Below are 55,604 nucleotides of genomic sequence, written 5' to 3' on the forward strand. Positions count from 1 at the left end.
CCCCCTCAAGATGAGATTTCCCAATTCGTAAGACCCCTTGAAGACGACGAGGTTGATAGGCTGGGGGTGGAAGCACAGCAATGTGTGGAGCTGACCAGTACTAATCGGTCGAGGGCTTATCCTAATGGAGCCCCACAAAGTGAAGCGAACGCTTCCGGAGTTAATTCCGATACCTTTGCGGGGACCCCGAACTTGCTAAAGAGTTCAAACATTTCGCATCCAGTTTTCAAGGTACAACCCTTGACCGTTTGGTGGCGATGGCGGAGGGGAACCACGCGTTCCCATACCGAACACGACCGTTAAGCCCTCCAGCGCCGATGGTACTTGGACCGCAGGGTCCTGGGAGAGTAGGACGTCGCCAAGCACGAGAAGCCTGCCGTATGTGATGCGGCAGGTTTTTTGTTGTTCATAGGGTTGAGCGCGCTAACGGTAATGAGCCTTGTATGAACTCCACGCGCTAACGGACACCACAGCCCTTATTCGCTGAAATGGGGGCTTTTGTATGTTTAACGGACACCAGCGCTCTAATTTACTTGAAAACTGACTCGAATGAGCTGAAACTGGGGCAATAGCGTCTCTGATGTCCGTTAGCGGAATAGTGAAGGGGAAACTGAGCGAATAAGGTCTCTCATGTCCGCTAGAGTGCTATCGACGGATTCCCTACAGAAATTGTACCCATTATGCCCAGATCCGTGTACAATCGCATACTATGCAGCCACCTTATCAAGCTTGAACGAACGCAAGTTATCAACAGTTCGGCCACTCTTCCTCAGAGCCATACTCAATTAATCAAGTTTGCAGCGTTTCATTATAATAGCTGCATTGGGCTCTCAATTAACTCATTATACATAGTGGTTTCTACTTAAAGAGTCGATGCATAGTCACTTCCAGCAGCGTACGAACTCAAAGACCACTTACCCATCTAGCTTTATAGTCAATGATTACTCACACATATTAATAAACCACACGCATGCAACGCAAGATCTTCACACTTAGCTGACTCTTACTCATTCAATACCGATCAATTCCACTATGAATCATACTCTTAGGCATTCACCGTCTACAACACTTCATCCCTCTTTATCTTTGACGATCACTCCTTTCATTAATTTACATCAGACATCCCTCTTTCTACACATCAACATCAACATCCACTTCTCCATCCTATCTCGTACTTGCTGTGCATAATCATTCAAACGGCTTCCTTGTCCCTCATTTATAAACAAGTTACACCCGGTTGTGGAGAAGTGTAAAAGGGAAAAAAATAGTGATCACTTGTCGGTAAAAAGCAAAAAAACTTACTAGCATGTGTATAAAAGGGTTGCATCGGTTATTCAGTATAAGCTGTGAATTGTGCATCAAATTTGTGGATTTGTGGATGATTTCAATTGTGTTCGATTGGGTATAAATAACGAGAAACGGCACCATGATAGGTGATACAGGCAATAAAGCGCGATAGTGGACAATCGTCAGAAAATTGCAAATCCATATCTTGACCTTTGCTGATTTTCGCGTATAATGAAATTAAAGTCAAAGAAAGTCAAAGTCAGTTGATGCCGAACCGATAAAAGGACTGTTACAGCCAGCTCTTTTCCCTGGATCTGCTTCAACTGCTCGCAAACTCCCGCCATCGGCAACAAGAAGGGCGTGAGAGGCGTCATTAGCAACACTGGGAGGTTGGTGGTTTGCGTAACATTTCCGATCTCATCGAGCAATATTTGAAGCACATGCTGCAGGACAGCCCGGAAGGCGCTGTTGAAATTCAGCGCAATGAGCTGGCGGATCGATTCTCCTGCGTCCCTTCCCAGATCAATTATGTAATCAGCACCCGGTTCACGCTGGAGAAAGGCTATATAGTTGAAAGCAAGCGGGGAGGCGGCGGGTATATCCGAATCCAAAGGGTAGATTTGCCGGCACTCATAACGATTCAATCGCACATCCATGATACGATAGGCAATTGTGTCGAGCAGAGTGCGGCTGAAGGGCTTATTTATCAGCTTGAAGAGGCAGGCTTAGTTACAAAACGGGAAGGCAATTTGCTCCGAGCAGCGGTAGACCGCGAGACGATCGCCGTGAAGCTCCCGCAGCGGGATGAGATTCGAGCACGCATTTTGCGGGCTATGCTCATATCGCTGCTTGCGAAGTGATCAAGCAGACGAGTGATTTTGAGTACAAGGAGTGACTTTGAACTTCGTCCAAAGTCCTGATGTAAGGAGGGGATGCGGCTTGAATTGCCAAGAATGCGGCAAGAAGCCGGCAACGCTTCATTTTACGAAAATCGTTAACGGTGAGAAAACCGAGTTCCATATTTGCGAAGCTTGCGCCAGAGAACGAGGTGAAGGCATCCCAGGAGCTCCGAATGGTTTTTCCATTCATAATCTGCTCTCGGGACTCCTCGACTTTGATCCTTCCGGCTCCGCACATGGTCACTCAAGCACAGGCTTCAAACAGCAGCAGCCGGTGCGCTGCGAGGAATGCGGTTTAACGTACAGCCAGTTCAGCAAGCTGGGAAGATTCGGCTGCAGCTCATGCTACAAGCATTTTGCAGACCGGCTTGACCCGCTGTTGAAACGAATTCACAGCAATACGGTGCACAGCGGTAAAATTCCGAAAAGAACCGGCAGCCAAATTCAATATAAACGAGAAATCGAACAGCTGCGGCGCGATATGCAGAGCCGAATCGAATATGAAGATTTCGAAAGCGCGGCTCAGCTTCGAGATCGCATTCGCGAGCTTGAACGCAAAATAGTAGACCTTTAGCATATAAGAAAGTACAGCAATAGCAAGGCCGCATGAAGGAGGGTTCCTCTTGACGAAGCATCGTTTCTCACAACAGGCGGTAAGCGATTGGATGAAGGGAGACGGTCCCGAATCCGATATCGTAATCAGCAGCCGCATACGAATTGCTCGAAATTTGCGACAGCAGCCTTTTCCGATGCTGGCGACAAACGAGCAGCTCATAAAGGTGATGGAGCAGTTAACAGAGGTGGAAAGCTCCGGCAAGCTCGATCCGGCAGGCAAGTTTGAAACGATAAGGCTGTCCGAATTAAGCGAGCTTGATCGAAGAGTATTGGTGGAAAAGCATTTAATCAGCCCGAACCTCGCGAATGAATCGCGCAGCGGGGCCGTTATCCTCAGCGACAACGAATCGGTCAGCATAATGATTAACGAAGAGGATCATCTCCGCATTCAATGTTTATATCCGGGCTTTCAAGTGATGGAAGCTTGGACGCTGGCAAACCGGATCGACGACATTTTTGAAGCGGAGACGGATTATGCTTTTGACGAAAGAAAAGGGTATTTAACAAGCTGTCCGACAAACGTCGGAACAGGGATTAGAGCATCGGTCATGATGCATTTGCCGGCGCTCGTACTTACGCAGCAAATTAACCGGATTTTATCGGCGGTTACGCAGGTTGGTCTTGCGGTACGAGGGCTTTATGGGGAAGGCAGCGAAGCGCTTGGCAATCTGTTTCAAATCTCGAACCAAATTACGCTCGGCCAATCCGAAGCGGAAATTATTGAGAATTTGCACGGAGTTGCCAGGCAGATCATCGAGCATGAGAAGGCGGCGCGAACGAGGCTGCTGTCGGAGTCGAAACTGCGCATCGAGGATCGGGTTAAACGGTCGTACGGCATTTTGTCATATGCCTCGATCATGGACTCGAAGGAATCGGCGCAGCGTTTATCCGATGTCAGACTTGGCGTTGATCTCGGATTGCTAGAGGATGTTTCGCCGCAGGTCATGAATGAATTGATTGTGATGACCCAGCCCGGCTTCCTGCAGCAGGCGTTCAACGAAAAGATGAGCGCAGAGCAGAGGGATTGCCGGCGGGCCGAATTAATTCGCAAGCAATTGCGAAGTCAAACCGAGCATGGGGGTGCGTGAATATGATGTTTGGACGTTTTACGGAGCGAGCGCAAAAGGTGCTGGCACTTGCGCAGGAGGAAGCGGTTCGTCTTGGACATAACAATATTGGAACAGAGCATATTTTACTCGGCTTAATTCGGGAGGGCGAAGGCATTGCGGCTAAAGCATTGATCGCTCTCGGCCTTGGCCTTGAGAAAATACAGGATGAAGTGGAAGCTTTAATTGGCCGCGGTCAAGAGCAGCCGACGAACATCGCTTATACGCCGCGCGCGAAAAAAGTGATTGAACTGTCGATGGACGAAGCGAGAAAGCTTGGCCATACGTATGTGGGAACGGAGCATATTTTGCTCGGCCTCATTCGCGAAGGCGAGGGCGTCGCTGCCCGCGTTCTGAACAATCTTGGCATCAGCTTGAACAAAGCGCGTCAGCAAGTACTGCAGCTGCTTGGCAGCAGCGAGGCTGTTTCAAGCAGTCACGGCACGCCGGCGAATGTAAGCACGCCTACGCTTGACGGTCTGGCGCGCGACTTGACGGCATATGCAAAAGAAGGCAATCTCGATCCGGTCATCGGCCGCAGCAAAGAGATCGAGCGTGTCATTCAAGTGCTTAGCCGCCGGACGAAGAACAATCCGGTGCTGATCGGCGAACCTGGCGTTGGTAAAACGGCAATTGCCGAGGGTCTGGCGCAAAAAATTATCGCCAACGAAATTCCCGAGACATTGCGCGACAAACGCGTAATGACGCTCGATATGGGCTCCGTTGTAGCCGGCACGAAATACCGCGGCGAATTCGAAGACCGGTTGAAAAAAATTATGGATGAGATCCGCCAAGCGGGCAACATCATCCTGTTCATCGACGAGCTGCATACGCTCATCGGCGCGGGCGGCGCGGAAGGGGCAATCGACGCCTCCAACATTCTGAAGCCGGCGCTCGCGCGCGGCGAACTGCAGTGCATCGGCGCTACGACGCTTGACGAGTACCGCAAATATATCGAGAAGGACGCCGCGCTGGAGCGTCGTTTCCAACCGATCACAGTCGATCAGCCGTCTCCTGACGAGGCTGTTCAAATACTGATGGGACTGCGCGATCGCTATGAGGCGCATCATCGGGTCAAAATTACGGACGATGCGATTGTGCAAGCGGTGAAGCTGTCCGATCGTTACATTACAGACCGGTTCCTGCCGGATAAAGCGATTGACCTGATCGACGAGGCGGGCTCTAAAGTAAGGCTCAACTCGTATACGGTACCGCCGAATCTGAAGCAGTTGGAAAACCGTCTCGAAGATATCCGCAAAGAGAAGGACGCGGCGGTGCAAAGCCAAGAATTCGAGAAGGCGGCTGCGCTTCGCGATACGGAGCAAAAAATTCGCGAAGAGCTCGACGTAACGAAAAACCAATGGAAAGAAAAACAAGGCCGTACCGATTCCGAGGTAACGCCTGAAGATATCGCGCAAGTTGTCGCAAGCTGGACCGGCATCCCGGTAAGCAAGCTGGCTGAGGAAGAAACCGAGCGTCTGCTCAAAATGGAATCGATTCTTCATGACCGCGTCATCGGCCAGGACGAAGCGGTAAAAGCGGTATCGAGAGCGATCCGCCGCGCTCGCGCAGGTCTTAAAGATCCGAAGCGCCCTATGGGCAGCTTTATCTTCCTTGGACCTACAGGCGTCGGTAAAACCGAGCTCGCCCGCGCGCTTGCTGAAGCGATGTTTGGCGACGAGAATGCAGTTATCCGCATCGATATGTCGGAGTACATGGAGAAGCATTCGACTTCCCGTCTCGTCGGAGCGCCTCCGGGCTACGTCGGCTATGAGGAAGGCGGCCAGTTGACCGAGAAGGTGCGCCGCAAACCATACTCTGTCGTGCTGCTCGATGAAATCGAGAAGGCGCATCCGGAAGTGTTCAACATCCTGCTTCAAGTGCTGGAGGACGGCCGTCTGACCGATTCCAAAGGCCGCGTGGTCGATTTCCGCAACACGCTCATTATCATGACGTCGAATGTTGGCGCGGATCAAATCAAACGCAACTCGTCGCTTGGCTTTACGGCGGTGCAGGATTCGGGACGCGACTTCATCCAAATGAAAGACAAAGTGATGGCAGAGCTGAAGAAAAGCTTCCGTCCAGAGTTCATTAACCGGATTGACGAAACGATTGTGTTCCACTCGCTGGAGCAAGAGCATATCGCTCAAATCGTGACGCTCATGTCCGACGAGCTTCGCAAGCGTCTGCGCGAGCAAGAGGTCGATTTCATCTTGACCGACAGCGCCAAAGCATTCCTCGCGAAGGAAGGCTTCGATCCGCAATACGGCGCTCGTCCGCTGCGCCGCGCGATCCAGAAGCATATCGAAGACCGTCTGTCCGAAGATCTGCTCATGGGTAAAATCAAAAAAGGCGACACGTTCGTTATTGACGAGAAAGACGGCGACCTGACCGTCTCCAAATCGTCGGACGAAGGAACGGCGACGCTGTCCGAAGAACCGGCTGCTAAATAAAAGCTGCCTGAAACCAAGCGTCTCTCCCGCGCAAGCGGGAGGGACGCTTTTTTCGTTGAGGGGTTTATACGTTCGGCATTAAATGGTAAACTTTCAATGAAAGCAGTTGTTAAAAGGAGCCTGTCATGGCAAAAATAAAATCAAAGTTCGTTTGCACCGATTGCGGCACCGAATCTCCGAAATGGCTGGGCAAATGCCCGGGCTGCCATGCGTGGAATACGATGGTCGAGGAGAAAGAAACGGTCGTCAAGACACAGGGCGTCGGTCTTCGAATGGTTCATACGAAAGAAAAGCCGCAATCCATCATACATATAGAAAGCGGGCAGGAACCGCGCATCGAGACGAAGATGCAGGAGCTGAACCGCGTGCTTGGCGGCGGGGTTGTCCCCGGCTCGCTTATACTGGTCGGCGGGGATCCCGGCATCGGCAAATCGACGCTGCTGCTGCAAACGTCGCATGCTATGGCGGCCAAAGGCCTCAAGGTGCTCTATATATCCGGTGAGGAATCGGTGCGCCAAACCCGGTTAAGGGCAGATCGTCTCGGCGCGCTGACGGAAATGCTGTTTGTGCTGTGCGAAACCAACATGGATCATATTAACGATGCGATCGAGTCGATTGAGCCGGATTTTCTCGTCATCGATTCCATTCAGACGGTGTACGATCCGAATGTGCAGTCCGCGCCGGGAAGCGTCGCTCAAGTAAGAGAATGCACGGCGCATTTCATGCGAGTCGCCAAGATTAAAGGCATTGCAACCGTTCTTGTCGGTCATGTAACGAAGGAAGGCGCTATTGCCGGTCCGCGCTTGCTCGAGCACATGGTCGATTGCGTTCTCTATTTCGAAGGCGAACGGCATCATACATACCGGTTGCTGCGGGCGGTAAAAAACCGGTTCGGTTCTACGAACGAAATCGGCATTTTTGAAATGGGCGAAGAGGGGCTTCGGGAAGTATCCAATCCCTCCGAGTTGTTCTTATCGGAGCGTCCGCTCGGCGTATCCGGCTCTACGGTCGTCGCGAGCATGGAAGGGACGCGTCCGGTGCTCGTTGAATTGCAGGCGCTGGTCGCAACGACAAACTTCCCATCGCCGCGGCGCATGTCGACCGGCATCGACCATAACCGGATGGCGCTTATTATAGCGGTGCTGGAGAAACGGATTGGCATGTTTCTTCAAACGCAGGATGCCTATCTGAACGTGGCCGGAGGCGTCAAGCTTGACGAGCCGGCAGTAGACCTTGCTGCGGCGGTATCGTTAGCGTCGAGCTTTCGCGATGCGCCGACAAAGCCATACGATGTTATTTTTGGCGAAATCGGTTTAACAGGCGAAGTGCGCGCCGTATCGCGGGCGGAGCAGCGGGTCAAGGAAGCGGAGAAGCTCGGGTTCAAACGGGTCATTATGCCGGAGAAAAGCCTCAAAGGCTGGAAGCCGCCCGAGAGCATTGAAATTATTGGAGTCAATACGGTGGCGGAAGCATTAAAAGCAGCGTTAGGATAGGGGGGCATACGATGAAAGAACAGAGTCAGCTAGAAATCATGAATCAGCTTTTGCAGCTAGTCGCGCCCGGCACCCCGTTCCGTGAAGGCTTGGAGAACGTTTTGCGGGCGAAGACGGGAGCGCTTCTCGTTGTCGGCTACAGCCCGGAAGTGATGGAGGTTGTGGACGGAGGTTTCTCGATCAACTGCGATTTTTCGCCCAATTACTTATACGAGCTGGCCAAAATGGACGGAGCGATTATTCTGAGCGAGGATATGCGCCGCATTCTGTATGCGAATACACAGCTTATTCCGAACAGCTCGATTCCTTCGACGGAAACGGGCATCCGTCACCGTACGGCGGAACGGGTTGCGAAGCAAACCGGCAAGCTGGTCGTATCGATCTCGCAGCGGCGCAACATTATTACGCTTTATCAAGGCAATTTGCGCTATTCGTTGAAGGAAATGGGCGTTATTCTGACAAAAGCAAACCAGGCGATTCAGACGCTCGAAAAATACCGGGCGGTGCTGAATCAATCGCTCACCAATCTTTCGGCGCTGGAATTCGAGGAGCTTGTTACGCTGCAAGAGGTTGCTCATGTCATGCAGCGCGTTGAGATGGTGCTTCGCGTCAAAATGGAAATTAAGCGCTACGTAACCGAGCTTGGAACCGAGGGGCGTTTGATCGCTATGCAGCTCGAAGAGCTGGTTGACGGCGTCGATGAGGAAGCGTGGTATTTGCTGAAGGATTATGCGAAGGACAGCGCCGACGAGAAAATTCGCGAGCTGCGCATCGCATTAAAGAAGCTGAGCTCCGACGAGCTGCTGGAATCGCAGCCGATTATAAGGCTGCTCGGCTACGCGCATACAGGCTCGATGGCCGAGGAAGCGGTATCGCCGCGCGGTTTCAGGCTGCTCAATCGCATTCCTCGCCTGCCTCTCATGATTATGAACAATCTGATCGAACGCTTTGGCCGTTTGCCGCATGTATTAATGGCGACAATCGAGGAATTGGACGAAGTGGACGGCATCGGCGAAGTTCGCGCAAGGGCGATCAAAGACGGTTTGAAGCGTATCCAAGAGCAGATGTTCATTGACAGACAAATTTAAATTTCATACAATGGGTTGAATGCGTGTCGCTAACTGTTAGTCGATACATTAGCAAACGGTTTTAGGGCATAGTAGAGAAGAGGTGGAACAGATGATCACTAAGTCGATACCGAGCCTTCTCACGGTGGGAAACCTATTCCTCGGAATAGTTGCCATTATATTTGTGTTCAACGATAAGCCAGACAATGCCGCCATGATGGTCATTATCGCCATGCTGCTGGACGGTGTGGACGGCCGCGTTGCTCGGGCATTGAATGTAACCAGCGAATTCGGCAAAGAGCTCGATTCGTTGTCCGATGTGATCTCGTTCGGCGTAGCGCCGGCTTTTATTATGTACGTAGTCGCATTTCAAGAGTTGAATCCGACGATGGCATGGATTATTACCGCATTGTTCCCGATTTGCGGCGCCTTGCGGCTTGCCAGGTTCAATGTCATTACATCTGCGCCCGGATATTTCATCGGTTTGCCGATTCCGGCCGCCGGCGGCGTTGTGGCGACGCTCGCGCTGTTCAAGGATGATATACCGGTATCTGTATTGTTAACAAGCACGCTTGTGCTGTCGCTGCTTATGGTGAGCACAATTCGATATCCGAATTTCAAAAAAATCGGCATTTCCCGCAAAGCGATCTGGCTCGTTCCGGTCGTTATAGCGGTAGCGGTCATTTTGGGCGTGAGTTTCCCGAATCATTTGTCCAAAATTGTTTTTGTACCGCTCTTGCTGTACGCGATTTACGGCTTAAAAAAAAACGTTGATCGCCGTTTAAAGCGGCGAAACCGCAAACGCCATCCGGAAGCAAACGTAACGGAGGACCCGACGCAGTCGGATTCGACGTCGGCATAGGATAAAACGGCCAATCGAAGAAATAGCGCTGCCATGCAGCGCTATTTCTTCGATTAACTGCATATGTGATTGAATAACGCTATGTCATGGCGTTATTTTTATTTTATCGCTTTCTGCTGCACTGCGCCTTTTATCCCAAATGTACCACGACTAAAGAGGGACGATCTTTACAAAAAAAGAAACTTCCCTATCATAATATCGTATACTATATATTGTGTTACCGTTCATAGTTATAATTGAAAAGTGGTTTGACACGCAGAAGAGAGGCATTTATATGATTCAGGATTTTATTGACTACTTAATGGAGTTCGGAACGCTAGGGCTCTTTATTCACTCCTTTATCGACGCGATTATTTTTCCGGTGCCGGCTTTATTTCTGCAAATTCCGCTTAGTCTTATGGACCCGTCCAATGCGTTGTGGCTTGCTACCGCTGGCTTTGTAGCCTGCTTGCTTGGTTCGCCTATCGGCTATTATATCGGCCACTCGCTCGGAAGTACGGTTCTGTACAAAATGTTGAAAAAAGAATGGGTCGACAAAGCGACGGCCATGTTCCAAAAAAACGGCGAGGCCGCCATTATGATCGGCTCGTTTACGCCTATTCCGTTTAAAGTGTTTACGATCTTGTCCGGAACGTTGAAGTTCCCGCTTTGGCGGCTGCTCGTATACGCGGCTATCGGAAGAGCGGCGAAGTTTTACGCGGTCGGCGCGCTGTTCTATATATACGGCAAATCGGCCGAGGGAATGGTCAAGGACGTATCGTTGTATATGTTAGCAATCGGCGTTCCGCTCATCGTGCTGTTTCTATTCGTTCGCAAAAAAATGCGGCAAAAGCGCGCGCGAGTCACTGCTGCAGCATCGCCAGCATCGGGAAGCGAGAAGGCCGACCATACCGAGCAAGCCTAAAATGAATTCGAAATCGCAGATGCGCATAGGCAAACAGCGTCTCCCCGAGCCCGGGAAGACGCTGTTTTTTTGTGCTTATTGATCTATTTACGTTAAATTGAACAATCCAAGCGCTCTGCATTTGTCGTATTCGTCAGCAATGACTTCGTTAAGCTCGATATCCAGCAAATTACACATCGCAGTCATGTAGAAGAGGTTGCGTCCAAGCTCGGCCTTAAGCACGTCGCGGCAATGTTCGCAAACTTGTCCGGAAAGATGGCTTTGCAGCGTTGATTTGGCATTTTCGAGATTCAGCTCTTCCGAGTATTGCTGCTTGCGGGCATTCAATTCGATACAGCCGCAATCGGTTACCGCCTTTGACACCGCGCGATTAACGGATGCGCCTGCTTGCCCGAATTTGGACATGACATCAAGCAAGCTTCGATGACGGAGCAGCAATTCGGATACTTGGTTTTGAAATTGTTCCAGTGTAGGAGCGCTCATCAATTCCACCTCTTTCATCAGCTTCTTCAGAAGTTATCGCTGTTTCTATTATAAGCTTAGCCGCTTGGATTTCAAATTGAAAATTCATTCGGCTTTTGACGGTTAGCAGCTCCATAATTGGAACATAATTGTAATGGAGGTGGGAATGATGGTCAAAAAAATAATTCAAATTATGGGTGTGTTATTCGGCGCGATGGCCGGCAGCGAGGTGCATGGCTGGACAAGCGGGACGACGCTGTGGTCCGAGCCGTCTTTTGGCGTGCTGCAGCGTTCAAGCTCTTATTACATGAATGTGGCGCTCGGAGCGGTCGCAGGTCTTATTCTCGCTACAATGGTCGCGGGCAGAGTCATTCGGTTTTTGCAAAACGGCGCTGAGCAGACGGCTTCGCTGCCAATGAAGGATTTGCTCGCAGGAGCGGGCGGCCTGCTGGCAGGCTTGCTGTTGTCGGTATTGCTCTATCCGGCTGTATCAGGACTTGGCGGACCGGCAATGCTGGCGCCGGCGGCAATGTCGCTATGCTTTGGATATGTAGGCATGAGAATTGCGTTATCGAAAAAAGATGAGCTGGCAGAGGCGGCGGCTTCGCTTCTGGAACGAAAAGCGGCTCCCGAGCCGGAGCAGAGTAGCGGCTTTGAAGAGCATAAGATTTTGGATACGAGCGTCATTATCGACGGGCGTATCGCTGATATTTGCAAAACCGGATTTATCGAAGGAACGCTTGTCATCCCGGAATTTGTGCTGGAGGAGCTGCAGCATATCGCTGATTCGTCCGATTTGCTCAAGCGCAATCGCGGACGGCGCGGTCTCGATATTTTGAACAAAATCCAGAAGGAGCTCGATGTCAGAGTTCTTATCTATGAAGGCGATTTTGAAGAAATTAGCGAGGTCGACAGCAAGCTGGTGAAGCTTGCGAAGGCGCTGCACGGCAAAGTGGTCACGAATGATTTTAACTTGAATAAGGTTTGCGAGCTGCAAGGCGTATCGGTGTTGAACATTAACGATCTGGCCAATGCGGTGAAACCGGTCGTGCTTCCGGGTGAAGAAATTATTGTACAAGTTATTAAAGACGGCAAGGAGCACGGACAAGGGGTAGCTTATCTGGATGACGGCACGATGATCGTCGTCGAGGGCGGCCGCGACTATATCGGCACAACGATGGAGGTGCTCGTAACGAGCGTGCTGCAAACCTCTGCGGGCCGAATGATTTTTGCCAAGCCGAAGCTGTTGGAAAAAGCGCTCTAACCCTGTATAGTAGTAACTAATAAGTTTGTCGCTGTATAGGGAGAGTTGAAGAATGAACCAATGGGGAGTCGTTGTCGTCGCGGCCGGACGCGGATCGCGGATGGGAACGGCGGAAAGCAAGCAATATTTGCCGCTTTGCGGAAAACCGATACTTGTCCACACGCTGGAGCTGTTTCAGGCGATGGATGAAATTGCGGAAATTGTGCTAGTCGTCGGAGAAGGCGATGTGCCGCGCTGCAATGAGCTGGTGCAAGAGCATGGCGCATTGCATAAGGTTACGGCTGTTGTCGCAGGCGGCAGCGAGCGCCAGCATTCGGTGTATGCCGGAGTCAAAGCGATCTCGCCGGATGTAGCATGGGTCATGGTTCATGACGGCGTTCGTCCGCTGGTTGCGGCGGAAGCGGTACGGAACTGCTGCGCAGCGGCGGAACGTACTGGAGCGGCTGTGCTTGCCGTGCCGGTAAAGGATACGATTAAACAGGTCAACGAGTCGGGAGTTATCGTCTCGACGCCTGACCGTCGAAGCTTGTGGGCGATCCAAACGCCGCAAGCTTTTCGTCGTGAATTGCTGGCCGCAGCGCATGAACGCGCTTTGGCGGAAGGTTTTCTCGGCACGGACGACGCGATGGTCGTCGAACGGACCGGCGCCGAAGTCGTCATCGCCGAGGGCGACTACACGAATATAAAAATTACGACGCCCGACGATTTGCCTTGGGCAGCGTTTTTAATGGGGAAGCGGGAGGTTTACAAACATGATTAGAGTAGGACAAGGCTTTGACGTGCATCAATTAACCGAGGGGCGTCCGTGCATTATTGGCGGAGTGACCATTCCATACGAAAAAGGGCTGCTCGGCCATTCCGACGCCGACGTGCTGCTGCATGCGATTACAGACGCTATTCTGGGAGCGCTGGGACTTGGCGATATCGGCAAGCATTTTCCCGATACCGACGCCGCGTTCAAAGATGCGGACAGCTTGAAGCTGCTTGAGCAAGTATGGGCTTTGGCGAAGGAGCGCGGCTACAAGCTGGGCAACGCCGATTCGACGATTATAGCGCAGCGTCCGAAGATGGCGCCGTACATTCCGCAAATGGCGGAAATTATTGCGCGCGCGCTCGAAGCGGACATTACGCAAATTAACGTGAAGGCGACGACGACGGAACAGCTCGGCTTTACCGGCAGAGGCGAAGGCATCGCCGCTCAGTCGGTCGTTTGCTTAATCAAAGCGTAAGGACGGATAACATCAGCGACGCTGAATAAGTCCTTTTTATTTTTATTATTTATTAATAGCATTGAGCCTAGGAGCGGCGGAGAAAAAATGTTGAAACTGGAAGAGCGTAAGCGTTCGCCTTTGTTTTTGGATTTCTACTGCAATCAACGTATAATCATAGAAATCCAAAAACAACAGCGACTGGAAGTTCAACTTTTTTCGCAGCTGCGACCCGGGCTCTAAGCTCCATATCGAAAGGGGTATTTTACAATGACACAAGAAATACGCGTACGTTATGCGCCTTCACCGACGGGCCATCTACATATCGGCAACGCCAGAACGGCATTATTCAATTATTTATTTGCCCGCAACCTGGGCGGCAAGCTCATCATCCGGATTGAAGACACCGACGTTAAACGGAACGTGGCAGGCGGGGAAGAAAGCCAGCTGAAATACTTGAAATGGCTCGGCATGGATTGGGACGAGAGCGTCGACATCGGCGGCGGATACGGTCCGTATCGCCAAACCGAGCGTCTTGATATTTACCGCGAATATTGGCAGGATCTCATTGATCGCGGTCTGGCTTATCGCTGCTACTGCACCGAGGAAGAGCTGGAGCAAGAGCGCGAGGAGCAGACGAGCCGCGGCGAAACGCCTCGCTATTCCGGCCGACACCGGAATTTGACCGAGGAGCAGCGCCAAGCGTTTGAAGCGGAGGGCCGCGTCGCGAGCATCCGTTTCCGCGTGCCGGAGAACCGCACCTATACGTTTGACGATATCGTTAAAGGATCGATCAGCTTTGATACGACGGAAATGGGCGACTTCGTTATCGTCAAAAAAGACGGCATTCCAACCTACAACTTTGCCGTTGTGCTTGACGACTACCTGATGAAAATCAGCCACGTCCTGCGCGGCGAGGACCATATTTCCAATACGCCTCGCCAGCTTATGATTTACGAAGCTTTCGGCTGGGAAGCGCCGCGCTTCGGCCATATGACGCTGATCGTGAACGAAAGCCGCAAAAAGCTGAGCAAGCGCGACGAGTCGATCATTCAATTTATCGAGCAATACGACAATCTCGGCTATTTGCCGGAAGCGCTGTTCAACTTCATCGCGCTGCTCGGCTGGTCGCCGGAGGGCGAGCAAGAAATTTTCACTCGCGAGCAATTGATTGAAGCGTTTAACGCTGAGCGTCTCAGCAAGAGCCCGGCGGTATTCGATACGAATAAATTGACGTGGATGAACAATGAATATTTGAAAAAAACCGAGCTTCCTCGTCTCGTTGACCTGTGCTTGCCGCATTTGCAAAAAGCGGGCCGCGTCGCTGCCGAGCTTGATGCAGACGGCCGCGCATGGGTGGACGCGCTTGTGGCGCTCTATCAGGACAAATTGCGTTACGCAGCGGAAATTGTGCCGCTGACAGAGCTGTTCTTCCGCGAATCGGTTGAAGATGAGGAAGAAGCGGCTGCCGTACTGGCTGAGGAGCAAGTGCCGACTGTATTGGCAGCGTTCCTTGCACTGGTCGAAGCGGGAGAGAAAGCTTTTGACGTAGACGGCATTAAAGAAATGATTAAAGCGGTTCAGAAGGATACGGGCTTCAAAGGCAAGCAGCTGTTCATGCCGATCCGCGCCGCTCTGACCGGACAAACCCACGGTCCTGACTTGAATCAATCGATCGCGCTGCTCGGCAAGGAAACCGTCGTTGCGAGACTGAAGGGCCGCTTAGCGTAAGCTCCGCCGTCAATGAGGGCGAAGCCGTTTCACCTTAGGCAAAGGCACATTGGTCTTGTCACTTTTTTGACGATTGAGTATACTGTTACTACCATACAATTCGATGATTCGATAAGCTGTGAACAGGAGAAGTACGTTTAGCAGGATTTGCAGAGAGGACAACGGTCAATTCGATCCTTGCCGGGATAAGCGGCGGGCGGATTGCAAGCTGCGAGTTGTCTAGTCCGCGGGCGGAAATATGCACCTGGGAGCTTTGCTCCGATCCGAATGCCGATATCACGCCAGTTGCGCTGCATGCGAAGCTGAGCCGGTGCGGCAACGGGGTAGGCGGCAACGTAAGCCTGCGTTAAAGGCGTTGAGATGGACAGTCGGCTTCCGTTTTGCCAGTCAGCCAAGCGTCGCTCGATAAGAGCTCGCAGGTAGGGCAAAGCAGCGCCTGTCCCAAGCAGAGTGGAACCGCGTACGCTACACGCACGCCTCTGCAGCATCGCCATTGCTAGGCAAACGATGCTGCGGGGGCTTTTTTTCATAGATAACAATATTGCTGCCGCAGGTCCGCAAAACGCATGAGCGTGTTGTGAGGGGTTAAAGGGGGTCGAGTTTATGTTTCGCCATTTTCATTCAGATATTACGGCAGTATTCGAGAATGATCCGGCGGCGAGAAGCCGTTTTGAGGTTATTTTCACCTATTCGGGAGTGCATGCGATTTGGGCGCACCGGATTGCGCATGCGTTGTATAACAATAAATGGTACACGCTGGCGCGCATGGTTTCGCAATTCAGCCGGTTTATGACCGGTATTGAAATTCATCCCGGGGCGACGATCGGCAATCGGCTGTTCATCGATCATGGCATGGGGGTCGTAATAGGCGAAACCTGCGAAATCGGCGATGATGTCGTCATCTATCAAGGCGTTACGCTAGGCGGTACCGGCAAAGAAAAAGGGAAGCGGCATCCGACAATTGGCAATAATGTCGTTATCGGCTCGGGAGCCAAAGTATTAGGTTCGTTCACGGTAGGCGATAATTCGAATATCGGGTCGAATGCGGTCGTGCTGCGCGAGGTTCCGGACAACTGCACCGTTGTCGGCAATCCCGGTCGAGTCGTTAAACGGAACGGAGAGCGCGTCGGCGATCGTCTGGACCATAAGCAGCTGCCTGATCCTGTTATTGAAATGTTTCGTGAAATGCAGAAGGAAATTGACGGCCTGAAGTCGGAGCTGGAGAAGTTCCGCGAGCCCGTTGCTGGAGGAGAATTTACCAAATGACCGTTCATATTTATAATACGCTCACCCGTTCCAAGGAAGCGTTCGTATCGCTAGAGCCAGGCAAGGTGAAAATGTATGTATGCGGCCCGACCGTATACGACTACATTCACATCGGCAACGCCCGGCCCGTCATATTTTTTGACGTTGTGCGCCGTTATTTGGAGTATGCGGGTTATGACGTCAATTACATTGTCAACTTTACGGATGTAGACGATAAATTGATCCGCAAAGCGGAGCAAATGGGTACGACTGTACCTGAAGTGGCAGAGAAGTTTATTGCTGCATTCAACGAGGATATCGCCTCGCTTGGCGTGCACAAGGCAACGATGAATCCGCGCGTGACGACGCACATTCCAGAGATTATTGCATTTATCCAGGGTCTTGTGGACAAAGGCTTCGCTTATACAAGCGAAGGGGACGTCTACTACCACACCGGGAAGTTCGAAGAATACGGCAAGCTGTCGCATCAGAATCTCGAGGAGCTGCAGTTCGGCATCCGGATCGAGGTGGGCGACCGCAAAGAAAACCCGCAAGATTTCGTGCTTTGGAAAGGCGCGAAGCCGGGTGAAATTTTCTGGGAAAGCCCTTGGGGACCTGGCCGTCCCGGCTGGCATATCGAATGCTCGGCGATGGCGCGGACTTATCTGGGCGACACGCTGGACATTCACGGCGGCGGGCATGACCTGCAATTCCCGCACCACGAATGCGAAGTGGCGCAATCGGAGGCGCTGACCGGTCATCCGCTGGCCAACTACTGGATGCATAACGGTTATATCCATATCAATAATGAAAAGATGTCCAAATCGCTTGGCAATGGCATTACGGTGCATGAGCTGGTGAAGCGGGTCAAACCGCAAGCGATTCGTTATTTCATGCTGTCAGCCCATTACCGAAGCCCGCTGAACTTTAGCGACGATACGATTGCGCAAGCGGAGAAGAGCGTAGAGCGGATCAGCAACTGCCACACGAACTTGAAGCATATGCTGGCTTCGTTCGGCCCGAATGCGAAAGTCGACGCAGCGCTGCCTGCTGAGCTGGTAAGCAGATTGGCGGCGATCAAAGAGCAATTCGAAGCGAAGATGGGAGACGACTTTAATACGCCGGATGCGATCACAGCCGTATTCGAGCTCGTTGCCGAAGCGAATCAGTTTTTGAATCGCCAGGATGTTTCGGCGGCAGGCACAGCTGCTTTGCTGAAGGAATTGGAAGTCATGGATGCCGTTCTCGGCCTGCTGCCGCAGCAAGCCGGAGGCAGCGAACTGCTGGACGATGAGATCGAGCAATTGATTATCGACCGTACAGAAGCGCGCAAATCGAAAAATTGGGCGAAGGCCGATGAGATTCGCGACCTTCTTACGGCGAAAGGGATTGCGCTTGAAGATACTCCGCAAGGGATTCGCTGGCGCCGCTTATAGAGGTTGGGGGAATAGACATGTTAGATGAACGCGATGACGTTCGAGGGAACAATGAAGCGGGCGAGACGATCGGATTGAACGAGGCGCGGCGGGAAGCCGCGCTTCTGTTCCATACGCCGGCCAAGAAGCCGCAGCTGATCAATCCGGTTGTGCTGGCCTATGTCGGCGATGGCGTATTCGAGCTGATGGTTCGGCAATATCTGGTATCGCTTCCCAATCATAAGTCTCATCATTTGCACCGGGAGGCAACGAAGCTCGTCTCCGCCAAGGCGCAGCGGAAGCTGCTTGAGCGGTGGCAGCCGCTTCTTACCGAGGAAGAGGCCGATATTGTCCGGCGCGGCCGCAATACGAAATCGGGAGCGCCGCCGAAAAACGCCGATCCGGCAGATTACCGTCAGGCAACCGCGTTGGAATGCCTGGTCGGATATTTATATTATGAAGGCCGCATCGCTCGCCTGCAGGAGCTTTTTGCAGTCGTGACAGCTGTTGACGATCATGGAGAACAGATTGCGGAAGCACAAGAAGCACAAGAATAGGAGGATCGAACTGGCATGAGTGAAACGTACAACGAAGAAGAACTGGTTGCAGGCAAGCATCCTGTTATGGAAGCCCTTCGCTCCGGCAGGGAGATCAACAAAATTTGGATTGCGGAAGGCGCGCAAAAAAGCTTAACGCAGCCGATTATAGCCGAAGCGAAAAAGAGCGGCATTGTCGTTCAATTTGTGGACAAGCGCAAGCTGGACAGCATGGCCCCTGGCGTACAGCATCAGGGCGTAGTCGCGCAGGCGGCAGCTTTCGCTTACGCGGAAATCGAGGATTTGCTTGAGCGGGCGAGAAGCCGCGGCGAAACGCCGTTTCTGCTTATTTTGGACGAAATCGAGGATCCGCATAATTTAGGTTCGATTTTGCGGACGGCGGAATGCACAGGCGTTCACGGCGTTATTATTCCGAAGCGCCGCGCGGCGGGCTTAACGGCTACCGTGCTGAAAACGTCAGCAGGCGCTGCGGAGCATGTGCCGGTTGCCCGCGTTACGAATTTGGCGCAAACGATCGAGCGCCTGAAGGAAGAGGGCGTATGGATTGCCGGCACGGACGTCAGCGCGCCTCAAGATGTGTACAAAACGAAGTTTGATCTGCCGCTGGGCATCGTCATTGGCAATGAAGCCAAAGGGATTGGCCGTCTGATAAAAGAGAAATGCGACTTCCTGGTTAAACTGCCGATGCTCGGGCAACTGAACTCGCTTAACGCTTCGGTTGCAGCGGGAGTCTTGATGTACGAAGTCGTCCGGCAGCGCCGGAGTCTGTAACGAATGACTCGGCCTGATGATATTCTGCTGGTCGACGGCTATAACATCATTGGCGCCTGGCCTGTGCTGGAGCGCTTGAAGGAGTACGATCTGGAAGAAGCGCGCGATAAGCTGCTGACTATGCTGGCCGATTATCAAGGCTATTCCGGGATGACGGTATACGTTATTTTCGACGCGCATCAGGTTCCCGGGCTCGGCGCTACTTACAAGCAGAATAAGCTGATCGTCGTCTACACGAAAGAGAAAGAGACGGCTGACGAGTGCATTGAACGGCATGTCGTCCAGCTTTATTCCAGAAGGCGCAATCTTTATGTCGCAACCTCGGATCTGATTGAGCAGCATGTCGCTTTCGGGAAAGGCGCGCTTCGGATATCAGCACGGGAATTGCTCGTCGATGTTGAACAGAGCCGCAAGCAAATCGAGCACAAGCTGCGCGAGGAAAAGCCGGGCAAGCGCAATTCGCTGGACGGCAATCTGAGCCTGGAAGTCAGAAGCCAGCTGGAGAGGCTGCGGCGGGGCGGGAAATAGCGGCGTCGGCGCGGTGGAACTTCGTTACATTTTTTCAATAAAAACGAGGGTTGCGGCGGGGCAAATCGGTTGACGGTATAAGGTTACATAATGTATACTGACTCTATTATCTTTCAGCGCTAGGCGCGGTTTTGTCGCGTAATTCGGCAGGGTCCGCCTATGGAGAATGAAAGAGTTATCCAGCTTCATCTACGATTCTAGCAGTGTACGCCTTGCAGGCCGGAGGGATAGTTCGTGAGCATCGACCTCAAAGAATGGAGTACGCTCGAATATGACTGCAGTACGGACGAAGAGATCGTCGAAGCGGTCCGCAATGGCGACAGCCTGGCTCTTGAGTATTTGATTAACAAATACAAGAACTTTGTGCGTGCCAAAGCGCGTTCTTATTTTCTTATCGGCGCGGATCGGGAAGATATTGTGCAAGAGGGCATGATTGGCCTGTACAAATCTATCCGCGATTTCAAAGGAGACAAGCTCGCGAGCTTCAAAGCCTTTGCTGAGTTATGCATTACGCGGCAGATCATTACGGCGATCAAGACCGCAACCCGGCAGAAGCATATCCCGCTCAATTCCTACGTCTCGCTCGATAAGCCGATTTATGACGAGGATTCCGACCGTACGTTGCTTGATGTCATATGCGGGACACGGGTGTCCGACCCTGAAGAATTGATTATTAATCAAGAAGAATTCATCGGCCTTGAAGACAAGATGTCCGAAATTTTAAGCGACCTGGAACGTAAAGTTCTTATGCTTTATTTGGACGGGCGTTCCTATCAGGAAATCGCCGTTGACTTGGACAGGCATGTGAAGTCGATCGACAACGCGCTGCAGCGTGTCAAACGCAAGCTGGAGCGGTACCTGGAAGTGAGAGATTTGAGCACTTAAGCGTACTCAAATATATGAGACTATGAGAAGGCTGTCTGTCCGGACGGATGCGTGATCCGCTCGGAAGAGACGGCTTTTCGGTTTTAAATGGCAAAAAATAGACGATACTGATAGGACGAGCGATCCCGAAGTCGTTGGAATTCCAATATCTGCGCGGTACGAGCAGTCCATCTAAGCGTTGACATCAATTTTGCCATATGATAAAGTGTTTTAGGTAGGCCTAAATGTGAGGTTTTTTTCGTATTGGGGCCGAGAACTCGTGTGGGGTGGGCTACTATCTCATCACGAAGCGTATTTAGTAGCAGTTCGGGAGGTGTACTTCAATGCGGGTTATTATCACGTTGGCATGCACAAACTGCAAACAGAGAAACTATGCGAGCAGCAAGAACAAACGCAATCACCCCGACCGCATCGAGTTGAAGAAGTTTTGCAAGTTCTGTAACGAGCAGACTCCTCATCGCGAGACGAGATAGTCAATTGGAGGTGTGACCGTGGCATTTTTGGCTAAACTGAAGCAAAGCTTCGGAACAACGTTTAGTTTCTTTGCCGACAGCTGGGCAGAACTGAAGAAGGTTCGCTGGCCAAACCGTAAAGAGTTGACAAGCTATTCGATCGTAGTTCTTTTGACGATCACGTTTGTGACGATTTACTTTTGGCTTCTTGACATCGGGATCTCGTCGATTGTTGAACTGATTGTTTAAGAAGGGTCCAAAGGTGGATTGGAATGGAAAAAAGATGGTACGTCGTTCACACTTACGCCGGTTATGAGAACAAAGTAAAAGCCAACTTGGAGCGTCGACTTGAATCGATGGGCATGGAGGACAAAATCTTCCGCGTGCTCGTTCCTATGGAGGAAGAAGTGGTAGAGAAGGACGGTAAGAAAAAGACCGTTCAGCGTAAAGTCTACCCTGGCTACGTCCTGGTGGAAATGGTTCAGACTGATGATTCGTGGTACGTTGTTCGCAATACGCCGGGCGTCACGGGATTCGTAGGATCGACTGGATCTGGGTCGAAGCCGACTCCGCTCATGCCTGATGAAGTGGAACAAATTCTCAAGCATATGGGTATGGAAGAGCCGAAGCCGAAGATTGAATTCGAGCTTAAGGAAACCGTGCGCGTCAAAGTAGGTCCTTTTGCGGATTTTGTCGGTACAGTGGAAGAAATTCTGCTCGACAAGGCAAAGCTCAAGGTGCACGTCAACATGTTTGGCAGGGAAACCCCGCTTGAACTCGACTACACGCAAGTGGAGAAAGTTTAAGTTAAGGTTTTCGTGCGACAAAGTTCTTCGGATTTCATGTAAGGAGGTGTAAGTCATGGCAAAAAAGGTCATCAAGATGGTCAAACTGCAGGTTCCTGCAGGTAAAGCGAACCCGGCTCCGCCGATCGGTCCAGCCCTTGGTCAAGCAGGCGTTAACATTATGGCATTCTGTAAAGAATTCAATGCTCGTACTGCCGATCAAGCTGGTTTGATTATTCCGGTTGTAATTACGGTGTTCGAGGACCGTTCCTTCACATTCGAAACTAAAACTCCGCCGGCAGCAGTATTGCTCCGCGTAGCAGCAGGTATCGAAAAAGGATCCGGCGAACCGAACAAGAAGAAAGTCGCTACAGTTAAACGCGCGAAAGTGCGTGAAATCGCTGAGCAAAAAATGCCCGACTTGAATGCAGCTTCCGTTGAAGCAGCAATGCTTATGATTGAAGGCACTGCACGCAGCATGGGCGTAACAATCGTTGACTAATTGCGTTATTCCTGGATTGTAAAGATCCTTGTTTTAACGCAAGAGGCCTTCGGGCCAAGTGGGAGGGTCATTCCATAGGAGGATGCTCCGCTATACCACATGAGGAGGAATATTCAAATGGCTAAACATGGCAAGAAGTATCTGGAAGCCGCTAAGCTGATCGACAGCGAAGCAACTTACGAGCCGCAACAAGCGATTGAGCTTGTTAAAAAGGCTGCAACAGCTAAATTCGACGAATCCGTTGAAGTAGCAGTCCGTCTGGGCGTTGACCCGCGGAAACAAGACCAAGCGGTGCGCGGCGTCGTTGTACTTCCGCACGGCACTGGTAAAACAAAACGTGTTCTCGTATTCGCTAAAGGCGAAAAAGCAAAAGAAGCGGAAGCTGCTGGCGCTGACTTCGTAGGCGATGCAGACATGATCAACAAAATCCAACAAGGCTGGTTTGAATTCGACGTCTGCGTAGCAACGCCGGACATGATGGCTGAAGTTGGTAAACTGGGTCGTATCCTGGGTGGTAAAGGCCTCATGCCTAACCCTAAAGCAGGTACGGTAACATTCGACGTGACGAAAGCCGTGCAAGAAATTAAAGCCGGTAAAATCGAATACCGTCTGGATAAAGCAGGTCAAATCCATGCGCCAATCGGTAAAGTATCTTTCGATGCTGAGAAACTCGTTGAGAACCTCAAAGCATTGGTAGACGCGCTGAACCGTGCAAAACCGGCTGCAGCTAAAGGGGTTTACCTGAAAAACATCGCCGTTTCTTCGACAATGGGCCCTGGCGCTCGTGTTACAACTGCGGTTTACCGCTAAGAAGAACGGAACTCAATTTCGAATATGCATGCCGTAGACAGTAGGTGCCGCAAGGCTTAATTTCCTACCGAGGTGTTATGATATAGCGTTTGTAAGCTGCTTTCCAATGACGGAATAAGCGCATTAACGAACCATCATGGCCTTCGCAGTCTTGGTACGTGCGGAGGCTTTTCCTTTGCCTGTTGGCAGGTTTTGGAAAGCTCGTCGTAGTAAACGGGATGTACAACTATTACAGGAGGTGTACAGTTTGGCAAACGCAAAAATCATCCAAGAGAAACAACAAGCGGTTGAAGAGATCACAGCTAAGCTTCGTGGTAGCTCCAGCACAGTTGTTGCCGATTATCGCGGATTGAACGTTGCGCAAGTTACCGAACTTCGCAAACAGCTGCGTGAAGCTGGTATCGAGTTTCAAGTATTGAAAAACTCGCTCGTTCGCCGCGCTACTGAAGCTGCTGAATTGACTGAACTGAACGAGATTCTGGTTGGACCTACAGCCATCGCGTTCAGCGTTGACGATGCAGTTGCTCCAGCGAAAATCCTTAACGATTTCGCTAAAAAGAACGACGCTTTGAAACTGAAAGGCGGCGTTGTAGAAGGTAAAGTTGTTGGACATGACCAAATCAAAGCGCTGGCGGAACTTCCGTCCCGCGAAGGTTTGCTTTCCATGCTCCTCAGCGTCCTGCAAGCTCCAGTTCGCAACTTCGCGCTTGCGGTTAAAGCAGTCGGCGAACAAAAAGAAGCTCAAGCTTAATTCAATTAAGCGAAGCAACGTCATAGATGTCGGACGGTTAACGCCGGCAGCGTAACAAACCAACAAAAAAACTAAAACCATTTCGGAGGTATAACCATGTCTAAAGAGCAAATCTTGGAAGCCATTAAAGTTATGACCGTTCTTGAACTGAACGACCTTGTTAAAGCAATCGAAGAAGAATTCGGCGTAACAGCTGCAGCTCCAGTAGCAGTAGTTGCTGGCGGCGCTGCTGAAGTTGCTGAGCAATCCGAATTCGACGTTATCTTGACAAGCGCTGGCGCTTCCAAAATCAACGTTATCAAAGTAGTTCGCGAAATCACTGGTCTTGGCCTGAAAGAAGCAAAAGATCTGGTTGACGGCGCTCCTAAACCAATCAAAGAAAAAGTTGCTAAAGAAGAAGCAGAAGCAGTTAAAGCTAAGCTTGAAGAAGCTGGCGCAGTAGTAGAAGTGAAGTAATTTCACTTCCGGAAGCTAGCTTCCGGGAATATAACGGGCCCCTTGAAACGTCACGTTTCAAGGGGTTTGTTGTATGTCGTTAGAATAGCTTGGACAATGGCGGACAGCTTAACAACATGTGGGTGAGGCGAAAAAAACTTATCCAGCTGTGGATATTGCGCGGCGAGCGTTAAATCTGTTGGTAAGTGGCGAGGCAGTGTGTATAAGCTGCTTTTGGACAGCTGTCTGAGTTTCGATGAATGGAAGTGCGAAAATGCATCTATTTTGTAAAATGCGAGGATATCGGCTAGAGCGGCTGCGGCGAATTAAATGCATTTTCGCATCTCTATTATGTAATTGCCCATACGACCAAGCGAGACAGATAGGTGAAAAGGAGGGGATAAAGTGTCGGACCATTACTATACCCAGAAGCCTGGGGTTAAGCATGACCGTCAGACGCATCAAGCGGAATTGAACGGCTATTCGTTTAAGTTCATTACGGATGCCGGCGTTTTTTCCAAGTCTGGCGTTGATTACGGCAGCCGGGTATTGCTGCGAGCGCTCGAGCTGGACGTGAATGCAAAGGTACTCGATGTCGGCTGCGGATATGGTCCTATCGGACTGACTGCCGCTAAGCTGGCGCCGGAAGGACATGTTACAATGATCGACATCAATGAAAGAGCGGTTCAGCTGTCGAAAGAGAATGCTGCGCTTAACGGAATCGCCAATGTTGAGGTGCTGCAAAGCGATCTCTATGATGCGGTTAAAGAGAAACGATTCGATGCGATTCTTACGAATCCGCCGATTCGTGCGGGTAAAGAAACGGTGCACCGCATTTTTGAAGAGGGTTATGAGCTGCTCGTTCCCGGCGGGAAAATGTGGGTCGTCATTCAGAAGAAGCAGGGTGCTCCTTCTGCCGAAGCTAAACTCCAATCGCTGTTTGGCGATGTTGAAGAGGTTACGAAGGATAAAGGCTATCGGATTTATATGGCAACAAAATAACCGTATCCAATTTCTTGACTTGACTTTTTGTGTATGGTAATATTATAGAATGTCAGCATTAAATTGGGCTCAATCTCTTTAGTCAACTAAAATGTCAAGTGCGAATTTTTAGCGCGGAATGCATATTTGTGGCGCATTTGACGTATAATGTTTACATTTTGGGCAAAATTACTTGATATGGAACCAAGACGCCCGCGCTGCGTTTGGTTGACTGCCGGAACATGCTCTTTTTTCGAAACTTATTCGATAAGGGCTTTTCTTTATTTGAATTGACGCAGTGATAATATCGATGCTGTGAGACAGACATGAGGGGTGAGGTTAAGTTGGCAGGACAACTTGTTCAGTATGGTCGGCGCACGCGGAGAAGTTACGCCCGGATCAACGAGGTGCTGGAAGTCCCGAACCTGATTGAAATCCAACAAAAATCGTACGAGAAGTTTTTGGATAACGACTTGCTTGAGTTGTTCCAGGACATTTCGCCGATTCAGGACTTTACGGGAAATCTATCGCTTGAGTTTATCGATTACAGCTTAGGCGAACCGAAATATTCGGTCGATGAATCAAAGGAACGCGACGTTACGTATGCTGCTCCGCTGCGCGTTAAAGTACGGCTCTTTAATAAAGAGACCGGTGAAGTGAAAGAGCAGGAAGTATTTATGGGTGACTTCCCGCTGATGACCGAGACCGGTACATTTATTATTAACGGGGCGGAACGTGTTATTGTCAGCCAGTTGGTGCGATCCCCGAGTGTGTACTTCAGCACGAAGGTTGATAAGAACGGTAAGAAAACATACACGGCGACGGTAATTCCGAATCGCGGAGCATGGCTCGAGCTCGAGACGGATGCCAAGGACATCATTTACGTTCGGATTGACCGCACTCGGAAGATTCCGGTTACGGTGCTTTTGCGTGCGCTTGGCTTCGGCACTGACGCTGAGATTCTTGAGCTGCTCGGACATGATGAGTACATTCGCAACACGCTGGACAAAGACAATACGGATTCGACGGAGAAAGCGCTCATCGAGATTTACGAACGCCTTCGTCCAGGCGAGCCGCCGACTTTGGATAACGCGAAGAGCTTGCTTGTCGCTCGCTTCTTCGATCCGAAGCGCTATGATTTGGCTAACGTAGGCCGCTACAAAATTAACAAAAAGCTTCACATTAAAAACCGTCTGTTCAATCAACGGTTGGCTGAGACGCTTGTAGATCCAGCTACTGGTGAGATTATCGCAGAATCAGGCCAAGTGATCGATCGCCGTCTGCTTGATGATATTCTCGATAAGCTGGAAAAGAACGTCGGCTTTAAAACTTACCATGTCGCTAACGGCGTTTTGGATGCGGATAGTATTCCTCTTCAAACGATTAGCGTATTCTCCCCGCTGGACGATGCGAAGGTGATCAAGGTCATCTCGAACGGCGTGATCGACAAGTCGATCAAGCATATTACGCCTGCGGATATTATTTCGTCTATCAACTACTTCATCAACCTGTTGCATGGAGTAGGAAGCACGGACGATATCGACCATCTCGGCAACCGTCGTTTGCGTTCGGTAGGCGAGCTGCTGCAGAACCAGTTCCGCATCGGCTTGTCCCGTATGGAGCGCGTTGTACGCGAGCGTATGTCGATTCAGGATGCGAATGCGATCACGCCTCAAGCGTTGATCAACATCCGTCCGGTAATCGCGTCGATTAAAGAGTTTTTCGGTTCCTCGCAGTTGTCGCAGTTTATGGACCAAACGAACCCGCTTGCCGAGCTGACGCATAAGCGCCGTCTGTCTGCACTCGGACCTGGCGGTCTGACGCGTGAGCGCGCAGGCTTTGAAGTGCGCGACGTCCATCACTCCCACTATGGGCGGATGTGTCCAATCGAGACGCCGGAGGGACCGAACATCGGTCTGATCAACTCCTTGTCTTCGTTCGCGCGCATTAATGAATATGGCTTTATTGAGGCGCCTTATCGTTGGGTAGATCCGAAAACGGGTGCCGTTACCGATCAAATCGCATATATGACTGCCGATGAAGAGGATAACTACGTTATCGGTCAGGCAAATGCGAAGCTGACGGAAGACAACAAGTTTGAGGATGACAGCCAGATCGTTCGCTATAACAAACAGGCGGACAACATTCTGACTATGCCATCGGATCGCGTCGACTACATGGACGTATCGCCTAAACAGGTCGTATCGGTTGCGACAGCGCTCATTCCGTTCTTGGAAAATGACGACTCCAACCGCGCCCTCATGGGATCGAACATGCAGCGGCAGGCTGTTCCGCTCTTGATTCCGAAATCGCCGCTGGTTGGCACAGGAATGGAGCATAAAGCTGCTAAAGACTCCGGCGTATGTATCGTTTCTAAGTTTGACGGTGTCATCGAACGCGTTTCGGCTAATGAAATTTGGCTGCGCCGCATCGAATTGCTTGACGGCAAACCAGTCACTGGCGACTTAGTTAAGCATAAGCTTCATAAATTTATGCGTTCCAACCAAGGTACGTGCATTAACCAACGTCCTATCGTCCGTAAAGGCGATGTCATCAAAAAAGGTGATATTCTTGCTGACGGTCCTTCGACCGAGCAAGGCGAATTGGCGCTTGGCCGCAACGTAGTCGTTGCCTTCATGACTTGGGAAGGCTACAACTACGAGGATGCGATCCTGCTTAGCGAGAAGCTCGTTAAAGAGGACGTGTACACTTCGATTCATATTGAAGAATACGAATCCGAAGCGCGCGACACGAAGCTTGGACCTGAAGAAATTACGCGCGACATTCCGAATGTCGGCGAAGAAGCGCTCAAGAACTTGGATGAGCGCGGCATTATCCGCGTCGGCGCTGAAATCGGCGCAGGTGACATCCTCGTCGGCAAAGTAACGCCTAAGGGCGTAACCGAGCTTACAGCTGAGGAGCGCTTGCTCCACGCGATCTTCGGCGAGAAGGCTCGCGAGGTTCGCGACACTTCGCTGCGTGTGCCGCATGGTACAGACGGCATCGTCGTTGACGTTAAAGTATTTACCCGCGAGAACGGTGATGAGCTGCCTCCAGGCGTGAATCAACTGGTTCGCGTATATATCGCGCAAAAACGTAAAATCTCTGAAGGCGATAAAATGGCGGGACGCCACGGTAACAAAGGTGTCATCGCACGTATCATGCCGGAAGAAGACATGCCGTTCCTGCCGGACGGCACACCGGTTGAAGTCGTGCTTAACCCGCTCGGCGTACCATCGCGGATGAATATCGGGCAGGTGCTCGAGGTCCATTTGGGTATGGCGTGCAAACAGCTCGGCCTTCATGCCGCAACGCCGGTATTCGACGGCGCGCGTGAGTATGACGTGTTCGATACGATGGAAGAAGCAGGCATGCAGCGCAACGGCAAAACGATCTTGTATGACGGACGTACGGGCGAATCGTTCGAACGTGAAGTTACGGTCGGCGTCATGTACATGATCAAGCTGGCGCACATGGTTGATGATAAAATCCATGCCCGCTCGACGGGTCCTTACTCGCTCGTTACGCAACAGCCGCTGGGCGGTAAAGCTCAATTCGGCGGTCAGCGCTTCGGCGAGATGGAAGTGTGGGCGCTTGAAGCCTACGGCGCAGCCTACACGCTCCAAGAGATTCTTACCGTCAAGTCGGACGACGTTGTCGGCCGCGTGAAGACGTACGAATCGATCGTGAAGGGCGAGAACGTTCCAGAACCGGGTGTTCCGGAATCGTTCAAAGTATTGATCAAAGAGCTTCAAAGCTTGGGTATGGACGTTAAGATCCTGACCGAGAACGAAGAAGAGATCGAAATGAAAGAAATCGATGATGACGATGAGGGTACCGGCGACAAGCTGAACCTGAATCTTGAAGGCGCAGAAGTCGGCGCTGGTGAATAAGATTGCCAAGGCTGCTCGTCCCGCCGAATCGCGGGGCGTGCAGCCGCTAATTTGATCGACAATGCTTGACATTGCCATATAGCCATACATGACGAAGGAGGGTTGCTCCTTGTTGGACGTGAACAACTTCGAGTATATGAAAATCGGGCTTGCCTCGCCGGATAAAATTCGTTCTTGGTCCCGCGGAGAAGTCAAAAAACCGGAGACGATCAACTATAGGACGTTAAAACCGGAGAAGGAAGGGCTCTTCTGCGAGAAAATCTTTGGACCGACCAAAGACTGGGAGTGCCATTGCGGCAAATACAAACGGGTACGCTATAAAGGCGTTGTCTGCGATCGTTGCGGCGTCGAAGTAACCCGCGCGAAGGTGCGCCGCGAGCGCATGGGCCACATTGAATTGGCTGCGCCTGTATCGCATATCTGGTATTTCAAAGGGATTCCAAGCCGCATGGGCTTGGCTCTTGACATGTCGCCTCGTTCGCTCGAGGAAATCATTTATTTTGCATCGTATGTTGTAACGGATCCAGGCGATACGCCTTTGGAGAAGAAGCAACTGTTGTCGGAGAAAGAATACCGCAGCTACCGTGAGAAATACGGCTATGGATTCCAAGCCGGCATGGGCGCTGAAGCGGTTAAGAAGCTTCTTCAAGACATCGATGTGGAGAAAGAACTCGATACGCTGAAAGAAGAGCTTCGTACGGCTCAAGGCCAACGCCGCAACCGTGCGATCAAGCGTCTGGAAGTAATCGAAGCGTTCCGCAACTCCGGCAATGAGCCGGAATGGATGATTCTTGATGTGCTGCCGGTTATCCCGCCGGAGCTTCGTCCGATGGTACAGCTGGACGGCGGACGTTTTGCAACGTCTGACTTGAATGACCTGTACCGCCGCGTAATCAACCGTAATAACCGTTTGAAGCGTCTGCTTGATCTCGGCGCTCCTGACATTATCGTTCAAAACGAAAAACGGATGCTCCAAGAAGCGGTTGACGCGTTGATCGACAACGGCCGCCGCGGACGTCCGGTTACAGGCCCAGGCAACCGTCCTTTGAAATCGCTCAGCCACATGCTGAAAGGTAAACAAGGCCGTTTCCGCCAAAACTTGCTCGGTAAACGCGTTGACTATTCCGGTCGTTCCGTTATCGTAGTAGGTCCAAACCTGAAGATGTTCCAATGCGGACTTCCGAAGGAAATGGCGCTTGAGCTGTTCAAGCCGTTCGTTATGAAAGAGCTGGTCAACAAAGGCCTTGCTCATAACATTAAAAGCGCGAAACGCAAAGTAGAGCGCGTAAGCCCAGAGGTTTGGGACGTTCTTGAAGAAGTGATCAAGGAACATCCGGTTCTTCTGAACCGTGCCCCGACGCTTCACCGTCTCGGTATTCAAGCGTTTGAGCCTATTCTGGTAGAAGGCCGCGCAATCAAGCTTCACCCGCTCGTATGTACAGCGTACAATGCAGACTTTGACGGTGACCAAATGGCCGTTCACGTTCCGTTGTCGGCTGAAGCACAAGCGGAAGCTCGCTTGCTGATGCTTGCTTCGGGCAACATTTTGAACCCGAAAGACGGCAAGCCGGTCGTTACTCCATCGCAGGATATGGTCCTTGGATCGTACTATCTGACAATGGATAACAAAGATGCTAAAGGCAGCGGTTCGGTGTTCGCGACGGTTAACGAAGCGATCTCCGCTTACCAACGCGGTATCGTTTCCCTTCATGCGCGTATCTTTATTCCGGTTCGCGTCCTGAAGAAAACGAACTTTACGCCGAAGCAGCAAGAGTCGTTGATCTGTACGACTGTAGGTAAAGTGATTTTCAACGAAATTTATCCAGAGGATTTCCCTTACATCAACGAAGCTTCCAAAGCCAACTTGCTGAACGGAACACCGGATAAATATTTCGTCTACGATAAAGGAAGCGATTTGAACAAAATCCTTCAAGAGCTGCCGATTGCCGGCGGCGTTGGCAAAGAGTATCTGGGCAATATTATCGGCGAATGCTTCCGTATCTACCATACAACATTAACGTCGATAATTCTTGACCGCATTAAACAACTCGGTTTCACTTACTCTACTCGTGCAGGTATTACGGTAGCCGTATCGGATGTTATCGTGCCGGAAGAGAAAGTAGGAATCTTGAAAGAGTCTGACGCGAAGGTAGCTGTCGTTATGAATCAGTACCGTCGCGGTCTGATCACGAATGAAGAGCGTTATGACCGTGTAATTGAGATCTGGAGCAAATCCAAAGATCAAATTACCGATATCCTCATGAAATCGATGGATCGTTACAACTCCATCATGCTCATGGTCGACTCCAAAGCACGGGGTAACAAATCGCAGATCGCTCAGCTTGGCGGTATGCGGGGTCTGATGGCCAACCCGTCGGGCCGGATTATCGAATTGCCAATCAAATCGAACTTCCGTGAAGGCCTTACCGTCCTCGAGTACTTTATCTCGACGCACGGTGCCCGTAAAGGTCTGGCCGATACGGCGCTTCGTACAGCGGACTCGGGTTACTTGACCCGTCGTCTCGTCGACGTTGCGCAGGACGTTATCGTTCGCGAGGACGATTGCGGCACGGATAAAGGCTTTACTGTCGGCAAAATCCAAGACGGTAAAGAGGTTATCGAGGATCTGTATGATCGTATTGAAGGACGTTACTCCTTCGCGACGATTCGTCATCCGCAAACTGGCGAAATTATCGTGAAGAAAAGCGAGCTGATCGATTCCAGCAAAGCGGACGCGATCATCGATGCAGGCATTGAGAAGCTGCAGATTCGTTCCGTACTCAGCTGCCGTGCCCGTCATGGCGTCTGCAAAATTTGCTACGGCCGCAACTTGGCAACCGGCAAGCACGTTGAGATCGGCGAAGCGGTAGGCATTATCGCTGCGCAATCGATCGGCGAGCCGGGAACACAGCTCACCATGCGTACGTTCCATACCGGCGGCGTTGCCGGCGACGATATTACGCAAGGTTTGCCGCGTATCCAGGAGCTTTTCGAAGCGCGTAATCCGAAAGGTCAAGCGATCATCACCGAGCTTGACGGTGTCGTGAAAGAGATTCGCGAGGCGAAAGACCGCCGCGAGATCGAAATTCAAGGCGAAGCAGAGTCGAAAGTTTACGCAATCACTTACGGCTCGCGTATCCGCGTTACGGAAGGCCAGCAACTTGAAGCCGGCGATGAGCTGACGGACGGTTCGATCGATCCGAAAGACATGCTGCGCATCAAAGGCATCCGTGGCGTTCAAAACTACATTTTGCAGGAAGTACAGCGCGTATACCGTAACCAGGGCGTAGAAATCAACGATAAGCACGTTGAGGTTATGGTTAAGCAAATGCTTCGCAAAATCCGTATCGTTGATGCCGGCGACACGACGCTGCTTCCAGGCGCGTTCGTTGACATTCACGAATATGAAGCGCAGAACCGCGAAGCGATTCTTGCCGGCCTTGAGCCAGCAGTCGCTAAGCCAGTCCTGCTCGGTATTACGAAAGCTTCCTTGGAGACCGATTCGTTCTTGTCGGCGGCATCGTTCCAAGAGACGACTCGCGTACTGACTGATGCAGCGATCAAAGGCAAAGTCGACCAATTGCTCGGCCTGAAAGAGAACGTTATTATCGGTAAGCTGATTCCAGCTGGTACCGGTATGAACCGTTACCGCAACATCAAGCTCGTCGGCTTGGAAGACGAAGTAGAAGACGCGGAACAAGGCGAAGTGGAATCGGAAGCTGTTACGATTGAATAGAATGATGCAAGATTAGCAGCACCTTTGTTTTAAGGGGCGTGACTTCAGCCGCTGAGCGCTAACGCTTGGCGGCGGGAGTCCGCTTTTTTAATGAAATTGGTGCAGCGGCGAGGCTGTTAATGCTTGTGAATAACAACGGAAGGCGTACAAGGAAAGTTTTACAGCTTTTTTGTACGGGCAGTTGCTTGACACTGGCGTGGTGCCCATGCTAATATATCGAAGTGTGCCTAATTGTGTGACGTATCTTCCGATAAGGAATGGTGATATCATGCAGTTTAAGGTCGGCGCAAAGCAGACAACGAAGATGCTTGAGACTCATAAAGCAATCGAAGTCTATATTGCACGAGATGCAGATCCGCGGATGAGAGAGAAGGTTGTTCATCTGTGTGAGAGGTTGGGTGTACCGATTAAGTGGATAGATACGATGCAAAGCCTGGGGGATACCTGCGGCATTGACGTCGGAGCTGCTATGGCAGCGCTAGTCGCTGACGGGGAATAAACGGAATGCTATTTTTGCTGATATATGTTTACTTTACGTAAAGAATAGATCGGCAGAAATTTTTCTTTGTTCTTTTGCGAACCACCTGGATCTGTGGGCTTAAAGTGCGGTAACAAACGGGTATAATGTCTTGCCATATGCGGATACGGCTCGCGTCAGCAAGCCCGATTCGCAAGAAATACAAGCGTCATAATTAGCATCTAACTTATAGCCTTGTATTTTTAATAAGACATAATCATGGGAAGGGGGTGGCAACATGCCAACTATTAACCAGCTCGTCCGTAAAGGACGTCAAGCTAAAGTCGTAAAATCGAAATCGCCAGCTTTGCAAAAAGGCTTCAATGCCCTGAAACGTGAAGCAACGAACATCAGCGCTCCGCAAAAACGCGGTGTGTGCACTCGTGTAGGTACGATGACTCCGAAAAAACCGAACTCCGCGCTTCGTAAATACGCACGTGTGCGTTTGACGAATAAAGTAGAGGTAACGGCTTACATTCCGGGTATCGGACACAACCTGCAAGAGCACAGCGTTGTATTGATCCGCGGCGGTCGTGTAAAAGACCTTCCGGGCGTACGTTATCATATCGTGCGCGGCGCATTGGATACTGCGGGTGTTAACAACCGTAACCAATCCCGTTCGAAATACGGTACTAAACGTCCAAAAGTTAAAAAATAATTGCAACCAGATCGAAGCAATTCGGTGAGGAGCGACCGCGTTTAAGCGGTGGGTTCAATCGCCAATCGAATATTCTTTCCTTTTGCTAAGCAAACTGAATTGAAATTCGATGTGGAAATCTGATCCTTATCAAAGCATAACTACTATTTAAGAAAGGGGGACTTTCTCATGCCACGCAAAGGTCCTGTCACTAAACGCGACGTATTGCCGGATCCGGTATACAACAGCAAATTGGTAACACGTCTGATCAACCGTATTATGATCGACGGCAAACGCGGCGTTGCACAAACGCTGCTGTATGATGCATTCACGCTGATCCAAGAACGCACGGGTAAAGATCCGATGGAAGTGTTCGAAGCAGCATTGAAAAACATCATGCCAGTACTTGAGGTTAAAGCTCGCCGTGTCGGCGGCGCTAACTATCAAGTGCCGATCGAAGTTAAACCAGAGCGCCGCACATCGCTTGGTCTCCGTTGGCTCGTGAACTATTCGCGCAACCGCGGTGAGAAAACGATGGAAGAGCGTCTGGCTGCTGAAATCATGGACGCTGCCAACAACACTGGCGCATCCGTGAAGAAGCGCGAAGACACGCACAAAATGGCAGAAGCAAACAAAGCGTTTGCTCACTACCGTTGGTAGGATAATAAAACAAATTACGATTGGCGACTTGCTCGCACAATTCGGAAGGAGACAGATTCATGGCAAGAGAGTTCTCCTTGAATAATACGCGTAACATCGGGATCATGGCGCATATTGACGCTGGTAAAACGACCACGACTGAGCGTATCTTGTTCTACACTGGCCGTACCCACAAAATTGGCGAGGTGCATGAAGGCGCCGCAACGATGGACTGGATGGAGCAGGAACAAGAGCGCGGCATTACGATTACGTCTGCCGCAACGACAGCTCAATGGAAGAGCAACCGCATCAATATCATCGATACCCCGGGACACGTTGACTTCACAGTAGAAGTTGAACGTTCCCTGCGCGTATTGGACGGGGCCGTTGGGGTTTTCAGTGCTAAAGAAGGCGTTGAGCCTCAGTCTGAAACCGTATGGCGTCAAGCTGACCGCTATGGCGTACCTCGGATCGCTTACATTAACAAAATGGACATCATTGGCGCGGACTACCTGAATGTCGTTAAAGACATGCGCGAGCGTCTGCAAGCTAATGCTGTTGCGATCCAAGTGCCAATGGGCGCTGAAGCTGACTTCGTAGGTGTAATCGATATTATCGAGCGCGCCGCTTATGTTTACAAAGACGATCTCGGAAGAGATCCTGAAAAGCAAGAAATTCCTGCTGAGTACGCCGACCAAGTCGAAGAACTCCGCGCGGAATTGATCGAGAAAGTAGCAGAGCTGGACGAAGAATTGACTATGAAATATCTGGAAGGCGAAGAGCTGACAATTCCAGAAATCAAAGCTGCGCTCCGCAAGGGCGTTTGCGAAGTTAAAATCTTCCCGGTTGTTGCTGGTTCCTCGTACCGCAACAAAGGCGTTCAATTGATGCTGGACGCGGTTGTTGACTACCTTCCATCCCCAGTAGACGTACCTGCAATCAAAGGTACGCTTGAAGACGGAGAAGAAGCAGTCCGCAACTCTTCTGACGAAGAGCCGTTCTCGGCGCTCGCGTTCAAAATCATGACTGACCCTTATGTTGGTAAATTGACGTTCTTCCGCGTATACTCGGGTATCCTGAAGTCCGGTTCGTATGTTCTTAACGCAACTAAGAACAAACGCGAGCGTATCGGACGGATTCTCCAAATGCACGCGAACAGCCGTCAAGAGATTACTGAGGTTTACGCAGGCGACATCGCCGCTGCAGTCGGTCTGAAAGACACGATTACAGGCGACACGCTTTGCGATGAGAAGAACATCATCGTTCTCGAATCGATGAACTTCCCTGAGCCGGTAATCCAAATCGCTATCGAACCAAAAACGAAAGCGGACCAAGACAAACTCGGCGTAGCGATCTCCAAGCTTGCTGAGGAAGATCCAACTTTCAAAGCTTATACGGACGAAGAAACGAACCAAACGATCATCGCAGGTATGGGTGAGCTTCACCTTGAGATCCTCGTTGACCGTATGCTTCGCGAATTCAAAGTTGAGACGAACGTTGGTAAACCTCAGGTTGCTTACCGTGAGACATTCCGCGAAGCTGCGAAAGTCGAAGGTAAATTCGTTCGTCAGTCCGGCGGTAAAGGTCAATATGGCCATTGCTGGGTTGAGTTCACTCCGCAAGAGCCTGGTCAAGGCTTTGTGTTCGAAAACAAAGTTGTGGGCGGTTCGATTCCTCGTGAATACATCGCTCCAATCCAAGCTGGTATCGAAGAGTCGATGAAGAACGGCGTCCTCGCTGGCTTCCCGATGGTCGATGTCAAAGCTACTGTATTCGACGGATCGTACCATGACGTCGACTCCTCGGAGATGGCGTTCAAAATCGCTGGATCGATGGCGCTTAAAGCAGCTAAAGACAAGTGTAAACCTGTCCTGCTCGAGCCTATCATGAAAGTTGAAGTTACGGTTCCTGAAGAGTACATGGGCGACGTTATGGGTATGCTGAACTCCCGTCGCGGTCGCATCGAAGGTATGGATTCCCGCGCAGGCGCGCAAATTATCCGTGCTAAGGTGCCTTTGGCTGAGATGTTCGGTTACTCCACAACACTTCGTTCCGGTACGCAAGGCCGCGGCGTATTCTCCATGGAGCTCTCGCACTATGAAGAAGTACCGCGTTCGATTTCGGAAGAAATTATCGCTAAACACAAAGGCGCTTAATAAGCCCCGTGTGTTTGGAACCTAGGTTGCTTAGGCCGATATCTTCACTTGTCATGCAGGCGGGGATACGGCCCACACATAAAACTTTAGTTATATTAAGGAGGATTAAGTTCAATGGCAAAGGCTAAATTTGAACGTAACAAACCGCACGTTAATATCGGTACTATCGGTCACGTCGACCATGGTAAAACGACTCTGACTGCTGCGATCACAACTGTACTTTCCAAAAAATACGGCGGTGCGGCTATCGCATTTGACCAAATCGACAAAGCTCCAGAAGAGCGCGAGCGCGGTATCACGATCTCGACAGCTCACGTTGAGTATGAGACTCCTAACCGTCACTACGCTCACGTTGACTGCCCAGGTCACGCCGACTACGTTAAAAACATGATCACTGGTGCTGCTCAAATGGACGGCGCTATCCTGGTTGTATCCGCAGCTGACGGCCCTATGCCGCAAACTCGCGAGCACATCCTGCTTTCCAAACAAGTAGGCGTACCATACATCGTTGTATTCTTGAACAAATGCGACATGGTTGAAGACGAAGAGCTTCTTGAACTGGTTGAAATGGAAGTTCGCGACCTTCTGTCCGAGTATGAGTTCCCAGGCGACGACACTCCGATCATCCGTGGCGCTGCTCGTGAAGCTCTGCAAAACCCAGACGGTCCTTGGGCTGAGAAAATCGTTGAGCTGTTCGAACAAATCGACACTTACATCCCAACTCCAGAGCGCGACACAGCTAAGCCTTTCCTTATGCCAGTCGAGGACGTATTCACGATCACTGGTCGTGGTACAGTTGCAACTGGTCGTATCGAGCGCGGCGTAGTTAAAGTCGGCGACGAGATCGAAATCATCGGTCTGGCTGAAGAATCCCGCAAATCCGTTGTTACGGGCGTAGAAATGTTCCGTAAATTGATGGATTCCGCTCAAGCGGGCGACAACATCGGCGCACTGCTTCGCGGTGTTGACCGTAAAGATATCGAGCGTGGACAAGTTTTGGCTAAACCAGCTTCGGTTAAACCACACACTAACTTCACAGCTCAAATCTACGTTCTGACTAAAGAAGAGGGTGGCCGTCATAAGCCTTTCTTCACTGGCTACCGTCCACAGTTTTACTTCCGTACAACTGACGTTACAGGTATCATCAACCTGCCAGAAGGCACTGAGATGGTTATGCCTGGCGACAACATCACAGTTACTGTTGAACTGATCGCTCCAATCGCGGTTGAAGAAGGCACTCGCTTCTCCATCCGTGAAGGCGGCCGTACTGTAGGCGCTGGCGCTGTTGCAACAATCCAAAAATAATTTCGCGCGGCGTTAACCGCACGAGATATAAAAAAGCTATTCCGAGGCAACCCGGAATAGCTTTTTTTTCATATGCTCACTTTTGAAAATAAGTGTTACGGAGATTCATTTGATTCGGCTAATCGGATTCAAGTAATATTGCGGTTCCATAACTCCTTCAGTTGTTTAGGCATTGCAGAGAGATTTTGATCGCCGAGATCACTGACCTTGTTAGAAAAATCTATCGGGTCCGTAAGCTTGACCCTACTCTCAACATATTTCCACGCGTTTATTTTGTTTTTCAGTCCTTGGAGATTGCGATCATCGCCCCGTCCCGATAGCCGAACAACTTGAGCGGTAGTCGATTGACCCGCCATTTGCCCTCCAAATTCGGCGCCACCGTAAAACATCCCTAGTTGCCCGTCATGCAATGCCTGTTTGCCGGCTGGATCATAAATCGTGCTGCGCAAAGCCGCCATAAAGCATCGGTAAGGAAAATAAATCACTTAGTGAACTGAAAAGCAGCAAAAAGAGCGTGAGCGGCAATTTTGATTGAAGACCTTTCGACATACCAAACATAAGGGTAATCTCCTCGATATTAAAGCAGCTTTGGTGAAATATTTGCATTGACAGTGAATAACATAGACATTTAATATTAAAACAGATTATTCGACAAATAATCCTGTTCAGTTATGGGAATTAATTCCATAACACTTTATCGAAGCAAAGCAACAATGTATTAATGCGTCGATATATATTGTGACTGGAAATAATTGTCGATATGACACGAGAGGGGTAGACAACATGAAAAAGAAATGGTTCATTCCGTTTGCGCTTGTATTGCTGCTAGTAGCAGCTGCATGCGGCAACAACGGCGGCAAAACTAATAACGGCTCAGCATCGGGCGGCGAGAATGCCGGCACTCCGTCGGATCAAAAAAAATATTCGATCTCTATCTCCCAAATTGTGGAACATCCGTCGCTTGACGCTACGCGAGACGGATTTCTTGCCGCATTGAAGGATGCGGGATTTGTAGAAGGGGAAAACTTAACTGTAGACTTTAATACGGCGCAAGGCGATTCCACAAACAACTTGTCCGTTGCACAGAAAATTGCAGGCGCGAAAGCGGATTTGGCGCTTGGCATCGCAACGCCATCGGCGCAAGCGCTTGTACAAGCCTATGAGAAAGCGGGCAATAAAGCGCCAGTATTGTTTGCCGCAGTTACTGACCCATTGGATGCGAAGCTGGTAACAAACCTTGATGCTCCAGGCGGCAATGTAACCGGCGCTTCCGATACGAATCCGGATGCAATCGTCCAACTGATGGACTTCATTGCAGCTAACTTCCCCGATGTAAAGAAAGTCGGCGTCATTATTAATAAAGGCGAGCCAAATGCTGTTGTAATGACGGCAAACGCGAAGCAAGCTTTGGCGAAGCATAACATCGAGCTTGTTGAAGCAGCTGTAACGAATACATCTGAAGTGAAACAAGCCGGAGAGTCGCTTGTCGGTAAAGTCGACGCGATGTTCATTACACTCGATAACGTAGTTGTTTCCAGTGTTGACGCGTTGCTGCAAATTGCGAAACAAAACAAAATTCCGTTCTTCTCCAGTGACCGTGATACGGTTGAGAAGGGCGCCTTTGCAACGGTTGGATTCAAATATTACGATCATGGCTATCAAGTCGGCCAAATGGCTGCTGAAATTTTGAATGGCAAAAACCCTGGCGAGATGAAAGTGACTGTACCGGACAAACTGGATTTGATTCTTAACCTGAAAGCTGCTGCCGCTCAAGGCATCACAGTTACAGATGAGATGAAAGCCGGAGTTAAAGATTCTGCCAACAACATTATTGAATAAGACTAGCGAGAACAGGGTGAACAATCCTATTGTTCACCCTGTTTTTAATTAAGAGGAGGTGTCCCAGTGCCAGTTTGGTTAAACGGAGCTCTTGAGCTGGGCTTGCTGTATTCGCTTATGGCGCTTGGCGTCTACATTACGTTCCGTATTCTTGATTTTCCCGATCTGACCGTCGATCAAAGCTTTACCACCGGAGCAGGTGTGGCGGCAGTACTCATCACAAACGGCGTTTCGCCTTGGGTAGCGTCGATTGCAGCTTTCTGCGCCGGAGGAATTGCCGGAATGTTGACGGGTCTGCTGCATACAAAAGGTAAAATTAACGGTTTGTTAGCGGGCATTCTAATGATGATTGCCCTGTACTCCATTAATATGAGAATTATGGACAAGCCGAATATCGGCCTCTTGGGTACGGATAACGTGTTCTCGAGCATAAAGGTTCTTTACTTAATGCCAATCGTCGTCATTATTATTAAAGTGCTGCTTGATCTGTTCTTCAAAACCGATATCGGACTCAGCTTGCGCGCGACAGGCGATAACGAGAGGATGATTCGCAGTTTCGGCACGAATACGGATACGACGAAAATTATCGGCATTGCGTTGTCGAACGCGCTTGTTGCTTTGTCCGGATCATTTGTTGCGCAACAAGGCGGTTTTGCTGATATTACGATGGGTGTCGGGATGATCGTTATCGGTTTGGCGTCCGTTATTATCGGGGAGGCGTTGTTTGGCGGCAAAACGATTTTCCGGGCGACGATTGCCGTTATTTTAGGCTCGATCGTTTACCGCATCATTATCGGTCTGGCATATCAATCGAATTTCCTCGACGTGTCGGACTTGAAGATCATCACAGCTGTGATCGTTATTATAGCGCTGGTCTTCCCATCCATGCAGAAAACATGGAAACAGAAAAAACTGGCTCGCAAGCGTACAGCGCAACTGCTTAACGGCGTCAGCGACAATAAAGGGGGAGGACGCTGATGCTGGAAATTAACAAAGTATCAAAGCTATTCAACCCAGGTACGTTGGATGAAAAAACGGCTCTTATGAATATTGAGCTGTCGATGAAGCCGGGCGATTTCATAACGGTCATCGGCAGTAACGGAGCTGGCAAATCGACACTGATGAATATTATTTCGGGCGTAATGAAGCCGGATATCGGCGAAGTGCGCATCGACGGCAAGAACATTAGCGGTCTGCCTGAGTTTAGCAGAAGCAAATGGATTGGCCGGGTTTTTCAGGACCCGATGGCCGGAACGGCACCGCGAATGTCGATCGAGGAAAACTTGGCAATGGCATACTTGCGCGGGAAAAACCGCGGATTTTCAATGGGAATCAACCGTAAACGCCGCCAATTGTTCCGCGAGCAGCTGTCAAAGCTCGGTATTGGGCTGGAGAATCGCCTGACGGCCAAAGTCGGGTTGTTGTCCGGAGGCGAGCGCCAAGCGCTGAGCTTGCTGATGGCGACGTTTACCAAGCCGCAAATATTGCTGCTGGATGAACATACGGCGGCTCTTGACCCGGCTCGCGCTGAATTGATTACTCGTTTGACCGAGACGCTCGTTCGAGAAATGAACTTAACGACGCTTATGGTTACTCATAACATGGAGCAGGCGATTCGCCTAGGCAACCGTCTCATTATGATGGATAAAGGCAGGATCATTTTGCAAGTGAATGAGGATAAGAAAAAAGATCTCACTGTGGCGCAGCTGCTCGGCGAGTTTGAGCAAATAAGCGGCAAGAAAATGGCTGACGATCGCGTCGTTTTGGGTTAATGTCCTTACTATAAAAATAGCGTCATTCCGCTGCATGGGCGGGATGGCGCTTTTTGATTTTCGCAAGTGATGAATTGTCTTTCTTCTATTATATAGTGTGTGAAGGACGAAATTGGATTTGAGTCGGGCATGCGATTTCAGTTATGCTTGTCGAAGTGAAGCAACGGATGAATATTAGTGAAAAGAAATGAAACTTTCCCTTGCATTTGCCTATTGGCTTCGGTATAATATTGACTGTTGGTCTGTGACGTTGCGATGATGTGAGAGGTTGCCGACACACCCGGCCCCTTTGCCATGGGGCATGTGCCGGGTTTTCTCACGGAGTATGTCCGATAATAAATTGGGCGAAAGAAGGAGGGACTTATATGGCAAAGCAAAAGATTCGTATTCGCTTGAAAGCGTACGATCACAGAATTCTTGACCAGTCCGCAGAGAAAATCGTGGAAACTGCAAAACGTTCCGGTGCAGGCGTATCCGGGCCGATTCCGTTGCCAACGGAAAAGCAAATCATCACCATTCTCCGTGCGGTACACAAGTACAAGGATTCCCGGGAGCAATTCGAACAACGTACTCATAAACGTTTGATCGATATTGTTAACCCAACGCCGCAAACGGTTGATGCGTTGATGCGCCTGGATTTACCATCCGGTGTAGATATCGAAATCAAACTGTAATAAAGCATAATTGATTATTGAAGGGAAAAGAGGTGTCAACATGAAAGGTATCTTAGGGAAAAAGCTTGGAATGACTCAAGTGTTTACCGCTGAAGGTAACGTTGTTCCAGTAACAGTTATCGAAGCAGGTCCTTGCGTTGTAATTCAAAAGAAAGACCAAGAGAATGATGGCTATGAAGCCGTTCAGCTCGGTTTCTCCGATAAGAAAGAAGCGAGAGCGATCAAGCCGGAAATCGGCCACGCGAAGAAAGCCAATACGGCTCCTAAGCGCTACGTTCGTGAAATTCGCGGTATTAACCTGGGTGAGTATGAAGTTGGCCAAACGGTTAAAGCTGATCTGTTCGCAGAGGGCGAATTTGTTGACGTAACGGGTATTTCCAAAGGTAAAGGCTTTGCAGGCGTTATCAAACGTTGGGGACAAAGCACGGGTCCAATGGCTCACGGCTCCCGCTACCACCGCGGTCCTGGTTCCATGGGTTCGATTCAAGCGAACCGCGTACCGAAAGGCAAACACCTTCCGGGCCACATGGGCAACGAAACGGTTACGATTCAAAAGCTCGAAATCATCCGTGTAGACGCAGAACGCAACGTGCTGCTCGTTAAAGGCTCCATTCCTGGACCGAAAAACGGATTCGTTAAAGTAAAACAAACAGTTAAGAACTAATTGCTATAAGAAAGGAGGAACAAGAAATGCCTAAAGTTACAGTATATAACGTGAGCGGTTCGCAAGTTGGCGAAGTTGAATTGGCTGACAGTGTGTTCGGAATTCAACCAAACGCTCATGTACTGCACAGTGCGGTAGTGCTTCAGCAAGCCGCTGAACGCGCTGGCACACACAAAACGAAAGGACGCTCCGAAGTACGCGGCGGCGGTCGTAAACCTTGGAAACAAAAAGGTACTGGCCGTGCACGTCAAGGCAGCATCCGCTCCCCGCAATGGGTTGGCGGCGGTACGGTTTTCGGACCGACTCCACGCTCGTACGGGTTCAAACTTCCTAAGAAGGTTCGCCGTCTGGCGATTAAATCCGCTCTGTCTTCGAAAGTGATCGCGAACGACATTATCGTTCTGGATCAACTGACATTCGCGGCTCCTAAAACGAAGGAATTTGCAACGATTTTGAACAACCTGCAAGCTAACCGCAAAGCGCTTGTTGTTTTGCCTAGCTATGATGATAACGTAGCATTGTCTGCTCGCAACATCCCAGGCGTGAAATTCGTCGCTGCTGACGGCATTAATGTTCTGGATGTCTTGGTTCATGACAAGCTCATCATCACGAAAGAAGCGGTAGAGAAAGTACAGGAGGTGTTTGCGTAATGAAAAATCCTCGCGATATTATCAAACGCCCTGTTATTACTGAGCGTACGAGCGACTTCATGGCGGTTAAACGCTATGTATTCGAAGTCGATCTTCGTGCTAACAAAACCGAAATTAAAGATGCTATCGAGCAAATCTTTAAAGTAAAAGTAACGAGCGTTAACACAATGCGCGTTGCTGGTAAGCCAAAGCGTTATGGTAAACACAGCGGCTATCGCCCTGACTGGAAAAAAGCAATCGTTCAATTGAGCGATGACAGCAAAGAACTTGAGTTCTTTGAAACGTCTGTATAGAAAAGGAGGGAATCCAAGTGCCAATCAAAAAGTACAAACCGACTTCCCCGGCTCGTCGTGGCATGTCCGTCTCGACATTTGAAGAGATCACAACGAGCACACCGGAGAAATCGTTGCTTGCACCGCTTTTCAAAAAAGCAGGCCGCAACAACCAAGGTAAAATTACGGTTCGTCACCATGGCGGCGGACACAAACGTAAATACCGCATCATCGATTTCAAACGTACCAAAGACGGTATCGCTGGTAAAGTTGCTACGATCGAATACGATCCTAACCGTACATCGAATATCGCTTTGATTCATTATGCAGATGGTGAGAAAGCTTACATCATCGCGCCAAAAGGTCTGAAAGTTGGCGACCAAGTATTCTCCGGTCCAGACGCAGACATCAAAATCGGTAACGCTCTTCCACTGGTTAACATTCCAGTCGGTACAGTTATCCACAACATCGAATTGAAACCAGGCAAAGGCGGCCAGCTGGTTCGCGCTGCTGGTACGGAAGCTCAACTTCTTGGTAAAGAAGGCGACTACGTTTCCATTCGTCTGACTTCCGGTGAAGTTCGCCGTATTCTGAATACTTGCCGTGCAACAATCGGTTCCGTTGGCAACGAAGATCACGAACTCGTGAAAATCGGTAAAGCCGGCCGTTCCCGTTGGTTGGGCAAACGTCCTGAAGTACGCGGCGTAGTAATGAACCCGAACGATCACCCACACGGTGGTGGTGAAGGCCGTGCTCCAATCGGTCGTAAATCCCCGATGTCTCCTTGGGGCAAACCGACGCTTGGTTACAAAACTCGCAAGAAGAAAAAAGCATCGAGCCAATATATTATTCGTCGTCGTACGAAGTAATAACCGCTTGATACAAGCTACGTTTCCGCGAAGGGAGGACTCCGAATGGGTCGCAGTTTGAAAAAAGGTCCGTTTATTGACGGCCACCTGCTCAAAAAGGTCGAGGAACTGAACGAAACGAACAAAAAAGTCGTGATCAAAACTTGGTCGCGCCGCTCGACAATTTTCCCGCAATTCATCGGTCACACAATTGCGGTGTATGACGGCCGCAAACACGTGCCGGTTTATGTAACAGAAGACATGGTAGGACACAAGTTTGGTGAGTTTGCACCAACTCGTACGTACAAAGGCCATGACGACGATAAGAAAACAGGCAGACGCTAATTTGCCTGAAAATCTTTTATTGAATGTTGAGAGGAGGTTCATCCATGCCAGAAGCTAAAGCGCACGCTAATTTCGTACGCATTGCTCCTCGTAAAGCACAGCTGGTTGTCGATTTGATTCGCGGCAAGCAAGTAGGCGAAGCGATCGCGATCTTGCGTCACACGCCTAAATCCGCATCTCCGATTGTGGAAAAGCTGCTGAACTCTGCTATTGCTAACGCTGAGCACAACTACCAATTGGACGTGAACAAACTGGTTGTTGCACAAGTATTTGTGAACCAAGGTCCGACAATGAAACGTTTCCGCCCTCGCGCAATGGGACGTGCAAGCCGGATCAACAAAAGAACCAGCCACATCACCTTGGTGGTATCTGAAAAATAAGGAGGGATAACGTGTGGGTCAAAAGGTAAATCCGGTCGGTTTGCGTGTAGGGATTATCCGTGATTGGGAATCCAAATGGTACGCAGGCAAAGACTTCGGCGATCTTCTTCTTGAAGACGTTAAAATTCGTGAGTACCTGAAGAACAAATTGAAAGATGCGGCAGTATCCCACATCGAGATCGAGCGCGCGGCTAACCGCGTTAACGTTACGATCAACACGGCTAAGCCGGGCATGGTTATCGGCAAAGGCGGTTCCGAAGTGGAAAACCTGCGCACGGAGCTTGGCAAGATCACTAAAGGCAAAAAAGTTCACATTAACATTTCCGAAATCAAACAAGCAGATCTGGACGCTATTCTTGTAGCTGAAAGCATCGCGCAACAACTGGAGCGTCGCGTTTCTTTCCGTCGTGCTTTGAAACAAGCGATCCAACGTTCGATGCGCGCAGGCGCTAAAGGGATCAAAACTGCGGTTAGCGGTCGTCTCGGCGGTGCTGAAATTGCTCGTTCGGAAGGCTACAGCGAAGGAACTGTTCCTCTTCATACGCTGCGTGCAGACATTGACTACGGTACAGCAGAAGCTCATACAACTTACGGCCGCATCGGCGTAAAAGTATGGATCTATCGCGGTGAAGTCCTTCCAGCTAAGAAGAAAGCTCCCCAGGAAGGAGGCAACTAATCATGTTGGTACCTAAACGCGTCAAACACCGCAAACAACAACGCGGTCACATGAAAGGTCGCGCTAAAGGCGGCACTACTGTAGCATTCGGCGAATACGGCCTTCAAGCGCTTGAGCCATCATGGGTAACGAACCGTCAAATCGAGGCTGCTCGTATTGCGATGACTCGTTACATCAAACGTGGTGGTAAAGTTTGGATTAAAATTTTCCCAGACAAACCGATTACTCAAAAGCCTCTCGAGGTACGGATGGGTTCCGGTAAAGGTAACGTTGAGAAGTGGGTTGCAGTCGTCAAACCAGGTAAAATCATGTTTGAACTGGCTGGCGTATCCGAAGAAATCGCTCGTGAAGCGATGCGCCTCGCGTCCCACAAACTCCCGATCAAAACGAAGTTCGTGAAACGCGAAGAAGTGGGTGGTGAAGCAAATGAAGGCTAGTGAATTTCGCAACCTTACCTCTGCTGAGATAGAACAAAAAATCGCTGGTTTTAAAGAAGAGCTGTTCAACCTTCGTTTCCAATTGGCTACCGGCCAACTGGAGACTCCGACACGCATTCGTGACGTGCGCAAGAACATCGCTCGCGCTAAAACCATTTTGCATGAAAGAGAACTCGGTATCGCAGCTAACTAATAGCTGTCCTTGACTAAGGGACTACCAAGGTTTAAGGAAGGAGGAAGAACATGAGCGAACGCAATGCCCGCAAAGTTCAAATCGGTAAAGTTGTTAGCGATAAAATGGATAAAACAATCGTTGTTGCTGTAGAAACTTACAAAAAACACGACTTGTACCATAAACGCATCAAATACACGAAAAAGTTCAAAGCGCATGATGAAAACAATCAAGCGAAAATTGGCGACATCGTGAAAATCATGGAGACTCGTCCGCTGTCGAAAGACAAACGCTTCAGACTGGTGGAAGTAGTTGAAGTGGCTGTTGTTCTTTAATGAGCAATGTGATTTAATGAACATTTGTCCGGAAGGAGGACGTTGAAATGATCCAACCATTTACACGCCTGCGGGTTGCTGACAACTCTGGCGCTAAAGAATTGATGTGTATCCGTGTTCTTGGCGGTACTGGACGTCGTGTTGGAGCGATCGGTGACCTGATTGTGTGCTCTGTGAAACAAGCAACACCAGGCGGCGTTGTCAAAAAAGGTGATGTTGTTAAAGCCGTTATCGTTCGTACGAAGCGTACGGTTCGTCGTAAAGACGGTTCCTACATCGCATTTGATGAGAATGCAGCGGTTATCGTTAAAGAAGACAAGAGCCCGCGCGGCACTCGTATCTTTGGACCAGTTGCACGTGAGCTTCGCGATAAAGATTTCATGAAAATCGTATCGCTCGCTCCGGAAGTTATCTAATAAAGATCCCGCAAACGTACGGGTTCGATAAATGCCTGAAAGCTTAAGTGAGCAGGAGGTGTAATCAATGCCAAGACTGAAAAAAATTCTTGAATCGCACAACAACAAGCTTCACGTCAAAAAAGACGACACGGTCATCGTCATCTCCGGTAAGGACAAAGGCAAAAAAGGCCGTGTAATCGCTGCGTATCCTCGCGAAAACCGCGTACTCGTAGAAGGCGTGAACATCGTGAAAAGACATACTCGCCCTTCGCAGGTTAACCCGCAAGGCGGTATCATCGAGCAAGAAGCTCCGATTCACGTTTCGAACGTAATGCATATCGATCCGAAGAGCGGCCAAGTTACTCGTATCGGATACAAAACGCTCGAAAACGGCAAAAAAGTCCGGATCGCGAAAAAATCCGGCGAAGTGATCGACTAATCGTTAACCGTAGGAAAGGAGGTCCATGAAAATGGCAGCAAGAATGAAAGATCGTTTTCTTAATGAGATTACACCTGCTCTGATGCAGAAGTTTAACTATACGACTGTAATGCAAGTGCCGAAAATCGAGAAAGTCGTTATCAACATGGGTGTTGGCGAAGCAGTTGCTAACTCCAAAGTGCTTGATGTGGCTGTCGAAGAGCTTCGCATCATTTCCGGTCAAAAACCTGTTGTAACTCGCGCGAAGAAGTCCATTGCCGGCTTCAAACTTCGTGAGAACATGCCGATCGGGGTTAAAGTAACGCTGCGCGGCGAGCGCATGTACTACTTCCTTGATAAGCTGTTCAACATCTCGCTTCCACGCGTACGTGACTTCCGCGGTGTGTCGACGAAAGCATTCGACGGACGCGGTAACTACACGCTTGGTTTGAAAGAGCAATTGATCTTCCCAGAGATCGAATACGATAAGGTCGACAAAGTTCGTGGTATGGACATCGTAATCGTCACTACGGCAAAAACGGACGAAGAATCTCGTGAACTGCTGACCCAATTGGGCATGCCGTTTACGAAGTAATCCACTTTTAGGAGGTGTAATACCCAGTGGCAAAAACTTCGATGAAAGTGAAGCAACAACGTACACCGAAATTTAAAGTGCGTGCATATACGCGCTGTGAACGTTGCGGCCGTCCGCACTCTGTTTTGCAAAAGTTTAAAATTTGCCGGATTTGTTTCCGCGAGTTAGCATACAAAGGCCAGATTCCTGGCGTTAAAAAAGCAAGCTGGTAATCAGCCTAGTTCGGGAAGGAGGTTAACACAAATGGTTATGTCTGATCCGATTGCAGATATGCTGACGCGCATTCGCAACGCGAATGTCGTTCGTCACGAAACCGTGGAAATGCCCGCTTCGAAAGTTAAGAAGCAAATCGCTGAAATTCTGAAACGCGAGGGCTTTATCCGCGATGCTGAATATATCGAGGACAACAAACAAGGGATTATCCGTATTTTCTTGAAATACGGCCCTAACCAAGAGCGCGTAATCACTGGTCTGAAACGTATTTCGAAACCAGGTCTTCGCGTGTACACGAAATCGACTGAAGTCCCTCGCGTGTTGGGCGGTCTGGGAATTGCTATCATTTCCACGTCCAAAGGGATTATGACCGATAAAGAAGCTCGCCAAGGTAAAGCCGGCGGCGAAGTAGTTTGCTACGTTTGGTAAGTAACAAGTCACAACGATTGGAGGTGTAACAATGTCCCGTATTGGTCGTAAACCGATCCAAGTGCCTAACGGCGTAACAATTAACTTGGACAACACAGTCATTACCGTTAAAGGACCTAAAGGCACGCTGTCCCGTGAAATTCACAAAGACATGAAAGTCAATGTTGAAGCTAACGAGATCGTCGTTGAACGTCCTTCTGACAATAAATTGCATCGTTCCCTGCACGGAACGACTCGCAGCGTCATCGCTAACATGGTGAGCGGCGTTACTGAAGGGTTCTCGAAAAACTTGGAGCTCGTAGGCGTAGGTTACCGTGCGAACAAAACTGGCGATAAGATCGTTCTTAACGTTGGTTACTCCCACCCAGTGGAAATTGCGCCAGAGCAAGGCATCGAGTTCGATGTGCCAGCGAACACGAAAATTACTGTTCGCGGTATCGACAAAGAGCGCGTAGGCGCTGTTGCCGCTCAAATTCGTTCCGTACGCGAGCCTGAGCCATACAAAGGCAAAGGTATCAAATACGAAGGCGAACGTATCATCCGCAAAGAAGGTAAAGCAGGTAAGAAGAAGTAAGCAGTCTGATTGGGCTGCTTAAAATAGCGGTATAAGGCATAAGGAAAGGAGTTGACCTTGAATGATTACGAAAGGCGATAAAAACAAGGCTCGTCTGAAAAGACACTTGCGTGTTCGTAAGAAAATCAACGGAACGGTTGCTCGTCCGCGTCTCTCGGTGTTCCGTTCCTCCAAGCATATCTACGCTCAATTGATCGACGATGTAAATGGAGTAACAGTAGCATCTGCGTCCACTGTGGACAAAGAGCTGGCTGCTTCGATCGGCAACGGCGGCAGCGTAGAAGCTGCTCGTAAAGTTGGCGAACTGGTAGCACAACGTGCGAAAGCTAAAGGCGTATCTGCAATCGTATTTGACCGTGGCGGATACTTGTATCATGGCAGAATTCAGGCGCTGGCTGAAGCAGCTCGCGAAGCAGGTCTGGAATTCTAGTCGAATTTACTTAAAAGGAGGTTAAACGACTTGCGTATAGATCCGAATACGTTAGGTGAACTAACTGAAAAAGTTGTCCATATCAATCGCGTAGCGAAAGTAGTAAAAGGCGGACGCCGCTTCAGCTTTAGCGCGCTCGTAGTTGTCGGCGACGGCCAAGGCCATGTCGGCGCAGGGATCGGTAAAGCGGGCGAAGTACCTGAAGCAATCCGCAAAGGTATTGAAGACGCTAAGAAAAACCTGATCCATGTACCACTCGTTGGTACAACAATTCCTCACCTTGTGCTTGGACATTTCGGCGCTGGTGAAGTTCTTCTGAAACCAGCATCCAAAGGTACTGGTGTTATCGCCGGCGGTCCAGTTCGTGCCGTTCTTGAACTGGCTGGCGTAGGCGACATTTTGACGAAATCCCTCGGTTCTTCGAACTCCATGAACATGGTTAACGCTACGCTTGAAGGCCTTTCCCGCCTGAAACGTGCGGAAGACGTTGCGAAACTTCGCGGCAAAACTGTCGAAGAGCTGTTAGGTTAAGGAGGGGAACAAGATGGCAAAATTGCAAATCACCCTCGTTCGCAGTTTGATTGGCCGCAACGAGAAACAACGTGCAACTGTCGAGTCGTTCGGTCTTCGCAAGATTCGTCAATCGGTTGTATTGAACGACAGCCCGGCCGTTCGCGGCATGGTTAACACAGTTAGCCACTTGGTTAAAGTCGAAGAAGTGTAATATATATCGCCTGATGGCGAACAAGAAATAAATAAGGAGGTGCCAGAACGATGAAATTGCATGAACTCGCACCAGCACCAGGCTCCAAGCAAGTGAACAAGCGTAAAGGCCGCGGTATTGGCTCCGGTAACGGTAAAACAGCCGGCAAAGGTCATAAAGGTCAAAACGCTCGTTCCGGCGGCGGTGTACGCCCTGGTTTCGAGGGTGGTCAAAACCCGTTGTACCGTCGTCTTCCTAAACGCGGCTTCAACAACCGCTTCCGTACAGAATATGCCGTAGTCAACATTGAAGAATTGAACAGCTTTGCAGCAGGTTCCGAAGTTACTCCTGAAGTGCTTCTTGAGCAAGGGATTGTAAAAAATCCGCTCGCCGGTATTAAGATTTTGGGCAATGGTGAAATCAAAGTACAACTGACTGTTAAAGCAAGCAAATTCTCTCAATCTGCGGTAGAGAAAATCCAGGCTGCCGGCGGTAAAACCGAGGTGATCTAATTGTTCAAAACCGTGTCCAACATTTGGAAAGTAGAGGATTTGCGCAAGCGGATCCTGTTTACACTTTTCATTCTGATTGTGTATCGCATCGGGGCGTTTATCCCGGTGCCTGGCGTTGACAAAGACGTATTCAAACAAGTTGATGCGGCCAGCGGAGAAATGTTCGGCTTGCTTAACACGTTTTCCGGCGGTGCGCTTTATCAGTTCTCCATTTTTGCAATTGGCATAACGCCGTATATCACAGCGTCGATTATCGTACAGCTGTTGTCGATGGACGTTATTCCGAAATTTGCAGAGTGGGCGAAGGAAGGCGAGAACGGAAAACGCAAGCTCGCACAAATTACGCGTTACGGCACGGTTATCCTTGGTTTGGTTCAAGGTTTTGCAACGGCAATAGGCTTCAATCGTCAATATAGCAGCAAAATGATTCCAGATGCGACGTTTGTCGATTATCTGCTCATTGCGATTATACTGACAGCGGGCGTGTCCTTCTTAATGTGGCTCGGAGAGCAGATTACGGAGCGCGGTATCGGCAACGGTATTTCGATCCTGATCTTTGCGGCAATTATCGCAGGCATTCCTGGGCATATCCGTACGATTTATCAAGACCAGCTCGTTGGCATTGAACAAAGCCAATTGTTCTGGAACATCGGCAAAGTTGCTTTGATCCTTATTGGGATCATCGCGATCATTGTCGGCGTAATCTTTGTTCAGCAAGGCATTCGTAAAATTCCGGTTCAATATGCTAAACGCGTAGTTGGACGGAAAATGTACGGCGGACAATCGACGCATATTCCGATGAAAGTGAATGGCGCTGGCGTTATTCCTGTCATCTTCGCAGTATCGTTGATTATGTTCCCGATTACGATTGCACAATTCTTTACGGGTAAAGCTTGGGCAAACTGGACCATTAACAATTTGTACTACGATGAACCGCTTGGTATGGTACTGTACATCTTGTTAATCATCGGGTTTACCTTCTTCTATACCTTCGTTCAAATTAATCCGGTTCAAATGGCGGATCAAATGAAGAAGAACGGCGGTTACATTCCAGGCATCCGTCCTGGTAAACCAACTTCGTCTTACTTGACTCGCGTTATGTCTCGGATTACGTTGTCGGGTGCGATCTTCCTTGCGGTAATCTCGATCTTGCCGATCGCTTTCGGCTCTGCATTCGGATTGCCTCGGACGGTACAGCTCGGCGGCACCTCGCTTCTGATCGTCATCGGCGTTGCCCTTGATACGATGAAGCAAATCGAGAGCCAGTTGATCAAACGCCATTACAAAGGGTTTATCAATAAATAACAATAGGTTCTGATCGGGATTCCGTGTTCGTCGCAGGCGCGATGGTACGGAACCCGCATGAGCCTATTGTGCTTAAAGCGAGGAAGACGGTAATGAACATCTTATTCATGGGCCCTCCGGGAGCCGGCAAGGGAACGCAGGCAGAACGAATCGTTGAGGAGTTTGGCATTCCGCACATCTCCACTGGCGATGCATTCCGTCTTGCGATGAAACAAGAGACTCCGCTAGGTCTCAAAGCGAAAGAGTATGTCGATCAAGGGCTGCTCGTTCCTGATGAGATTACGAACGGGATTGTGAAAGAACGTCTTGCACTGGACGATTGCAATAAAGGGTTTCTGCTAGACGGTTTCCCGCGCACTTTGCAGCAAGCCGAAGCGCTTGATGTGATGCTGAGCGAGCTTAACCGCGGCATTGACCGCGTAGTAAACCTAAAAGTTGACCGCGGCTTGCTGCTTGCTCGTTTGACGGGCAGACGCATCTGCAAAGCTTGCGGCTCGACCTACCATGTCATGTTCAATGCGCCGAAGCAAGAAGGCGTCTGCGACAAATGCGGCGGCGAATTGTATCAGCGCTCGGACGATACGGAAGAGAAAGTCGGCACGCGGCTTGACGAATATATTTCCAAAACCGCTCCGCTTCTTGACTATTACAGCGGTAAAGGTCTTCTTTGCGAAGTCGACGGCGAGAAGGAAATCGATACGGTAACATCCGAGATCGTGTCCTGCTTGAAAGGTTCATTGTAATGATCATTTGCAAATCCGATTCGGAGCTGCGAGTGATGAGGGAAGCCGGCCGCATTGTTGCGGAGACGCATCGGATCATGAAAGAGGCGGTTAAGCCGGGAGTTACGACTCTGGAGCTCGATCAACTCGCCGAAGCGTACATTCGCAGTCAAGGCGCTGTACCATCCTTTAAAGGTTACAATGGTTTTCCTGCCAGCATTTGCGCTTCTGTAAATGACGAGCTGGTACACGGCTTTCCGGGTTCGAGAACGTTGAACGAAGGCGATATTATAAGCATAGACATCGGTGCGCAGTACAATGGCTTTCATGGAGACTCCGCTTGGACCTATACGGTCGGCAAAGTTTCCGATGAAGTGCAAAGGCTGCTCGATGTGTCGGAGCAATCGCTGTACGCAGCAATTGAACTCATCCGGCCGGATGTACGATTGTTTACCGTATCGCATGCGGTGCAACAGGTTGTCGAAGCGGCTGGCTTCTCGGTCGTTCGCGAGTTTGTCGGTCACGGTATAGGCAGGGATCTCCATGAGGAACCGCAAATACCGAATTACGGCTTACCGGATCGCGGCCCGAAGTTGAAGCCGGGAATGGTGCTTTGTATCGAGCCTATGGTCAACATCGGCGAACGCTACGTGCGCACGCTTGAAGACAATTGGACGGTCGTAACGGAAGACGGCTCCTGGTGCGCTCATTTTGAGCATACAGTTGCCGTAACGAAGGACGGTTTTGAAATTTTGACGATGCTCCCTGAGGCGAAGTAGTCCCTATGGATAAACAACCGCAGGTAGGTCAAATCGTTAAAGTGCTTCGAGGGAAAGATGAGGACAGCTACGCGGTCATCGTATCAATCGTAGACGAGCGATTCGTAATGATTGTGGACGGCGACAAACGGCGGTTTGATCAACCAAAGAAGAAAAACGTTCTGCATCTCGAGTTACAACCCGTAATAAGCAGCGAAGTAACAAGCAGCTTGCTTGAATCGGGCAGAGTGACCAATGCCAAGTTGCGTTATGTAATTCAGAAGTACGCAAATGCGAAAGGAGAATGACGGTGGCTAAGGAAGACGTCATTGAGGTCGAAGGTACGGTAATTGAACCGCTGCCGAATGCCATGTTCAAGGTGGAGCTGGAGAACGGTCATCAAATTCTCGCACATGTTTCCGGCAAGCTCAGAATGCATTTTATTCGTATTCTGACTGGAGACAAAGTGGTTATACAGTTATCGCCTTATGATTTATCCAGAGGGCGCATCACCTATCGGAAGTAGACCGGCAGCGGTATGCTTTTCGAAGGATTCGGGAGGTAATCACAATGAAGGTTAGACCTTCGGTAAAGCCGATCTGCGAAAAATGCAAAGTCATTCGTCGCAAAGGCAACGTTATGGTGATTTGTGAAAATCCGAAACACAAACAAAAACAAGGATAGAAGGAGGGACAACGGCATATGGCACGTATAGCTGGTGTAGACTTGCCGCGTGACAAACGCGTCGAAATCGCCCTGACATACATTTTCGGTATTGGCAAAACGACTTCGCAAAAGCTGATTAGCACTACAGGCATCAACCCTGACACTCGCGTTCGCGATCTGACGGAAGATGAGCTTGCTAAACTGCGTGAAGCAATTGACAAGTCCGTTAAAGTGGAAGGCGACCTGCGTCGTGAAATTTCGCTTAACATTAAACGCCTGATCGAGATCGGATGCTACCGTGGCGTTCGTCATCGTCGCGGCTTGCCTGTTCGCGGTCAACGCACGAAAACGAATGCGCGTACGCGTAAAGGTCCTCGTCGGACTGTAGCTAACAAGAAGAAATAATAAAGGGGTGAAATAGGACAATGGCTAAACCTAAAAAAGTCGTTCGTACAAAACGTCGTGA

General features: G+C 50.1%; 68 protein-coding genes, 2 rRNA genes and 1 other annotated feature (1 of these 71 running past the window's edge). Of the genes, 68 read left to right on the forward strand and 2 right to left on the reverse strand.

Annotation, left to right across the window (positions count from 1 at the left end; all coding sequences use genetic code 11):
- The 10 genes from GOM71_RS19795 to GOM71_RS19840 form a co-directional block, all read left to right on the forward strand.
- A 23S ribosomal RNA gene (locus GOM71_RS19795) occupies window positions 1-124 on the forward strand; the annotation flags it as partial.
- 123 nt (window positions 125-247) lie between these two features.
- Window positions 248-364, forward strand: a 5S ribosomal RNA gene (gene rrf, locus GOM71_RS19800).
- A gap of 1,321 nt (window positions 365-1,685) precedes the next feature.
- A complete protein-coding gene (locus tag GOM71_RS19805; RefSeq protein ID WP_156284195.1) occupies window positions 1,686-2,147 on the forward strand; it encodes a CtsR family transcriptional regulator in 462 nt (153 codons plus the stop codon).
- Between the two features lie 79 nt (window positions 2,148-2,226).
- The gene (mcsA, locus tag GOM71_RS19810) at window positions 2,227-2,760 is read left to right on the forward strand and encodes a protein-arginine kinase activator protein McsA (protein WP_156284197.1); all 534 of its coding nucleotides are present in this window, start codon (window positions 2,227-2,229) and stop codon (window positions 2,758-2,760) included.
- Window positions 2,761-2,809: 49 nt separating this feature from the next.
- The gene (gene mcsB, locus GOM71_RS19815; protein ID WP_156284199.1) at window positions 2,810-3,889 is read left to right on the forward strand and encodes a protein-arginine kinase McsB; all 1,080 of its coding nucleotides are present in this window, start codon (window positions 2,810-2,812) and stop codon (window positions 3,887-3,889) included.
- Window positions 3,890-3,891: 2 nt separating this feature from the next.
- Entirely contained in the window at window positions 3,892-6,360 is a 2,469-nt protein-coding gene (gene clpC, locus GOM71_RS19820; RefSeq protein ID WP_156284201.1) for an ATP-dependent protease ATP-binding subunit ClpC, read from the forward strand.
- A gap of 125 nt (window positions 6,361-6,485) precedes the next feature.
- Entirely contained in the window at window positions 6,486-7,853 is a 1,368-nt protein-coding gene (gene radA, locus GOM71_RS19825; RefSeq protein ID WP_156284203.1) for a DNA repair protein RadA, read from the forward strand.
- An 11-nt stretch (window positions 7,854-7,864) separates the two neighbouring features.
- Window positions 7,865-8,941, forward strand: coding sequence for a DNA integrity scanning diadenylate cyclase DisA (gene disA / locus GOM71_RS19830; protein ID WP_156284205.1), 1,077 nt, complete (start codon window positions 7,865-7,867; stop codon window positions 8,939-8,941).
- A 91-nt stretch (window positions 8,942-9,032) separates the two neighbouring features.
- Complete coding sequence (pssA, locus tag GOM71_RS19835) at window positions 9,033-9,782, forward strand: CDP-diacylglycerol--serine O-phosphatidyltransferase (protein ID WP_156284207.1); 750 nt, start codon at window positions 9,033-9,035, stop codon at window positions 9,780-9,782.
- A 274-nt stretch (window positions 9,783-10,056) separates the two neighbouring features.
- Window positions 10,057-10,686 carry a YqaA family protein gene (locus tag GOM71_RS19840; protein WP_156284209.1) on the forward strand — a complete coding sequence of 210 codons (630 nt, stop codon included), beginning with the start codon at window positions 10,057-10,059 and terminating at the stop codon, window positions 10,684-10,686.
- An 87-nt stretch (window positions 10,687-10,773) separates the two neighbouring features.
- On the opposite strand, the gene GOM71_RS19845 is transcribed toward GOM71_RS19840, so the two are convergent.
- Window positions 10,774-11,169, reverse strand: coding sequence for a nucleoside triphosphate pyrophosphohydrolase family protein (locus GOM71_RS19845; RefSeq protein ID WP_156284211.1), 396 nt, complete (start codon window positions 11,167-11,169; stop codon window positions 10,774-10,776).
- Window positions 11,170-11,317: 148 nt separating this feature from the next.
- Here GOM71_RS19845 and GOM71_RS19850 point away from each other — a divergent pair, with 148 nt between their 5' ends.
- The 26 genes from GOM71_RS19850 (at window position 11,318) to tuf (ending at window position 38,351) form a co-directional block, all read left to right on the forward strand.
- The gene (locus tag GOM71_RS19850) at window positions 11,318-12,412 is read left to right on the forward strand and encodes a PIN/TRAM domain-containing protein (RefSeq protein ID WP_156284213.1); all 1,095 of its coding nucleotides are present in this window, start codon (window positions 11,318-11,320) and stop codon (window positions 12,410-12,412) included.
- Between the two features lie 52 nt (window positions 12,413-12,464).
- Complete coding sequence (gene ispD, locus GOM71_RS19855; protein WP_156284215.1) at window positions 12,465-13,172, forward strand: 2-C-methyl-D-erythritol 4-phosphate cytidylyltransferase; 708 nt, start codon at window positions 12,465-12,467, stop codon at window positions 13,170-13,172.
- Entirely contained in the window at window positions 13,165-13,641 is a 477-nt protein-coding gene (gene ispF / locus GOM71_RS19860) for a 2-C-methyl-D-erythritol 2,4-cyclodiphosphate synthase (protein WP_156284217.1), read from the forward strand. Before ispD ends, ispF begins: the two co-directional genes overlap by 8 nt.
- 249 nt (window positions 13,642-13,890) lie before the next feature.
- On the forward strand, window positions 13,891-15,351 hold the full coding sequence (gene gltX, locus GOM71_RS19865) for a glutamate--tRNA ligase (protein ID WP_156284219.1): 1,461 nt from the start codon (window positions 13,891-13,893) through the stop codon (window positions 15,349-15,351).
- Window positions 15,352-15,566: 215 nt separating this feature from the next.
- Complete coding sequence (locus tag GOM71_RS24760; RefSeq protein ID WP_301539652.1) at window positions 15,567-15,701, forward strand: hypothetical protein; 135 nt, start codon at window positions 15,567-15,569, stop codon at window positions 15,699-15,701.
- Window positions 15,702-15,954: 253 nt separating this feature from the next.
- On the forward strand, window positions 15,955-16,617 hold the full coding sequence (gene cysE / locus GOM71_RS19870; RefSeq protein ID WP_156284221.1) for a serine O-acetyltransferase: 663 nt from the start codon (window positions 15,955-15,957) through the stop codon (window positions 16,615-16,617).
- On the forward strand, window positions 16,614-18,032 hold the full coding sequence (gene cysS, locus GOM71_RS19875) for a cysteine--tRNA ligase (protein WP_156284223.1): 1,419 nt from the start codon (window positions 16,614-16,616) through the stop codon (window positions 18,030-18,032). Before cysE ends, cysS begins: the two co-directional genes overlap by 4 nt.
- 17 nt (window positions 18,033-18,049) lie before the next feature.
- Window positions 18,050-18,568, forward strand: coding sequence for a Mini-ribonuclease 3 (locus tag GOM71_RS19880; protein WP_253944941.1), 519 nt, complete (start codon window positions 18,050-18,052; stop codon window positions 18,566-18,568).
- A gap of 15 nt (window positions 18,569-18,583) precedes the next feature.
- Window positions 18,584-19,339, forward strand: a complete 756-nt coding sequence (gene rlmB / locus GOM71_RS19885) for a 23S rRNA (guanosine(2251)-2'-O)-methyltransferase RlmB (protein WP_156284225.1) — start codon at window positions 18,584-18,586, stop codon at window positions 19,337-19,339.
- Between the two features lie 3 nt (window positions 19,340-19,342).
- On the forward strand, window positions 19,343-19,867 hold the full coding sequence (locus tag GOM71_RS19890) for an NYN domain-containing protein (protein ID WP_156284227.1): 525 nt from the start codon (window positions 19,343-19,345) through the stop codon (window positions 19,865-19,867).
- A gap of 234 nt (window positions 19,868-20,101) precedes the next feature.
- Entirely contained in the window at window positions 20,102-20,752 is a 651-nt protein-coding gene (gene sigH / locus GOM71_RS19895) for an RNA polymerase sporulation sigma factor SigH (protein ID WP_367649716.1), read from the forward strand.
- A gap of 323 nt (window positions 20,753-21,075) precedes the next feature.
- Complete coding sequence (gene rpmG / locus GOM71_RS19900; protein ID WP_015847242.1) at window positions 21,076-21,225, forward strand: 50S ribosomal protein L33; 150 nt, start codon at window positions 21,076-21,078, stop codon at window positions 21,223-21,225.
- A gap of 18 nt (window positions 21,226-21,243) precedes the next feature.
- On the forward strand, window positions 21,244-21,453 hold the full coding sequence (secE, locus tag GOM71_RS19905; protein WP_367649717.1) for a preprotein translocase subunit SecE: 210 nt from the start codon (window positions 21,244-21,246) through the stop codon (window positions 21,451-21,453).
- A gap of 23 nt (window positions 21,454-21,476) precedes the next feature.
- Window positions 21,477-22,010, forward strand: coding sequence for a transcription termination/antitermination protein NusG (gene nusG / locus GOM71_RS19910; protein WP_156284229.1), 534 nt, complete (start codon window positions 21,477-21,479; stop codon window positions 22,008-22,010).
- A gap of 55 nt (window positions 22,011-22,065) precedes the next feature.
- Window positions 22,066-22,491 carry a 50S ribosomal protein L11 gene (gene rplK / locus GOM71_RS19915; protein ID WP_127497469.1) on the forward strand — a complete coding sequence of 142 codons (426 nt, stop codon included), beginning with the start codon at window positions 22,066-22,068 and terminating at the stop codon, window positions 22,489-22,491.
- Between the two features lie 117 nt (window positions 22,492-22,608).
- Entirely contained in the window at window positions 22,609-23,301 is a 693-nt protein-coding gene (gene rplA, locus GOM71_RS19920; RefSeq protein WP_156284231.1) for a 50S ribosomal protein L1, read from the forward strand.
- 13 nt (window positions 23,302-23,314) lie between these two features.
- Window positions 23,315-23,484: a sequence feature (ribosomal protein L10 leader region), on the forward strand.
- 64 nt (window positions 23,485-23,548) lie between these two features.
- On the forward strand, window positions 23,549-24,052 hold the full coding sequence (gene rplJ / locus GOM71_RS19925) for a 50S ribosomal protein L10 (RefSeq protein ID WP_156284233.1): 504 nt from the start codon (window positions 23,549-23,551) through the stop codon (window positions 24,050-24,052).
- A 96-nt stretch (window positions 24,053-24,148) separates the two neighbouring features.
- On the forward strand, window positions 24,149-24,508 hold the full coding sequence (gene rplL, locus GOM71_RS19930) for a 50S ribosomal protein L7/L12 (RefSeq protein WP_156284235.1): 360 nt from the start codon (window positions 24,149-24,151) through the stop codon (window positions 24,506-24,508).
- 384 nt (window positions 24,509-24,892) lie between these two features.
- The gene (locus tag GOM71_RS19935; protein ID WP_367649718.1) at window positions 24,893-25,489 is read left to right on the forward strand and encodes a class I SAM-dependent methyltransferase; all 597 of its coding nucleotides are present in this window, start codon (window positions 24,893-24,895) and stop codon (window positions 25,487-25,489) included.
- Window positions 25,490-25,794: 305 nt separating this feature from the next.
- The gene (gene rpoB / locus GOM71_RS19940; protein WP_173275843.1) at window positions 25,795-29,361 is read left to right on the forward strand and encodes a DNA-directed RNA polymerase subunit beta; all 3,567 of its coding nucleotides are present in this window, start codon (window positions 25,795-25,797) and stop codon (window positions 29,359-29,361) included.
- A 109-nt stretch (window positions 29,362-29,470) separates the two neighbouring features.
- Complete coding sequence (rpoC, locus tag GOM71_RS19945) at window positions 29,471-33,097, forward strand: DNA-directed RNA polymerase subunit beta' (protein WP_156284239.1); 3,627 nt, start codon at window positions 29,471-29,473, stop codon at window positions 33,095-33,097.
- Window positions 33,098-33,365: 268 nt separating this feature from the next.
- On the forward strand, window positions 33,366-33,596 hold the full coding sequence (locus tag GOM71_RS19950; protein ID WP_156284241.1) for a ribosomal L7Ae/L30e/S12e/Gadd45 family protein: 231 nt from the start codon (window positions 33,366-33,368) through the stop codon (window positions 33,594-33,596).
- Between the two features lie 256 nt (window positions 33,597-33,852).
- Window positions 33,853-34,272, forward strand: a complete 420-nt coding sequence (rpsL, locus tag GOM71_RS19955) for a 30S ribosomal protein S12 (protein ID WP_156284243.1) — start codon at window positions 33,853-33,855, stop codon at window positions 34,270-34,272.
- 168 nt (window positions 34,273-34,440) lie between these two features.
- A complete protein-coding gene (rpsG, locus tag GOM71_RS19960; protein ID WP_156284245.1) occupies window positions 34,441-34,911 on the forward strand; it encodes a 30S ribosomal protein S7 in 471 nt (156 codons plus the stop codon).
- 59 nt (window positions 34,912-34,970) lie between these two features.
- A complete protein-coding gene (fusA, locus tag GOM71_RS19965) occupies window positions 34,971-37,046 on the forward strand; it encodes an elongation factor G (protein WP_156284247.1) in 2,076 nt (691 codons plus the stop codon).
- 114 nt (window positions 37,047-37,160) lie between these two features.
- Window positions 37,161-38,351, forward strand: a complete 1,191-nt coding sequence (tuf, locus tag GOM71_RS19970; RefSeq protein ID WP_156284248.1) for an elongation factor Tu — start codon at window positions 37,161-37,163, stop codon at window positions 38,349-38,351.
- 128 nt (window positions 38,352-38,479) lie between these two features.
- On the opposite strand, the gene GOM71_RS19975 is transcribed toward tuf, so the two are convergent.
- Window positions 38,480-38,809: a hypothetical protein gene (locus tag GOM71_RS19975; RefSeq protein ID WP_173275846.1), complete on the reverse strand. Its 330-nt coding sequence runs from the start codon at window positions 38,807-38,809 to the stop codon at window positions 38,480-38,482.
- Between the two features lie 325 nt (window positions 38,810-39,134).
- On the opposite strand from GOM71_RS19975, the gene GOM71_RS19980 reads away from it, so the two are divergent.
- The 32 genes from GOM71_RS19980 to rpsK all read left to right on the forward strand — a co-directional run.
- A complete protein-coding gene (locus GOM71_RS19980; RefSeq protein WP_156284252.1) occupies window positions 39,135-40,190 on the forward strand; it encodes an ABC transporter substrate-binding protein in 1,056 nt (351 codons plus the stop codon).
- Window positions 40,191-40,256: 66 nt separating this feature from the next.
- Window positions 40,257-41,168 carry an ABC transporter permease gene (locus tag GOM71_RS19985; RefSeq protein ID WP_367649719.1) on the forward strand — a complete coding sequence of 304 codons (912 nt, stop codon included), beginning with the start codon at window positions 40,257-40,259 and terminating at the stop codon, window positions 41,166-41,168.
- A complete protein-coding gene (locus tag GOM71_RS19990) occupies window positions 41,168-41,962 on the forward strand; it encodes an ABC transporter ATP-binding protein (protein WP_156284254.1) in 795 nt (264 codons plus the stop codon). Before GOM71_RS19985 ends, GOM71_RS19990 begins: the two co-directional genes overlap by 1 nt.
- Before the next feature lie 365 nt (window positions 41,963-42,327).
- Window positions 42,328-42,636 (forward strand): 30S ribosomal protein S10, encoded by a 309-nt coding sequence (rpsJ, locus tag GOM71_RS19995; RefSeq protein WP_017692074.1) that lies wholly within the window; start codon window positions 42,328-42,330, stop codon window positions 42,634-42,636.
- Window positions 42,637-42,676: 40 nt separating this feature from the next.
- Window positions 42,677-43,300, forward strand: a complete 624-nt coding sequence (gene rplC / locus GOM71_RS20000) for a 50S ribosomal protein L3 (protein ID WP_156284256.1) — start codon at window positions 42,677-42,679, stop codon at window positions 43,298-43,300.
- A gap of 26 nt (window positions 43,301-43,326) precedes the next feature.
- Window positions 43,327-43,950: a 50S ribosomal protein L4 gene (gene rplD / locus GOM71_RS20005; RefSeq protein WP_156284258.1), complete on the forward strand. Its 624-nt coding sequence runs from the start codon at window positions 43,327-43,329 to the stop codon at window positions 43,948-43,950.
- Window positions 43,950-44,243: a 50S ribosomal protein L23 gene (gene rplW, locus GOM71_RS20010; RefSeq protein WP_156284259.1), complete on the forward strand. Its 294-nt coding sequence runs from the start codon at window positions 43,950-43,952 to the stop codon at window positions 44,241-44,243. The genes rplD and rplW overlap by 1 nt, the downstream gene beginning before the upstream one ends.
- Before the next feature lie 17 nt (window positions 44,244-44,260).
- Complete coding sequence (rplB, locus tag GOM71_RS20015; RefSeq protein ID WP_367649720.1) at window positions 44,261-45,091, forward strand: 50S ribosomal protein L2; 831 nt, start codon at window positions 44,261-44,263, stop codon at window positions 45,089-45,091.
- 45 nt (window positions 45,092-45,136) lie between these two features.
- Window positions 45,137-45,415: a 30S ribosomal protein S19 gene (gene rpsS / locus GOM71_RS20020; protein ID WP_156284261.1), complete on the forward strand. Its 279-nt coding sequence runs from the start codon at window positions 45,137-45,139 to the stop codon at window positions 45,413-45,415.
- A 44-nt stretch (window positions 45,416-45,459) separates the two neighbouring features.
- Window positions 45,460-45,795: a 50S ribosomal protein L22 gene (gene rplV / locus GOM71_RS20025; RefSeq protein WP_156284263.1), complete on the forward strand. Its 336-nt coding sequence runs from the start codon at window positions 45,460-45,462 to the stop codon at window positions 45,793-45,795.
- A gap of 13 nt (window positions 45,796-45,808) precedes the next feature.
- Window positions 45,809-46,471 (forward strand): 30S ribosomal protein S3, encoded by a 663-nt coding sequence (rpsC, locus tag GOM71_RS20030; protein ID WP_367649721.1) that lies wholly within the window; start codon window positions 45,809-45,811, stop codon window positions 46,469-46,471.
- A gap of 2 nt (window positions 46,472-46,473) precedes the next feature.
- Entirely contained in the window at window positions 46,474-46,908 is a 435-nt protein-coding gene (gene rplP / locus GOM71_RS20035) for a 50S ribosomal protein L16 (protein WP_156284265.1), read from the forward strand.
- Window positions 46,898-47,101, forward strand: coding sequence for a 50S ribosomal protein L29 (gene rpmC, locus GOM71_RS20040; RefSeq protein WP_156284267.1), 204 nt, complete (start codon window positions 46,898-46,900; stop codon window positions 47,099-47,101). Before rplP ends, rpmC begins: the two co-directional genes overlap by 11 nt.
- 50 nt (window positions 47,102-47,151) lie before the next feature.
- Complete coding sequence (rpsQ, locus tag GOM71_RS20045) at window positions 47,152-47,415, forward strand: 30S ribosomal protein S17 (protein ID WP_015847215.1); 264 nt, start codon at window positions 47,152-47,154, stop codon at window positions 47,413-47,415.
- A 47-nt stretch (window positions 47,416-47,462) separates the two neighbouring features.
- Window positions 47,463-47,831, forward strand: coding sequence for a 50S ribosomal protein L14 (rplN, locus tag GOM71_RS20050; protein ID WP_156284269.1), 369 nt, complete (start codon window positions 47,463-47,465; stop codon window positions 47,829-47,831).
- A gap of 67 nt (window positions 47,832-47,898) precedes the next feature.
- Window positions 47,899-48,252, forward strand: a complete 354-nt coding sequence (rplX, locus tag GOM71_RS20055; protein ID WP_156284272.1) for a 50S ribosomal protein L24 — start codon at window positions 47,899-47,901, stop codon at window positions 48,250-48,252.
- A gap of 31 nt (window positions 48,253-48,283) precedes the next feature.
- Complete coding sequence (rplE, locus tag GOM71_RS20060) at window positions 48,284-48,826, forward strand: 50S ribosomal protein L5 (protein WP_156284274.1); 543 nt, start codon at window positions 48,284-48,286, stop codon at window positions 48,824-48,826.
- A gap of 26 nt (window positions 48,827-48,852) precedes the next feature.
- Window positions 48,853-49,038, forward strand: coding sequence for a type Z 30S ribosomal protein S14 (locus tag GOM71_RS20065; protein WP_013312154.1), 186 nt, complete (start codon window positions 48,853-48,855; stop codon window positions 49,036-49,038).
- Window positions 49,039-49,069: 31 nt separating this feature from the next.
- On the forward strand, window positions 49,070-49,468 hold the full coding sequence (gene rpsH, locus GOM71_RS20070; RefSeq protein ID WP_156284276.1) for a 30S ribosomal protein S8: 399 nt from the start codon (window positions 49,070-49,072) through the stop codon (window positions 49,466-49,468).
- A 31-nt stretch (window positions 49,469-49,499) separates the two neighbouring features.
- Window positions 49,500-50,042 (forward strand): 50S ribosomal protein L6, encoded by a 543-nt coding sequence (gene rplF, locus GOM71_RS20075; protein ID WP_156284278.1) that lies wholly within the window; start codon window positions 49,500-49,502, stop codon window positions 50,040-50,042.
- A 61-nt stretch (window positions 50,043-50,103) separates the two neighbouring features.
- A complete protein-coding gene (gene rplR, locus GOM71_RS20080) occupies window positions 50,104-50,472 on the forward strand; it encodes a 50S ribosomal protein L18 (protein ID WP_156284280.1) in 369 nt (122 codons plus the stop codon).
- A 30-nt stretch (window positions 50,473-50,502) separates the two neighbouring features.
- Entirely contained in the window at window positions 50,503-51,003 is a 501-nt protein-coding gene (rpsE, locus tag GOM71_RS20085) for a 30S ribosomal protein S5 (protein WP_156284282.1), read from the forward strand.
- A gap of 13 nt (window positions 51,004-51,016) precedes the next feature.
- On the forward strand, window positions 51,017-51,196 hold the full coding sequence (rpmD, locus tag GOM71_RS20090; protein WP_156284284.1) for a 50S ribosomal protein L30: 180 nt from the start codon (window positions 51,017-51,019) through the stop codon (window positions 51,194-51,196).
- A gap of 50 nt (window positions 51,197-51,246) precedes the next feature.
- On the forward strand, window positions 51,247-51,687 hold the full coding sequence (gene rplO, locus GOM71_RS20095) for a 50S ribosomal protein L15 (protein WP_156284286.1): 441 nt from the start codon (window positions 51,247-51,249) through the stop codon (window positions 51,685-51,687).
- Window positions 51,688-52,992, forward strand: coding sequence for a preprotein translocase subunit SecY (gene secY, locus GOM71_RS20100; protein ID WP_156284288.1), 1,305 nt, complete (start codon window positions 51,688-51,690; stop codon window positions 52,990-52,992). It begins immediately after the preceding gene.
- Window positions 52,993-53,084: 92 nt separating this feature from the next.
- Window positions 53,085-53,735 carry an adenylate kinase gene (locus GOM71_RS20105; protein ID WP_156284290.1) on the forward strand — a complete coding sequence of 217 codons (651 nt, stop codon included), beginning with the start codon at window positions 53,085-53,087 and terminating at the stop codon, window positions 53,733-53,735.
- The gene (gene map, locus GOM71_RS20110) at window positions 53,735-54,493 is read left to right on the forward strand and encodes a type I methionyl aminopeptidase (protein WP_156284292.1); all 759 of its coding nucleotides are present in this window, start codon (window positions 53,735-53,737) and stop codon (window positions 54,491-54,493) included. Before GOM71_RS20105 ends, map begins: the two co-directional genes overlap by 1 nt.
- Window positions 54,494-54,498: 5 nt before the next feature.
- Window positions 54,499-54,780 carry a KOW domain-containing RNA-binding protein gene (locus GOM71_RS20115; protein WP_156284294.1) on the forward strand — a complete coding sequence of 94 codons (282 nt, stop codon included), beginning with the start codon at window positions 54,499-54,501 and terminating at the stop codon, window positions 54,778-54,780.
- Window positions 54,781-54,782: 2 nt separating this feature from the next.
- Window positions 54,783-54,998 (forward strand): translation initiation factor IF-1, encoded by a 216-nt coding sequence (gene infA, locus GOM71_RS20120; RefSeq protein ID WP_015847200.1) that lies wholly within the window; start codon window positions 54,783-54,785, stop codon window positions 54,996-54,998.
- Window positions 54,999-55,042: 44 nt separating this feature from the next.
- Complete coding sequence (rpmJ, locus tag GOM71_RS20125; RefSeq protein WP_003333770.1) at window positions 55,043-55,156, forward strand: 50S ribosomal protein L36; 114 nt, start codon at window positions 55,043-55,045, stop codon at window positions 55,154-55,156.
- A gap of 18 nt (window positions 55,157-55,174) precedes the next feature.
- Window positions 55,175-55,543 (forward strand): 30S ribosomal protein S13, encoded by a 369-nt coding sequence (gene rpsM / locus GOM71_RS20130; protein WP_156284298.1) that lies wholly within the window; start codon window positions 55,175-55,177, stop codon window positions 55,541-55,543.
- A 20-nt stretch (window positions 55,544-55,563) separates the two neighbouring features.
- A protein-coding gene (rpsK, locus tag GOM71_RS20135; RefSeq protein ID WP_021878306.1) for a 30S ribosomal protein S11 crosses the window boundary here: on the forward strand, window positions 55,564-55,604 show its start. The gene runs 355 nt beyond the window's last position; the window shows 41 of its 396 coding nt (coding positions 1-41); it begins with the start codon at window positions 55,564-55,566; its stop codon lies beyond the right edge, outside the window.

It is taken from the genome of Paenibacillus sp. NEAU-GSW1 (genome assembly GCF_009737085.1).
GTDB lineage: Bacteria > Bacillota > Bacilli > Paenibacillales > Paenibacillaceae > Pristimantibacillus.

Excerpts from the sequence above, each read along its gene's own strand:
- rpsH (WP_156284276.1), top strand. The coding sequence starts at position 49,070 with ATGGTTATGTCTGATCCGATTGCAGATATGCTGACGCGCATTCGCAAC.
- ispF (WP_156284217.1), top strand. The coding sequence starts at position 13,165 with ATGATTAGAGTAGGACAAGGCTTTGACGTGCATCAATTAACCGAGGGG.
- rpsQ (WP_015847215.1), top strand. The coding sequence starts at position 47,152 with ATGAGCGAACGCAATGCCCGCAAAGTTCAAATCGGTAAAGTTGTTAGC.
- rplN (WP_156284269.1), top strand. The coding sequence starts at position 47,463 with ATGATCCAACCATTTACACGCCTGCGGGTTGCTGACAACTCTGGCGCT.
- GOM71_RS19840 (WP_156284209.1), top strand. The coding sequence starts at position 10,057 with ATGATTCAGGATTTTATTGACTACTTAATGGAGTTCGGAACGCTAGGG.
- rpoB (WP_173275843.1), top strand. The coding sequence starts at position 25,795 with ATGAGGGGTGAGGTTAAGTTGGCAGGACAACTTGTTCAGTATGGTCGG.
- rpsS (WP_156284261.1), top strand. The coding sequence starts at position 45,137 with ATGGGTCGCAGTTTGAAAAAAGGTCCGTTTATTGACGGCCACCTGCTC.
- rpsJ (WP_017692074.1), top strand. The coding sequence starts at position 42,328 with ATGGCAAAGCAAAAGATTCGTATTCGCTTGAAAGCGTACGATCACAGA.
- rpmJ (WP_003333770.1), top strand. The coding sequence starts at position 55,043 with ATGAAGGTTAGACCTTCGGTAAAGCCGATCTGCGAAAAATGCAAAGTC.
- GOM71_RS20115 (WP_156284294.1), top strand. The coding sequence starts at position 54,499 with ATGGATAAACAACCGCAGGTAGGTCAAATCGTTAAAGTGCTTCGAGGG.
- rplA (WP_156284231.1), top strand. The coding sequence starts at position 22,609 with ATGGCTAAACATGGCAAGAAGTATCTGGAAGCCGCTAAGCTGATCGAC.
- ispD (WP_156284215.1), top strand. The coding sequence starts at position 12,465 with ATGAACCAATGGGGAGTCGTTGTCGTCGCGGCCGGACGCGGATCGCGG.
- rpmC (WP_156284267.1), top strand. The coding sequence starts at position 46,898 with ATGAAGGCTAGTGAATTTCGCAACCTTACCTCTGCTGAGATAGAACAA.
- rlmB (WP_156284225.1), top strand. The coding sequence starts at position 18,584 with ATGAGTGAAACGTACAACGAAGAAGAACTGGTTGCAGGCAAGCATCCT.
- GOM71_RS19950 (WP_156284241.1), top strand. The coding sequence starts at position 33,366 with ATGCAGTTTAAGGTCGGCGCAAAGCAGACAACGAAGATGCTTGAGACT.
- GOM71_RS19975 (WP_173275846.1), bottom strand. The coding sequence starts at position 38,809 with ATGGCGGCTTTGCGCAGCACGATTTATGATCCAGCCGGCAAACAGGCA.
- GOM71_RS20105 (WP_156284290.1), top strand. The coding sequence starts at position 53,085 with ATGAACATCTTATTCATGGGCCCTCCGGGAGCCGGCAAGGGAACGCAG.
- cysE (WP_156284221.1), top strand. The coding sequence starts at position 15,955 with ATGTTTCGCCATTTTCATTCAGATATTACGGCAGTATTCGAGAATGAT.
- pssA (WP_156284207.1), top strand. The coding sequence starts at position 9,033 with ATGATCACTAAGTCGATACCGAGCCTTCTCACGGTGGGAAACCTATTC.
- clpC (WP_156284201.1), top strand. The coding sequence starts at position 3,892 with ATGATGTTTGGACGTTTTACGGAGCGAGCGCAAAAGGTGCTGGCACTT.
- GOM71_RS19890 (WP_156284227.1), top strand. The coding sequence starts at position 19,343 with ATGACTCGGCCTGATGATATTCTGCTGGTCGACGGCTATAACATCATT.
- rpsL (WP_156284243.1), top strand. The coding sequence starts at position 33,853 with ATGCCAACTATTAACCAGCTCGTCCGTAAAGGACGTCAAGCTAAAGTC.
- rplX (WP_156284272.1), top strand. The coding sequence starts at position 47,899 with ATGCCAAGACTGAAAAAAATTCTTGAATCGCACAACAACAAGCTTCAC.
- rplW (WP_156284259.1), top strand. The coding sequence starts at position 43,950 with ATGAAAAATCCTCGCGATATTATCAAACGCCCTGTTATTACTGAGCGT.
- rplO (WP_156284286.1), top strand. The coding sequence starts at position 51,247 with ATGAAATTGCATGAACTCGCACCAGCACCAGGCTCCAAGCAAGTGAAC.
- rpmD (WP_156284284.1), top strand. The coding sequence starts at position 51,017 with ATGGCAAAATTGCAAATCACCCTCGTTCGCAGTTTGATTGGCCGCAAC.
- fusA (WP_156284247.1), top strand. The coding sequence starts at position 34,971 with ATGGCAAGAGAGTTCTCCTTGAATAATACGCGTAACATCGGGATCATG.
- rplD (WP_156284258.1), top strand. The coding sequence starts at position 43,327 with ATGCCTAAAGTTACAGTATATAACGTGAGCGGTTCGCAAGTTGGCGAA.
- cysS (WP_156284223.1), top strand. The coding sequence starts at position 16,614 with ATGACCGTTCATATTTATAATACGCTCACCCGTTCCAAGGAAGCGTTC.
- GOM71_RS19980 (WP_156284252.1), top strand. The coding sequence starts at position 39,135 with ATGAAAAAGAAATGGTTCATTCCGTTTGCGCTTGTATTGCTGCTAGTA.
- rpsG (WP_156284245.1), top strand. The coding sequence starts at position 34,441 with ATGCCACGCAAAGGTCCTGTCACTAAACGCGACGTATTGCCGGATCCG.
- GOM71_RS19845 (WP_156284211.1), bottom strand. The coding sequence starts at position 11,169 with ATGAGCGCTCCTACACTGGAACAATTTCAAAACCAAGTATCCGAATTG.
- GOM71_RS19880 (WP_253944941.1), top strand. The coding sequence starts at position 18,050 with ATGTTAGATGAACGCGATGACGTTCGAGGGAACAATGAAGCGGGCGAG.
- tuf (WP_156284248.1), top strand. The coding sequence starts at position 37,161 with ATGGCAAAGGCTAAATTTGAACGTAACAAACCGCACGTTAATATCGGT.
- rplR (WP_156284280.1), top strand. The coding sequence starts at position 50,104 with ATGATTACGAAAGGCGATAAAAACAAGGCTCGTCTGAAAAGACACTTG.
- nusG (WP_156284229.1), top strand. The coding sequence starts at position 21,477 with ATGGAAAAAAGATGGTACGTCGTTCACACTTACGCCGGTTATGAGAAC.
- rplL (WP_156284235.1), top strand. The coding sequence starts at position 24,149 with ATGTCTAAAGAGCAAATCTTGGAAGCCATTAAAGTTATGACCGTTCTT.
- rplC (WP_156284256.1), top strand. The coding sequence starts at position 42,677 with ATGAAAGGTATCTTAGGGAAAAAGCTTGGAATGACTCAAGTGTTTACC.
- rplV (WP_156284263.1), top strand. The coding sequence starts at position 45,460 with ATGCCAGAAGCTAAAGCGCACGCTAATTTCGTACGCATTGCTCCTCGT.
- map (WP_156284292.1), top strand. The coding sequence starts at position 53,735 with ATGATCATTTGCAAATCCGATTCGGAGCTGCGAGTGATGAGGGAAGCC.
- GOM71_RS19990 (WP_156284254.1), top strand. The coding sequence starts at position 41,168 with ATGCTGGAAATTAACAAAGTATCAAAGCTATTCAACCCAGGTACGTTG.
- rplF (WP_156284278.1), top strand. The coding sequence starts at position 49,500 with ATGTCCCGTATTGGTCGTAAACCGATCCAAGTGCCTAACGGCGTAACA.
- rpmG (WP_015847242.1), top strand. The coding sequence starts at position 21,076 with ATGCGGGTTATTATCACGTTGGCATGCACAAACTGCAAACAGAGAAAC.
- rplK (WP_127497469.1), top strand. The coding sequence starts at position 22,066 with ATGGCAAAAAAGGTCATCAAGATGGTCAAACTGCAGGTTCCTGCAGGT.
- GOM71_RS19850 (WP_156284213.1), top strand. The coding sequence starts at position 11,318 with ATGGTCAAAAAAATAATTCAAATTATGGGTGTGTTATTCGGCGCGATG.
- disA (WP_156284205.1), top strand. The coding sequence starts at position 7,865 with ATGAAAGAACAGAGTCAGCTAGAAATCATGAATCAGCTTTTGCAGCTA.
- rplE (WP_156284274.1), top strand. The coding sequence starts at position 48,284 with ATGGCAGCAAGAATGAAAGATCGTTTTCTTAATGAGATTACACCTGCT.
- rpsM (WP_156284298.1), top strand. The coding sequence starts at position 55,175 with ATGGCACGTATAGCTGGTGTAGACTTGCCGCGTGACAAACGCGTCGAA.
- rplP (WP_156284265.1), top strand. The coding sequence starts at position 46,474 with ATGTTGGTACCTAAACGCGTCAAACACCGCAAACAACAACGCGGTCAC.
- radA (WP_156284203.1), top strand. The coding sequence starts at position 6,486 with ATGGCAAAAATAAAATCAAAGTTCGTTTGCACCGATTGCGGCACCGAA.
- gltX (WP_156284219.1), top strand. The coding sequence starts at position 13,891 with ATGACACAAGAAATACGCGTACGTTATGCGCCTTCACCGACGGGCCAT.